General features: G+C 30.5%; 56 protein-coding genes and 2 pseudogenes (2 of these 58 only partly in view). 30 read left to right on the forward strand and 28 right to left on the reverse strand.

What is annotated here, in order from left to right; all coding sequences use genetic code 11:
* A protein-coding gene (gene flhB, locus AJ885_RS05575; protein ID WP_070210130.1) for a flagellar biosynthesis protein FlhB crosses the window boundary here: on the forward strand, nucleotides 1–975 show its 3' portion. 114 nt of this gene lie to the left of the window's left edge; the window shows 975 of its 1089 coding nt (coding positions 115–1089); its start codon lies beyond the left edge, outside the window; it ends in the stop codon at nucleotides 973–975.
* Between the two features lie 5 nt (nucleotides 976–980).
* Here flhB and motB read toward each other — a convergent pair whose 3' ends face one another.
* Genes motB through polA form a run of 3 tightly spaced genes read right to left on the reverse strand, consistent with a single transcriptional unit; the run spans nucleotide 981 to nucleotide 5159 of the window.
* Nucleotides 981–1724, reverse strand: a complete 744-nt coding sequence (gene motB / locus AJ885_RS05580; protein ID WP_070280870.1) for a flagellar motor protein MotB — start codon at nucleotides 1722–1724, stop codon at nucleotides 981–983.
* Nucleotides 1725–1726: 2 nt separating this feature from the next.
* Nucleotides 1727–2503, reverse strand: coding sequence for a flagellar motor stator protein MotA (motA, locus tag AJ885_RS05585; RefSeq protein ID WP_002880492.1), 777 nt, complete (start codon nucleotides 2501–2503; stop codon nucleotides 1727–1729).
* Between the two features lie 16 nt (nucleotides 2504–2519).
* Complete coding sequence (polA, locus tag AJ885_RS05590; RefSeq protein WP_070210131.1) at nucleotides 2520–5159, reverse strand: DNA polymerase I; 2640 nt, start codon at nucleotides 5157–5159, stop codon at nucleotides 2520–2522.
* A gap of 161 nt (nucleotides 5160–5320) precedes the next feature.
* Here polA and AJ885_RS05595 point away from each other — a divergent pair, with 161 nt between their 5' ends.
* Both AJ885_RS05595 and AJ885_RS05600 read left to right on the forward strand, forming a co-directional pair.
* Nucleotides 5321–6682, forward strand: coding sequence for an MFS transporter (locus AJ885_RS05595; protein WP_070210132.1), 1362 nt, complete (start codon nucleotides 5321–5323; stop codon nucleotides 6680–6682).
* Nucleotides 6679–7686 (forward strand): nucleoside hydrolase, encoded by a 1008-nt coding sequence (locus AJ885_RS05600; RefSeq protein ID WP_070280872.1) that lies wholly within the window; start codon nucleotides 6679–6681, stop codon nucleotides 7684–7686. Before AJ885_RS05595 ends, AJ885_RS05600 begins: the two co-directional genes overlap by 4 nt.
* On the opposite strand, the gene AJ885_RS05605 is transcribed toward AJ885_RS05600, so the two are convergent.
* From AJ885_RS05605 to AJ885_RS05615, 3 genes are all read right to left on the reverse strand, one after another.
* Nucleotides 7642–8085 (reverse strand): YqaA family protein, encoded by a 444-nt coding sequence (locus AJ885_RS05605; protein WP_002866650.1) that lies wholly within the window; start codon nucleotides 8083–8085, stop codon nucleotides 7642–7644. The two genes, AJ885_RS05600 and AJ885_RS05605, sit on opposite strands and share 45 nt — an antisense overlap.
* A gap of 4 nt (nucleotides 8086–8089) precedes the next feature.
* Nucleotides 8090–10915: an excinuclease ABC subunit UvrA gene (gene uvrA, locus AJ885_RS05610; RefSeq protein WP_070210134.1), complete on the reverse strand. Its 2826-nt coding sequence runs from the start codon at nucleotides 10913–10915 to the stop codon at nucleotides 8090–8092.
* A 73-nt stretch (nucleotides 10916–10988) separates the two neighbouring features.
* The gene (locus AJ885_RS05615; RefSeq protein WP_070210135.1) at nucleotides 10989–11774 is read right to left on the reverse strand and encodes a sulfite exporter TauE/SafE family protein; all 786 of its coding nucleotides are present in this window, start codon (nucleotides 11772–11774) and stop codon (nucleotides 10989–10991) included.
* A gap of 122 nt (nucleotides 11775–11896) precedes the next feature.
* Here AJ885_RS05615 and AJ885_RS05620 point away from each other — a divergent pair, with 122 nt between their 5' ends.
* The 9 genes from AJ885_RS05620 to AJ885_RS05660 all read left to right on the forward strand — a co-directional run bounded on the left by AJ885_RS05620 (nucleotide 11897) and on the right by AJ885_RS05660 (nucleotide 19148).
* On the forward strand, nucleotides 11897–12022 hold the full coding sequence (locus AJ885_RS05620) for a hypothetical protein (RefSeq protein ID WP_002854718.1): 126 nt from the start codon (nucleotides 11897–11899) through the stop codon (nucleotides 12020–12022).
* Nucleotides 12023–12191: 169 nt separating this feature from the next.
* Nucleotides 12192–13442, forward strand: a complete 1251-nt coding sequence (locus tag AJ885_RS05625) for an anthranilate synthase component I family protein (protein WP_002861115.1) — start codon at nucleotides 12192–12194, stop codon at nucleotides 13440–13442.
* A complete protein-coding gene (trpD, locus tag AJ885_RS05630; protein WP_070210136.1) occupies nucleotides 13439–15040 on the forward strand; it encodes an anthranilate phosphoribosyltransferase in 1602 nt (533 codons plus the stop codon). Before AJ885_RS05625 ends, trpD begins: the two co-directional genes overlap by 4 nt.
* Nucleotides 15027–15626, forward strand: coding sequence for a phosphoribosylanthranilate isomerase (locus AJ885_RS05635; protein ID WP_002854429.1), 600 nt, complete (start codon nucleotides 15027–15029; stop codon nucleotides 15624–15626). Before trpD ends, AJ885_RS05635 begins: the two co-directional genes overlap by 14 nt.
* Nucleotides 15623–16801: a tryptophan synthase subunit beta gene (gene trpB / locus AJ885_RS05640; protein WP_002857405.1), complete on the forward strand. Its 1179-nt coding sequence runs from the start codon at nucleotides 15623–15625 to the stop codon at nucleotides 16799–16801. Before AJ885_RS05635 ends, trpB begins: the two co-directional genes overlap by 4 nt.
* Nucleotides 16794–17543, forward strand: a complete 750-nt coding sequence (trpA, locus tag AJ885_RS05645) for a tryptophan synthase subunit alpha (RefSeq protein WP_044778489.1) — start codon at nucleotides 16794–16796, stop codon at nucleotides 17541–17543. Before trpB ends, trpA begins: the two co-directional genes overlap by 8 nt.
* A 70-nt stretch (nucleotides 17544–17613) precedes the next feature.
* Complete coding sequence (locus AJ885_RS05650) at nucleotides 17614–18036, forward strand: chemotaxis protein CheX (protein ID WP_044780438.1); 423 nt, start codon at nucleotides 17614–17616, stop codon at nucleotides 18034–18036.
* Complete coding sequence (fliN, locus tag AJ885_RS05655; RefSeq protein WP_002824739.1) at nucleotides 18036–18344, forward strand: flagellar motor switch protein FliN; 309 nt, start codon at nucleotides 18036–18038, stop codon at nucleotides 18342–18344. The genes AJ885_RS05650 and fliN overlap by 1 nt, the downstream gene beginning before the upstream one ends.
* Nucleotides 18345–19148, forward strand: coding sequence for a hypothetical protein (locus AJ885_RS05660; protein WP_053872663.1), 804 nt, complete (start codon nucleotides 18345–18347; stop codon nucleotides 19146–19148).
* Here the strand turns inward: AJ885_RS05660 and AJ885_RS05665 are convergent.
* The 5 genes from AJ885_RS05665 to plsY all read right to left on the reverse strand — a co-directional run bounded on the left by AJ885_RS05665 (nucleotide 19145) and on the right by plsY (nucleotide 22623).
* On the reverse strand, nucleotides 19145–20605 hold the full coding sequence (locus tag AJ885_RS05665; RefSeq protein ID WP_070210137.1) for a Ppx/GppA phosphatase family protein: 1461 nt from the start codon (nucleotides 20603–20605) through the stop codon (nucleotides 19145–19147). The genes AJ885_RS05660 and AJ885_RS05665 overlap by 4 nt on opposite strands.
* Nucleotides 20605–20850 carry a YfhL family 4Fe-4S dicluster ferredoxin gene (locus AJ885_RS05670; RefSeq protein ID WP_002854647.1) on the reverse strand — a complete coding sequence of 82 codons (246 nt, stop codon included), beginning with the start codon at nucleotides 20848–20850 and terminating at the stop codon, nucleotides 20605–20607. Before AJ885_RS05670 ends, AJ885_RS05665 begins: the two co-directional genes overlap by 1 nt.
* A gap of 112 nt (nucleotides 20851–20962) precedes the next feature.
* A complete protein-coding gene (gene hsrA, locus AJ885_RS05675; RefSeq protein ID WP_053872665.1) occupies nucleotides 20963–21634 on the reverse strand; it encodes a homeostatic response regulator transcription factor HsrA in 672 nt (223 codons plus the stop codon).
* Between the two features lie 78 nt (nucleotides 21635–21712).
* The gene (locus tag AJ885_RS05680; protein ID WP_002857609.1) at nucleotides 21713–22030 is read right to left on the reverse strand and encodes a dihydroneopterin aldolase; all 318 of its coding nucleotides are present in this window, start codon (nucleotides 22028–22030) and stop codon (nucleotides 21713–21715) included.
* Nucleotides 22015–22623 carry a glycerol-3-phosphate 1-O-acyltransferase PlsY gene (gene plsY, locus AJ885_RS05685; protein WP_002861122.1) on the reverse strand — a complete coding sequence of 203 codons (609 nt, stop codon included), beginning with the start codon at nucleotides 22621–22623 and terminating at the stop codon, nucleotides 22015–22017. The genes AJ885_RS05680 and plsY overlap by 16 nt, the downstream gene beginning before the upstream one ends.
* Before the next feature lie 199 nt (nucleotides 22624–22822).
* Here plsY and AJ885_RS05690 point away from each other — a divergent pair, with 199 nt between their 5' ends.
* The 4 genes from AJ885_RS05690 (at nucleotide 22823) to hemJ (ending at nucleotide 26178) form a co-directional block, all read left to right on the forward strand.
* Nucleotides 22823–23848, forward strand: a complete 1026-nt coding sequence (locus tag AJ885_RS05690) for a cytochrome-c peroxidase (RefSeq protein ID WP_053872645.1) — start codon at nucleotides 22823–22825, stop codon at nucleotides 23846–23848.
* Between the two features lie 93 nt (nucleotides 23849–23941).
* The gene (gene glmM / locus AJ885_RS05695; RefSeq protein WP_070210138.1) at nucleotides 23942–25279 is read left to right on the forward strand and encodes a phosphoglucosamine mutase; all 1338 of its coding nucleotides are present in this window, start codon (nucleotides 23942–23944) and stop codon (nucleotides 25277–25279) included.
* Nucleotides 25272–25742, forward strand: coding sequence for a signal peptidase II (gene lspA / locus AJ885_RS05700; protein ID WP_044793899.1), 471 nt, complete (start codon nucleotides 25272–25274; stop codon nucleotides 25740–25742). The genes glmM and lspA overlap by 8 nt, the downstream gene beginning before the upstream one ends.
* Nucleotides 25726–26178, forward strand: a complete 453-nt coding sequence (gene hemJ, locus AJ885_RS05705; RefSeq protein WP_002861126.1) for a protoporphyrinogen oxidase HemJ — start codon at nucleotides 25726–25728, stop codon at nucleotides 26176–26178. Before lspA ends, hemJ begins: the two co-directional genes overlap by 17 nt.
* Here the strand turns inward: hemJ and AJ885_RS05710 are convergent.
* Nucleotides 26175–27521: a coproporphyrinogen III oxidase family protein gene (locus AJ885_RS05710; protein ID WP_053872675.1), complete on the reverse strand. Its 1347-nt coding sequence runs from the start codon at nucleotides 27519–27521 to the stop codon at nucleotides 26175–26177. The genes hemJ and AJ885_RS05710 overlap by 4 nt on opposite strands.
* A 127-nt stretch (nucleotides 27522–27648) precedes the next feature.
* Between AJ885_RS05710 and cmeU the strand changes: the two genes are divergently transcribed.
* Complete coding sequence (gene cmeU, locus AJ885_RS05715) at nucleotides 27649–27900, forward strand: CmeU family protein (protein WP_002870770.1); 252 nt, start codon at nucleotides 27649–27651, stop codon at nucleotides 27898–27900.
* Nucleotides 27901–27922: 22 nt separating this feature from the next.
* Here the strand turns inward: cmeU and cmeC are convergent, their stop codons facing one another.
* The 5 genes and pseudogenes from cmeC to ccoG form a co-directional block, all read right to left on the reverse strand.
* Nucleotides 27923–29401 (reverse strand): multidrug efflux transporter outer membrane subunit CmeC, encoded by a 1479-nt coding sequence (cmeC, locus tag AJ885_RS05720; RefSeq protein ID WP_053872676.1) that lies wholly within the window; start codon nucleotides 29399–29401, stop codon nucleotides 27923–27925.
* The gene (cmeB, locus tag AJ885_RS05725) at nucleotides 29394–32516 is read right to left on the reverse strand and encodes a multidrug efflux RND transporter permease subunit CmeB (RefSeq protein WP_079860253.1); all 3123 of its coding nucleotides are present in this window, start codon (nucleotides 32514–32516) and stop codon (nucleotides 29394–29396) included. Before cmeB ends, cmeC begins: the two co-directional genes overlap by 8 nt.
* Nucleotides 32516–33619 carry a multidrug efflux RND transporter periplasmic adaptor subunit CmeA gene (cmeA, locus tag AJ885_RS05730; protein WP_070210140.1) on the reverse strand — a complete coding sequence of 368 codons (1104 nt, stop codon included), beginning with the start codon at nucleotides 33617–33619 and terminating at the stop codon, nucleotides 32516–32518. The genes cmeB and cmeA overlap by 1 nt, the downstream gene beginning before the upstream one ends.
* A gap of 94 nt (nucleotides 33620–33713) precedes the next feature.
* The gene (gene cmeR, locus AJ885_RS05735; RefSeq protein WP_002861132.1) at nucleotides 33714–34346 is read right to left on the reverse strand and encodes a multidrug efflux system transcriptional regulator CmeR; all 633 of its coding nucleotides are present in this window, start codon (nucleotides 34344–34346) and stop codon (nucleotides 33714–33716) included.
* Nucleotides 34333–35710 (reverse strand): annotated as a pseudogene (gene ccoG, locus AJ885_RS05740) (cytochrome c oxidase accessory protein CcoG). Before ccoG ends, cmeR begins: the two are co-directional and overlap by 14 nt.
* A gap of 158 nt (nucleotides 35711–35868) precedes the next feature.
* On the opposite strand from ccoG, the gene rpsU reads away from it, so the two are divergent.
* The 8 genes from rpsU (at nucleotide 35869) to AJ885_RS05780 (ending at nucleotide 42433) form a co-directional block, all read left to right on the forward strand.
* Nucleotides 35869–36081, forward strand: coding sequence for a 30S ribosomal protein S21 (gene rpsU, locus AJ885_RS05745; protein ID WP_002780697.1), 213 nt, complete (start codon nucleotides 35869–35871; stop codon nucleotides 36079–36081).
* Between the two features lie 115 nt (nucleotides 36082–36196).
* Entirely contained in the window at nucleotides 36197–36802 is a 606-nt protein-coding gene (locus tag AJ885_RS05750; RefSeq protein WP_004305428.1) for a UPF0323 family lipoprotein, read from the forward strand.
* Between the two features lie 9 nt (nucleotides 36803–36811).
* Nucleotides 36812–37981: a glutathionylspermidine synthase family protein gene (locus AJ885_RS05755; RefSeq protein ID WP_004305426.1), complete on the forward strand. Its 1170-nt coding sequence runs from the start codon at nucleotides 36812–36814 to the stop codon at nucleotides 37979–37981.
* A gap of 3 nt (nucleotides 37982–37984) precedes the next feature.
* Nucleotides 37985–38920, forward strand: coding sequence for a D-2-hydroxyacid dehydrogenase (locus AJ885_RS05760; protein ID WP_070210141.1), 936 nt, complete (start codon nucleotides 37985–37987; stop codon nucleotides 38918–38920).
* A complete protein-coding gene (locus AJ885_RS05765; RefSeq protein WP_002933971.1) occupies nucleotides 38910–39401 on the forward strand; it encodes a YajQ family cyclic di-GMP-binding protein in 492 nt (163 codons plus the stop codon). The genes AJ885_RS05760 and AJ885_RS05765 overlap by 11 nt, the downstream gene beginning before the upstream one ends.
* Nucleotides 39402–39409: 8 nt before the next feature.
* On the forward strand, nucleotides 39410–39886 hold the full coding sequence (locus AJ885_RS05770) for a hypothetical protein (protein ID WP_002933969.1): 477 nt from the start codon (nucleotides 39410–39412) through the stop codon (nucleotides 39884–39886).
* A 10-nt stretch (nucleotides 39887–39896) separates the two neighbouring features.
* Entirely contained in the window at nucleotides 39897–40721 is an 825-nt protein-coding gene (locus AJ885_RS05775) for a hypothetical protein (RefSeq protein WP_070210142.1), read from the forward strand.
* Entirely contained in the window at nucleotides 40721–42433 is a 1713-nt protein-coding gene (locus AJ885_RS05780; RefSeq protein ID WP_002861139.1) for an AAA family ATPase, read from the forward strand. Before AJ885_RS05775 ends, AJ885_RS05780 begins: the two co-directional genes overlap by 1 nt.
* Here AJ885_RS05780 and AJ885_RS05785 read toward each other — a convergent pair.
* The 7 genes and pseudogenes from AJ885_RS05785 to AJ885_RS05815 form a co-directional block, all read right to left on the reverse strand.
* Complete coding sequence (locus tag AJ885_RS05785) at nucleotides 42398–42970, reverse strand: sulfite oxidase heme-binding subunit YedZ (protein WP_053872455.1); 573 nt, start codon at nucleotides 42968–42970, stop codon at nucleotides 42398–42400. The two genes, AJ885_RS05780 and AJ885_RS05785, sit on opposite strands and share 36 nt — an antisense overlap.
* Nucleotides 42970–43863, reverse strand: coding sequence for a protein-methionine-sulfoxide reductase catalytic subunit MsrP (msrP, locus tag AJ885_RS05790; RefSeq protein WP_070210143.1), 894 nt, complete (start codon nucleotides 43861–43863; stop codon nucleotides 42970–42972). Before msrP ends, AJ885_RS05785 begins: the two co-directional genes overlap by 1 nt.
* A gap of 57 nt (nucleotides 43864–43920) precedes the next feature.
* A pseudogene (gene pyrF / locus AJ885_RS05795) lies at nucleotides 43921–44598 on the reverse strand (orotidine-5'-phosphate decarboxylase); the annotation flags it as partial.
* Complete coding sequence (gene nusB, locus AJ885_RS05800; protein ID WP_002854405.1) at nucleotides 44595–44993, reverse strand: transcription antitermination factor NusB; 399 nt, start codon at nucleotides 44991–44993, stop codon at nucleotides 44595–44597. The pseudogene pyrF and the gene nusB, both read right to left, overlap by 4 nt.
* A complete protein-coding gene (ribE, locus tag AJ885_RS05805; RefSeq protein ID WP_002854278.1) occupies nucleotides 44993–45457 on the reverse strand; it encodes a 6,7-dimethyl-8-ribityllumazine synthase in 465 nt (154 codons plus the stop codon). Before ribE ends, nusB begins: the two co-directional genes overlap by 1 nt.
* Complete coding sequence (gene kdsA, locus AJ885_RS05810; protein ID WP_002854449.1) at nucleotides 45454–46269, reverse strand: 3-deoxy-8-phosphooctulonate synthase; 816 nt, start codon at nucleotides 46267–46269, stop codon at nucleotides 45454–45456. The genes ribE and kdsA overlap by 4 nt, the downstream gene beginning before the upstream one ends.
* Nucleotides 46266–47198: a DMT family transporter gene (locus AJ885_RS05815; protein ID WP_002877515.1), complete on the reverse strand. Its 933-nt coding sequence runs from the start codon at nucleotides 47196–47198 to the stop codon at nucleotides 46266–46268. The genes kdsA and AJ885_RS05815 overlap by 4 nt, the downstream gene beginning before the upstream one ends.
* 101 nt (nucleotides 47199–47299) lie before the next feature.
* Between AJ885_RS05815 and der the strand changes: the two genes are divergently transcribed.
* From der to pflB, 5 genes are read left to right on the forward strand one after another with little or no spacing between them, the layout of a single operon-like run.
* The gene (der, locus tag AJ885_RS05820) at nucleotides 47300–48682 is read left to right on the forward strand and encodes a ribosome biogenesis GTPase Der (RefSeq protein ID WP_002922512.1); all 1383 of its coding nucleotides are present in this window, start codon (nucleotides 47300–47302) and stop codon (nucleotides 48680–48682) included.
* Nucleotides 48669–49166: a shikimate kinase gene (locus AJ885_RS05825; RefSeq protein ID WP_079264319.1), complete on the forward strand. Its 498-nt coding sequence runs from the start codon at nucleotides 48669–48671 to the stop codon at nucleotides 49164–49166. The genes der and AJ885_RS05825 overlap by 14 nt, the downstream gene beginning before the upstream one ends.
* Nucleotides 49163–50122, forward strand: a complete 960-nt coding sequence (gene trpS, locus AJ885_RS05830) for a tryptophan--tRNA ligase (protein WP_044778519.1) — start codon at nucleotides 49163–49165, stop codon at nucleotides 50120–50122. The genes AJ885_RS05825 and trpS overlap by 4 nt, the downstream gene beginning before the upstream one ends.
* Before the next feature lie 10 nt (nucleotides 50123–50132).
* Nucleotides 50133–51368: a serine--tRNA ligase gene (gene serS / locus AJ885_RS05835; protein WP_002882722.1), complete on the forward strand. Its 1236-nt coding sequence runs from the start codon at nucleotides 50133–50135 to the stop codon at nucleotides 51366–51368.
* A gap of 9 nt (nucleotides 51369–51377) precedes the next feature.
* Nucleotides 51378–53840: a motility protein PflB gene (gene pflB, locus AJ885_RS05840; RefSeq protein WP_044778521.1), complete on the forward strand. Its 2463-nt coding sequence runs from the start codon at nucleotides 51378–51380 to the stop codon at nucleotides 53838–53840.
* 30 nt (nucleotides 53841–53870) lie between these two features.
* Here pflB and AJ885_RS05845 read toward each other — a convergent pair whose 3' ends face one another.
* The 4 genes from AJ885_RS05845 to AJ885_RS05860 all read right to left on the reverse strand — a co-directional run.
* A complete protein-coding gene (locus AJ885_RS05845) occupies nucleotides 53871–54506 on the reverse strand; it encodes a hypothetical protein (RefSeq protein WP_002860276.1) in 636 nt (211 codons plus the stop codon).
* 97 nt (nucleotides 54507–54603) lie between these two features.
* A complete protein-coding gene (gene pyk / locus AJ885_RS05850) occupies nucleotides 54604–56046 on the reverse strand; it encodes a pyruvate kinase (protein ID WP_002865887.1) in 1443 nt (480 codons plus the stop codon).
* Nucleotides 56047–56094: 48 nt separating this feature from the next.
* A complete protein-coding gene (locus tag AJ885_RS05855; RefSeq protein ID WP_070210144.1) occupies nucleotides 56095–57441 on the reverse strand; it encodes an FAD-dependent oxidoreductase in 1347 nt (448 codons plus the stop codon).
* 118 nt (nucleotides 57442–57559) lie between these two features.
* Nucleotides 57560–57671, reverse strand: partial view of a type III pantothenate kinase gene (locus AJ885_RS05860; RefSeq protein WP_002854234.1) — the 3' portion only. The gene runs 518 nt beyond the window's last position; only the last 112 of its 630 coding nucleotides appear in the window; its start codon lies off the right edge, out of view — the gene reads right to left on this strand; the stop codon is at nucleotides 57560–57562.

Consider the following 57671-nt stretch of genomic DNA (forward strand, 5'->3'; position numbering starts at 1 on the left):
ATAATTGGAGTAACTATAACTTTATTTATGATGAGTTTTATGGGCGAGAGAATTGTAAATTTATATAGATACTATCAAAGTTTTATTGGTGTTGAATTCGATTTGCGTATTATTCAAGCCATTATGATTAAAAGCATTTTTGAGGTTTTAATTATTCTTGCACCTATTGTTTTAAGTATTATGATTGCTGGAGTTTTGGGAAATATTATGCAATTTGGTTTTATTTTTACAACTAAACCTATTATGCCAAATTTAGGAAAAATCAATCCTCTAAAAGGTTTAAAAAACCTTTTTTCATTGAAAAAAATTGTTGAAAGTATAAAAATTATTTTAAAAGTGGGTATTGTTTTTACTATAGCTTTTATAGTTTTGCTTAAATTTATGCAAGAGCTTCCAAGAGTTGAGCTTTATACTATGGTTGCACAGCTTACTTGGCTAAGAGATAGGGCTATTGTTTTGGCGGCTATTGTTATAGTTGCTTTTTTAATTATTGCTGTTTTAGATGTTTTTTTGGTGCGTTTTCAGTATTTTAAAGGTTTGCGTATGAGCAAACAAGAAATAAAAGATGAGTATAAACAAATGGAAGGAGATCCTCAAGTTAAAGGTAGAATTCGTAGACTTCAAATGGAAGCTGCGCGTCGTCGTATGGTTCAAGATGTTGCAGGTGCGGATGTGGTGATCACAAACCCAACGCATTATGCCGTAGCTATTCGTTATGATACAAGTAAAGAACAAGCCCCTAGGGTTGTTGCCAAAGGAGTGGATTTTCTCGCGCTTCGCATAAAACAAGTTGCCTATGAAAATAATGTTGTAGTTTATGAAAATCCTCCTTTAGCAAGGGAGCTTTATAAAGCTTGCGATGTTAATGATCTTATTCCTAGGGAAATGTTTAAAGCTGTAGCTGAGGTGCTAGGATTTGTTTATAATACAAATAATAAGAGTCGTTTAGCTGATCAAGTAAAAAAAGGAAGCTAAAACTTTTAAGGTATTTTAGTTCCTATTTTGTTAATAAGCTCAAGAACCGATTTTTGAGTACTTGTATCTGCTGTATCGACTTTAAAATATATTTCTACTCTATTATTTTCTAAGGCTTGCGGATTTCCATTGATGGGATTATTAAGCCCATAGCTTTTAATGCTAATATTTTTTAAATTTGCTCCACCTTCTATAAAATATTTTAATACATTTTCTGCTCTTTGGTAGGCGAGCTCATAACTTCTTATAATAGAGTCGCTATTGTCTGTATAGCCTCTAATTTCTATTTTTGCTTGAGGTGGTAAATATGTTGTTAGTTCAGCCATACGTTTTAAATAATCTTGTATATCAGCTGAAACAATTTGAGCGCTATCTCTTTCAAATTCAACTTTAGATGGAAGGTTAAGAGCAATCTGATTGTCGCTTTGATCTAGAGCTGCTTGAAGACGTTTGATAGTTTCTTGCTGTGTCATAGTCATTTGTTTTAACGATTTGAGTTCATCACTTTCTTCTTTTGCTGCACCTTTATATTTTTCTTGGGTTTTACTCTCTTCTTTGACTGTTTGAGTAGAGGTATAATCAAAGATTTTAACAAATTCGGTTTTTAAAGCCTCTACTTTAGCAGGATTTGTTTTGGAAATTGCCCAAAGAGCAATAAAAAGTGCCAAAAGCAAACTTAGAAAGTCTGCATAAGGCACGGCCCATTTTTCACCTGCAGGACATTCTGGACATTTATGTTTTTTAGCCATTTTTAACCTTTGTCAAATTGTGAAATTTTTGGATCATCGTGACTTAAGAAATTAAAAAGCTTAGCTTCCAAATCTCTAGGGTTTGCACCTTCTGCAATTCCTTTTATGGCTTCAGTGATGACAATTTGCTCTTTTACAAGATCCATTCCATTAGCTTTCATTTTTCTTCCCCAAGGTGCAAAAAGCGCATAAGCACCAAAAATCCCAGTAACCGTAGCTGTAAAAGCACCTGAAATACCCGCTGCCATTGCTTGGGGATTGTCTAGCAATTTAAGAGCTAGAATAAGACCAAAAACCGCTCCAACAAGTCCCATGGTAGGGCAAGTTTCTCCAAATACTATCCAATATTCTGCGCATTCTTTATAATGCTCTTCAAGTTGTTCGGTTTGTATTTCCATGCTTTCGTGAATTTCTTCAAAGCTTTTACCGTCTACAAGCATCATCATAGCATTTTTTAAAAATTCATTTTCAATCTCATTGGTTCTTGATTCTAATGCTAAAAGTCCATCTCTTCTTGCAATAATAGCAAATTCTATTAACTGGGCTATCCTTTCAGGTAGATTTACGCCAGAGCCTTTAAAGACAACTTTGAGTTCTTTATAAGCTGCTTTTACAATTTTTTTATGTGTAGAAGTCATTGCACAAAATGCAGCTGTTGGCATAACTATAAGAAAGGAAGAAAGATGTATAACATGTAAAGGATTACCACCTTCTAGTATATCTCCTACTGAAATACTAGTAACTGCAAGCACCATTCCCAGTATGGTTGAAAGATCCATATAAATATCTCCTTGATTATTTTAAATCGCCCCAATTTTTGGCAATACTTGAGCTTGTTTTTAATTTTACTTTTAATTTTACTATATTTTCCATAATATCTCTAGTTTTTTTTGCAAAATTTTCACATAAATCATCTTTTACTTCAAAAATTAATTCATCATGAATTTGTAAAATAAGCTTTTTGTCTTCATTTAATTCTTTATTGATTTCTAGCATTGCAAGTTTGATTACATCTGCTGCTGAACCTTGCAAGATTGAATTAATGCTTTCTCTTTCATACATGGCAATTTGCATAGGTTTTGCATTTTCAAAATCAAAATAACGCTTGCGACCGCTTAAAGTAGTGATAAAACCATTTTGTTTAGCTTCGTTTTTAACTGTTTCAAAATATTTTTTAATGCTAGTAAAATTTTCAAAATATTTTTCTATGTAAGATTTGGCTAAATGAGCTTCTATTTTTAAATTTTGACTTAAAGTTTTATAGCCCATGCCATAAATAAGTCCAAAATTTATACTTTTTGCAACACTTCTGGTTTCATAATTGCTTTCTCCAAAAATCATTATAGCTGTTCTTGCATGTATATCTTCATCATTGGCAAAAGCATTTAAAAGTTTTTCATCTTCGCTAAAATGCGCAAGCATTCTCAGTTCGATTTGAGAATAATCAAGAGAGATAAAACTAAATCCATCTTTAGCTACAAAACAAGATTTATAATCTTTTGCGTATTGTCCGTGTGCAGGAATATTTTGCAAATTTGGATCTTTAGATGAAAGGCGACCCGTTGCAGTGCCAGTTTGTAAAAAACTTGAATAAATGCGTGAATTTTTATCTTTTAACGCTAGTTTTAACAAAGGTTCGCAATAAGTGGAATAAAGTTTGGCAAGTTCTCTATAATCTAAAATTTTAGCAATTACAGGATGTTTATCTAAAAGTGCATTTAAAACTTTTTCATCGGTAGAATATCCTGTTTTTCCTTTTTTTCCACTTGGAAGTTTAAGTTTTTCAAAAAGTATATCACCTACTTGTTTAGGTGAGTTTAAGTTAAATCTATCCTCACAAAGAGTATAAATTTCTTCACTTAAATTTTTGATTTCATTTTCAAATTTTTTCATAAGGACTTCAAGTGCATTTGTATCAAGCTTTATGCCATTTTCTTCCATCATCATAATGATTTTAATGAAATCAAATTCACAGTTTTTAGCAAGTTCTAATAAAGGAGTTTCAAGATTTTTTAAAAAATAAAGATAAAATCTTAACGTGATATAAGCATCTTCTGCGGCGTATTTGCAAGCTTTTTCAAGTTCTACACTTGCAAAATTTTCTCCTTTTTTAACAAGGCTTTCAAAATGTAAGGTTTCATAATTAAAAAGTCTTAAGGCTAAATCATCCATATTTACTCTTAAAGAAGGATTTTTAAGCCATGCTAAAATCATTGTATCTGCGTATTTTTGAGGTAAATTTAATCCAAAATTGTTTTGAATGATTTTAAAATCATATTTGAGATTGTGTCCTATAACAAAATGATTAAAGATTAGCTCTATAGCTTTTTTGGCACTTTGCAATGAAATTTGCTCACCTACTCCAAGATAGTTATGAGTTAAAGGCACGTAAAAGGCTTCATTTTCACTCATGCAAAAACTAAAACCAACAATTTTTGCTTCTTTTGTATCAAGTCCTGTGGTTTCGGTATCAAAAGCAATAATACTTTCTTTATCAAGGGTATTTAAAATTTCAAAAAGTTTGTTTTCATCTTGTATTAAAGTGGCTTTAAAACCTAAATTTTTATCTTTATTATCAGGATTTTGACGCAGTTTTTTAAGTAAAGTATTAAGTTCGTAATGTTCTAAAATTTCAAGTATTTTTAAAAGAGGTTCTTCATTAGGATAAGTTGCTTTTTCTATAAGATCTTGCACTTCTAAATTTTCATACAAAGAGGCTAATTTTTTGCTTAAAAATGCATTTTCCTTACCCTCTAAAAGCAAGTTACGACTTCTTTCATTGCGTATTAGAGTTAAATTTCCATAAATTCCTTCTATGCTACCAAATTCATCAAGTAAGGTTTTAGCCCCTTTTGCACCTATACCTTTAACGCCTGGAATATTATCAGAACTATCTCCGCAAAGAGCTAAAAAATCTCTGATTTGATTAGGTTTTACTCCGTATTTTTCTAAACACGCTACTTCATCATAGTCGTTTTTAGAAATGGGACTGTAAATGCTTGTTTTACCATCTTTTATGAGTTGATAAAGATCTTTATCTTGAGTGATAATGCGTACAAAAATGTCCCTATCTTCACAAGTTTTTACAAAAGAAGCGATGATATCATCGGCTTCATAACCTTCCCTAGAAACGCTTATAAAACCCATTTTTTCTATCATCTCTATGCAAATTGGAATTTGTTCTAGAAGTTCAGGTGGTGGTGGAGTGCGATTTTGTTTGTAGTTTGGATCAATTTCGCTACGAAAAGTTTTTCCTTTGGAGTCTAATGCAAAAACAATATAATCACTTTTATGTTCATTTTTTAAGCTATAAATAAAATTTGCAAAACCGCTAATCATTCCACTAGCTTGTCCTTGTGAATTTTTAAAACCTTTTAATGCGTAGTAAAGTCTGAAAAAAAATCCAAAAGTATCGATAATAGTTAAAGTTTTCATAATAATTTCTTCTTTTGATAAAATATATTTTTAAGTTGTATTATTTCAAAATTTTGCTTAAAATGTCTACAATTTAAGATCTTTAAGCAAAAACACTGCAATTTTTAGCCATAATTACAAATTATTTATAAAAAAATATATTAAAATATAAGGATAATGTAATGACAAATCAGCAAATTGATGGAATTGCGGATAAGAATTTTAACACGCCTGAAGGTAGGAAAGTTTTTAAAAAGGCAGTTTTTTCTTGCTGGTTGGGAACTGCTATGGAATATGCAGATTTTGCACTTTATGGTTTAGCAGCTGCAACAATTTTTTCAGAAGTGTTTTTTCCTGAGCAAACTCCAGTAATTGCACTTTTACTTAGTTTTGTAACTTATGGCATAGGTTTTATTGCAAGACCTATTGGGGCTTTGTTTTTTGGTTATTTAGGTGATAAACACGGAAGAAAAAATGTTATGATGGCTACAATAGCTTTAATGGGAATTTCAACTACTCTTATAGGTTTTATTCCAAGTTATGCAGTGATTGGTGTTTGGGCGCCTATTTGTTTGGTTATATTACGTTTTATACAGGGTTTTGGTGCAGGAGCTGAACTTTCAGGTGGAACAGTTATGCTTGGAGAATATGCTCCTAGCAAGAGAAGAGGGCTTGTTTCTTCTGTGATTGCTTTAGGATCAAATAGCGGAACTTTGCTTGCGTCTTTTGTGTGGCTTTTGATGGTACAAATGGATGAAGCAAGTTTTAAAGAATGGGGCTGGAGATTTCCTTTTATGGGAAGTATTTTAATCGCTCTTTTTGCTGTATATATTCGTTTTCATGTCAAAGAAACCCCTGTTTTTGAAAAGCAAAAAAATGAAATGATGAAATTGCGTCTTAATAACGAAAAGCATATGAAAAAAGATGAAAGAAGTTTTTGGCAAAGAAGTCGTGCTTTTTGGACTATGGTGGGTTTAAGAATAGGTGAAAATGGACCTTCTTATCTTGCACAAGGTTTTATTGTAGGCTATGTGACTAAAATTTTACTTTTAGACAAATCAGTTGCCACTACAGCGGTGATGATAGCTTCATTGGTGGGTTTTTTGATTATTCCTTTGGCAGGTTATTTAAGTGATAGATTTGGAAGACGTATTACTTATAGAATGTTTTGTTTGCTTTTGATGATTTATGCTTTTCCTGCTTTTATGCTTTTAGATAGTAAAAATGAAATTATTGTGATTTTAACTATTATTGTAGGTATGTCTTTAGCATCTTTAGGGATTTTTGGTGTACAAGCGGCTTGGGGTGTAGAACTTTTTGGGGTAAAAAACCGTTATACAAAAATGGCTTTTGCTAAGGAGCTAGGTTCTATTCTTTCAGGAGGAACAGCGCCTATGGTGGCTTCTGCTTTGCTTGCGTATTATGGCACTTGGTGGCCTATTGCGACATATTTTGTATTAACTGCAGGTATAGGTTTTGTGACTACATTTTTTGCGCCAGAAACTAGAGGCAGGGATTTAAATAAAATAGAAGATGCGATATGAGACTTATCTTAGACACGGATATAGGCAATGCTATTGCAGGAGCAAATACTGATGATGGTTTAGCGCTTGCTTTGATTTTGGCATCTAAAGAAATCAAACTTGAAATGCTAAGCACAATTTGCGGTAATGTTCCAAGTCTTGTTGCCTATAGCGTGGCTAAGGATTTATTTAAACGTTTAAATTTAAATATCCCCGTTTATTTGGGAGCAAATGAAGCCCTAAAAGAACCAAGTAAAGCTTGGCGTCAAAGACTTGATGAAAGTGTAAAAAATTTTAAACTTGAATATCTTTGGGAAAATATAAAAAGTCCCGAAATTTTAGAAAATATAAATCCTGATGCGATTTTTAAAATGGGTGAGTTGGTGAGTAAAAATCCTAAAGAAATTTCTATTTGCGCGATAGGACCTTTGACAAATATCGCTATGGCTATGAAAATTTTTAAAGATTTTGATATAAATCTTAAAGAGCTTTTTATTATGGGCGGTAGTTTTGATATGCCTTATTATACTAAAGATACAAATTTTGGTTTCGATCCTGAGGCGGCTAGTATAGTGTTAAATTCAAGAGCTAAAATTACACTCGTGCCTTATAATGCAACCATGCAGACTTTATTAACATACGAGGATTTAAAAGAGTTGCAAGGTAAGAATATTTTATGTGATTTTATCGTTGAAACTTTAGGTGTTTGGATTGATTATGCCTCTAAAACACGTGGTACAAAGGGAACTTGGATACATGACGCTTTAACGATAGCTTACGCATTAGATTCTAGTATTGCAGATTTTGATGAGTGTTATGCTGATGTTATTTGCGATAGTTCTTTGGCAAGAGGTATGAGTTGGCGTTGTTTTAAAGAGCCAAAAATGAGTATGGGGGTGGATTTAAGCACTAAAAATTGTGTTAAAATTTTAAAAAATGTAGATAATACAAAGCTTTTAAAACTTATAAAAGAGAGTCTTTTAAAAGGAGTTTGCTATGAAAATTATGAAAGCATAACGACTTAATTTTCCAAGTAAGATAAAAAATATAGTTTTTAAAAAAGAATATTTCGCAAAACCAAGTCCTAAGGCAAAAAGATCTCCCACTAAAGGTAAAAAAGTAAAAAAAGCAAATATACTTCCAAATTTAGCAAAATTAGCATTGAAATTTTCTAATTTTTTTAAGGATTTGCTAAAGTATTTTTCTAAAATTTTTTGCTTACCAAGATAAGCCAAGCCATAAGTACTTAAACTTCCTAAGGTATTACCCAAAGTGGCTACGATAAGCACTAAATTTGGATTAAAATCAAGTTTTATAAAGCCTAAAACAAAGGCTTCACTTGCTAAGGGTAATAGTGTGCTTGAAAGAAAACACACTATAAAAAGTCCTAAATAACTTATATCATTATATAAAAAATCAAACATAAAATTATGATTTTTGTGTATTTTTAAGCTCTAAGTCTAGATAATATCCTGTGTAAGAACGGGTTTTTTTGTGTTCTTTAGCGACTTTTTCCACGCTTCCTGTGCTTATAACTTTTCCACCTTTAACTCCGCCTTCAGGCCCCATATCGATGATATAATCAGCATTTTTAATCACATCTAAATTATGTTCTATTACAAAAACCGAATTTTTAAGATCAACTAAATGTTGTAAAACTAAGATGAGTTTATTAACATCTTCAAAATGTAGTCCTGTTGTAGGTTCATCAAGTATATAAAGAGTTTTTCCTGTATCACTACGGCTTAGTTCTTTAGCAAGTTTGATTCTTTGCGCTTCACCTCCACTTAAGGTGGTGGCATTTTGTCCTAGAGTTAGATAATCTAAACCCACTTTTACTAGAGTGTCTAATTTTTGTTTGATTTTAGGAACGGCTGTAAAAAATTCACTCGCTTCTAAAACACTCATATTTAAAATTTCACTGATATTTTTGCCTTTATATTTGATTTCTAGCGTGGCATCATTGTAGCGTTTGCCCCCGCAAGTATCACAAACTACCATAACATCAGGTAAAAAATGCATTTCTATTTTGATTTCTCCATCTCCGCTACATTTCTCACATCTTCCACCCTTGACATTAAAAGAAAAGCGTCCTGCTTTATAACCACGCATTTTAGCTTCTTTAGTGGCGGCAAAAAGATTTCTGATTTCATCCATAGCGCCTGTATAGGTGGCAGGATTTGATCGTGGTGTGCGCCCAATTGGGCTTTGATCAAGATAAATGACTTTATCAAGTTTTTCAAGTCCTTCTATTTGCACTCCACCAAGTTTTTTAACTTTTTTCGCACGGTTTAATTCCTCTTGTGCAAAAGGAAGTAGGGTTTGAAGTATCAAAGAGCTTTTTCCAGAACCTGAAACTCCTGTTATAGCGACTAAATTTTGCAAAGGAAATTTTACGCTTAAATCTTGGATATTGTTAATATTTACATTTTTAAGCTCTAGCCATTCTTTTTGCTCTCTATTTTTAAGCTGTGAAATTTGTTTTTTACCATTCATATAAAGTGCAGTTTCGCTTTTGCTTTTTAAAAGTTCTTTATAAGTTCCACTAAATACAACCTCACCTCCAAATTTTCCTGCTTTTGGACCAATATCTACAATAAAATCTGCTTCTTCTATGGTCATTTTATCATGCTCTACGACAATTAGGGTATTGCCCTTTTGTTGTAAATTTCTTAAAGTTTTAATCAGTTTTGCAGTATCTCTTTCATGAAGTCCTATGCTAGGCTCATCTAAGACATACATCACTCCACTTAAACCACTGCCAATTTGTGAAGCTATACGGATTCTTTGTGCTTCACCCCCACTAATCGTTCTTGCATCACGCCCTAAAGAAAGATAACCTAGCCCCACATCATACAAGAAAAACAATCTTTCGTTGATTTCTTTTAGGATAGGTTTAGAAATAAGTTTTTGCTGCTCGCTTAAATAGGAAAAATTTTTCTCATCTGCAAAAAAGGCCGTACTATCTTCTATGCTCATATCTAAAATTTCACCCAAGCCTTTTTTGGCTACTTTCACGGCTAAACTTTCTGGTTTTAAACGATGCCCACCACAGTCTTTGCAAATTTTTTCACTCATATATTCGGCTAAATCTTTTTCATCTTTTAGCATTTCATAAGCCATTTTAACCACGCCTTCAAAAGTGCGTTTTAGACGATTTCTTTTCCAAAGAAATTCTATAGTTTTGACATTACCATATAATACAAGGCGTTTTTGCTCTTCGCTTAATTGCATAAAAGGTATTTTGATAGGAATTTCATTTTGTTCGCAAAAGGCGATTAGGAATTTATAATAATAACTTTTGTTAAAACCATACATGATTTTAACAGCACCATTTTCGAGGCTTAAATTTTCATCGATGATTTTTTTCATATCTAAAGTATAACGAATTCCAAGTCCATCACAAGCTTCACATGCTCCTTTTGGAGAATTAAAAGAAAAGCTTAAAGGTTCAAGTGGAACAAAGGAAATTTTACAATCAAAACAAGCTGAATGCTCGCTAAAATGATAGTGTTTATTAAGATTTATTTCTTCATGATTTAAAACTTCTATTTCTATTTCTCCAAAGCTTTCTTGTAAGCCTTTTTCTATATCGCTTGCAAGGCGAGAAAGTAAATCTTCTTGAATTTCAAGTCTATCTATGACAAGTTTAATGGTGTGTTTTTTGGTTTTAGCCAGTTCAATTTCTTCATCAAGTCTTACTAAAACTCCATCAATTTGAGCTCTTACATAGCCTTTGTTGCGCAAATTTTCAAGTAAATCTGCATAAGTTCCTTTTTTTTCTCGTATGAGTGGGGCGTAGATGATGATTTTTGCACCTTTTGGAAATTTTAAAATTTCACTGACTATATCACTTGCACTCATAGATGAGATTTTTTGTCCACATTGATGACAATGTTGAATGCCAACTCTTGCATATAAAAGTCTTAGATAATCATAAATTTCAGTGATGGTTCCCACGGTCGAGCGTGGATTTTTAGAAGTAGTTTTTTGATCTATGGCAATGGCTGGAGTTAAACCTTCGATTTTATCGACATCAGGTTTGCCTACCTTATCTAAAAATTGTCTGGCATAAGCACTTAAACTTTCTATATAACGGCGTTGTCCTTCAGCATAAAGAGTGCCAAAAGCAAGGGTTGATTTTCCACTTCCACTGAGTCCTGTAAAAACAATGAGTTTGTTTTTGGGAATTTCAAGGTGGATATTTTTTAGGTTATTTTCTCTTGCACCAATGATTTTGATGGTATCGTTCATAGTCTTTCCTAAACATTAAAATAAATTTAAGATTTTAGCATAATAATATTAAAAGAACTTGGATAAATCCAAGTTAAAAATTTATAAGATTTAGCTTATTAAGCAAAGAGTGGGTGGTTCCAAGTATTGATAAGGCATATACGCAAAGTAAAATTTTTCTATGAGCTGAAATATGCATTTTTTCTATGATTTTAATTCCTATAAAAACTCCAACCATAGAAGCTATACCTACTAGTATTCCTTTATGAATAACTTCAGAGTCTATAACTCCAGAATTTGAAAAAGATATAACACCAGAGACTGAAGCAAAAATAACAAAAAACAAGGATAAGGAAACAACTTTTTTACTATCATAGCCTAAAAAATAAGCTAAAATTGGAGCAATTAAAAGTCCACCACCAATTCCCAAAGAAATAGCAAAAATACCAGTAAAAGCTCCAGCAATAAATAAAATGACATTCTTTACCCAAACGCTTCTTTGAATTTGCACAATGTTTTCTTTAATTCCAAAAGCATATTTGATAAAAAATATACAACTTACCGTCAAAAATACGCTAGTAAGAGCTACATCGCTTAAAGCTTTTAAAAGTATTCCGCTAAAGCTTGCCCCTATGAGCCCTCCAAAACCTATCATAACACCATCTTTAAGATTTAGATTTTTTTTCTTATAATTAATATAAGAGCCAAAAACTGCTGCAAAAATCATTTGCAATACTGAAATTCCGATAGCATGGTGAGCGCTTGCTCCAAGTGCGAACATAGAAGGAACGATAATCATACCTCCACCAATGCCAAAAAGTCCAGAAGCAATACCTGAAATGATTCCTATGATTAGATAAGGTAAATCTGTGATTTCCATAGCTTTTCCTAAAAAATATTAAATATTTCAAATACGGAATAATTTTATCTTATTAAGCTAAGTATTATCTTAGTTTTTTAAAACAATAGAATATTTTTTTGGTAACTTTAAGCATCGTAAAAATGTTTCAAAATATTATAAAATATAAAGATTTTATAATATTTATTTTAAATTTAAAGCAAAATTTATATTTATTGATTAAAATTAACTTAGACTTTAAAAATTTTCATAAAAGTCTTAATTTTTGAAATATTTTATAAGAAAGGTAAAAGATGAGTGAAAATGATTTTTTTGGTAATTCTTTGATTTTAAAACTTACACACACTCTTCGCTCTTGGCGTTTCTAAACTTCTTTTTATCTAAATTTTTTCTTTAGTATTATTTTTATTTATTTTATTTTTTTAAAAAAGGCCTATTATGTTTGTTAAAAATGTAAATTTTTATTACAGACAAATCCTTGAAAAATTTGAAAATTCTTATTTTGCAGAGGATTTGACTAAGGTAATTATAGGGATTGATTGTGATTATTTAGATGCTAATGAATTATCATTTAGCGAGTTTAAGGCAAAATATTATGAAGCTTTAAGTAAGAATAAAATTTGCGACTTTGCTGGATTTTTTGGAGTTTTTAGTGCGAATTTTGTATCTTTGTTTGAGAAAATTCCACTTTCTTCTAAGAAAAATTATGATTTTCCTTTATTTTTATTTGCCAATGCTAAAGCTTATTTGATTTATGAGAAAAATAGTAAGATGTTTTTTAAATTTGGCGCTTCAAAATATTTTGAATATTTAAAAGATGATATTGAACCAATTAAAAAGAAACAAAAAAATGCTTTTGAAATTTTAAATTCTTTAGAAGATGAAAAAAATGATTTTTTAAAAATGTGTGAAAAAGCTAAAGAATATCTTTTAAGTGGAGATATTTTTCAAGTGGTCTTAAGTAAGCAACTTTGTATCAAGCATCAAGTAAATGCTTTTGATTATTATGAGAGTTTAAGTGCTTTAAATCCAAGCGCTTATATGTATTATTTTCCAAGTAAATATGGTGTTGTTTTGGGTTCTTCTCCAGAGTTTTTATTGAAAATTAAAAAAAGAGAGATTTATTTAGCCCCTATTGCTGGAACTAGAAATTTGGAAAATAACTGTGATCTTTTAGCTTTAGAAAAAGATCTTTTAAGTGATGAAAAAGAACTTAGTGAACATAAGATGCTTGTAGATTTAGCAAGAAATGATGCTTCTAAATTTGGCGCTCAAACAAGAGTGGAAAATCTTTTTTCTATTATTAAAAATAAATTTGTAATGCACATAGTGAGTGAAGTGTATGCCAATATGAAAGAAGATGCGAGTATTTTCGATGTGATTGAAGCAGTTTTTCCAGCGGGAACTTTAAGCGGAGCTCCTAAAATAAGAGCTTTAGAGATCATTAGTGAGCTTGAAGATTGCGATCGTGGAATTTATGGTGGTGCGGTAGGATTTTTAAATTTTAACGAAGACATAACTTTAGCGATTTTAATTCGTTGCGCTTTTTTTACTCAAGATAAGGCTTATTTGGCAAGTGGGGCGGGTATTGTTTTGCAAAGTGAGAGTCAAAAAGAATATGCAGAAATTTGTGCTAAACGCAAGGCGCTTTTGGTAGCTTTTGAAAATTTAAAAAAGGAAAATCAATGATACTTTTAATTGATAATTATGATTCTTTTGTTTTTAATGTCAAAAGCATGTTAGAGCAACTCAGCAATGATGAAATTTTAGTAAGAAGAAATGATGAAATTTCTCTGAGTGAAATTAAAAATTTAAATCCTACTCATATTATTTTAAGTCCTGGTCCAAAGCATCCAAGTCAAAGTGGGATTTGTCTTGAAATTTTTAAAGCAAGGCTTAATATCCCTGTTTTGGGCATTTGTTTAGGACATCAAGCTTTAGCTTTAGCTTTTGATTCTTTAGTGGTTAAGATGCAAGAGCCTATGCATGCAAAAAATTCTTTGATAAAACAATGCAAGGAAAATGAATTATTTTCTAATTTGCCTCCAAATTTTAGCGTGATGCGTTATCATTCTTTAGAGGTTAAACAGCTTAGTGATGAGCTTGAAATTTTAGCCCTTGATGAGAAGGGTGTGATTATGGCTTTGGGACATAAAAATTTACCTTATTATGGTGTGCAATTTCATCCTGAAAGCTATTTTAGTGAATATGGCTTACAGCTTTTTTCTAATTTTTTAAAACAAGATATAAAAAAATCACAAAAACAAGAAAATCCTTTAAGTTTTTATTTGCAAAAAATGAGTGAAAATCATTTTTTACAAAGCGATGATTTTGAGCAAATTTGTAAGATTATTATGTCTAAAGATTATGAAATTTTACAAGTGGCGGCTTTGTTGATTTTAATCACAGAAAAGTCTTTAAACGAAAAATCTTTAAGTGCTTTTGTAAGACAAATTTTAAGATATTCTCAAACTTTTAGTGATGAGAGTGAGATGATTGATATTTGCGGAACAGGTGGAGATGGTTTTAAAAGTATCAATGTTTCTACGACTAGCGCTTTTATTTTAGCAGCTTTAGGGGTAAAAGTAGCCAAACACGGAAATCGTGCCATTTCAAGTTCTAGCGGAAGTACAGATGTGTTAGAAGCTTTAAATATAACTACTCTAAACACTTTAGAATCAGTTTTAAAACAACTAAATAATCAAGGGCTTAGTTTTTTACATGCTCCATTTTTTCATCCTTTAGTAGGAGAACTTAAAGAGATCAGATCAAGACTTGGAGTAAGAACGGTTTTTAATGTTTTAGGTCCTTTATTGCACCCTAATTTAAAGTTAAAATATCAACTTATGGGAAATTATCACGCACCTGTGCATAGGCTTTTGATAGAGGTTTTAAAAAATTTAGGACGCAAAAAAGCTTTAGTGGTAAGAGGAAATGATGGTATGGATGAGCTTAGTATTTGTGATGAAAGTAAAATTTATGAGCTTTGTGAGGGAGAAATTTTAGAGTATTCTATCTGTCCTGAACAATTTGGTTTTAAAAGAGCTTTTCATAGTGAAATCATAGGATCTAGTGCATATGAAAACGCTAAGGATTTAAAAGATATTTTAAGTGGTAAAATGCAAGGGGCAAAATTTGATTTAGTAGTTTTAAATGCTATGTTTGCACTTTATACAGCCAATAAAGCAAGTTCGCCTTTAGTGGCTAAAGATATGATTTTAGAAGCCATTTATTCAGGTAAGGTTATAGAGTATTTTAAGGAGTATCAAGCTTATGCTAAAGCTTAAAATTTGTGGCATTAAAGATGAAAAAAATGCTAAAGATTTAGCTTTTTTAAATATTGATTTTTTTGGACTTATTTTTGCTAAAAGTCCAAGAAGAGTGAGTTTAGAACAAGCAAGAAATTTAAGTGCAATTTTTCATGAAAAAGATAAAAAAGTTGTCGGTGTTTTTGTAGATGAAAATTTGGAACAAATTTTAAGATGTATTCAAGAAGTTAAGCTTGATGGAGTACAAATTTATCGCACTATTACCAAAGAAGAATTTGAAATTTTAAAGGTACAAAATGTTTTTGTATGGCAGGTGATAAGTGTGGAAGATAGTTTAGATTTAAAAAGTGAAATTTTTGCTGATTTAGTGCTTTTTGATGCTAAGGGAATTTTAAAGGGCGGTAATGGAATAAGTTTTAATTGGACTTTATTAAGTTCTTATACTAAAGATTTTGTATTAGCTGGAGGCATAGGTTTGGATAATATTCATAAGGCCGTAAAAACAGGAGCTAAAATTTTAGATCTTAATTCGAAGCTTGAAGATGAAAAAGGCTTAAAAGATATCAACAAAATAAAACAAATTTTAAAGGAGCTGAAAAAATGAAAAAAGCATATTATGGGGATTTTGGTGGGCAGTTTTTGCCTGAAAGTGCAATGTTTGCTTTAAATGAGCTAGAAAGTGCTTTTTTGAAATTTTCTAAAGATAAACTCTTTAAAAAAGAATTAAACGAGCTTTTAAAAACTTATGTGGGGCGTCCTACTCCGCTTTATTTTGCTAGAAATTTAAGCAAAAAATATCAGCATGAAATTTATTTAAAACGCGAGGATTTAAATCATACTGGAGCACATAAAATCAATAATGCCATCGCTCAAGCCCTTTTAGCAAAAAAAATGGGAAAGAAAAAAATCATAGCAGAAACAGGAGCAGGTCAACACGGACTTGCAACAGCCACTGCAGCAGCACTTTTAGGACTTGAATGTGAAATTTATATGGGGGCAACTGATGTACAAAGACAGGCTTTAAATGTTTATAAAATGGAGCTTTTGGGTGCTAAAATTCATGCAGTACAAAGTGGGCTTAAAACTCTAAAAGAAGCTACTACTGCAGCTATTCAAGCTTGGGTTGGAGATATTAAAAATATTTTTTATGTGGTTGGAAGTGCGGTAGGTCCTTATCCTTATCCTAAAATGGTAACGCATTTTCAAAGCATTATAGGAAAAGAATGCAAAATGCAACTTCAAAAACTCAATAAAAAAGTAGATTATATTATTGCAGCTGTTGGGGGTGGAAGCAATGCAGCTGGGATTTTTTATGATTTTATCAAAGATGAAAATGTTAAACTTATAGGTATTGAAGCAGGGGGGCTTGGCATCGATACACCTTATCATGCAGCGACTTTAAATAAGGGAAAAACAGGCATTATTCACGGTATGAAAACCAAGGTTTTACAAGATGATTTAGGCAATATCTTGCCTGTGCATAGTGTTTCTGCAGGGCTTGATTATCCAGGAATTGGCCCTTTGCATGCTTTTTTATTTGAAAGTAAAAGAGCGCAATATCATGCTATAAGTGATGAAGAATGTATGCAAGCTTTAAAATTACTTTGCAAAGAGGAAGGTATTATTGCAGCGATTGAAAGTTCGCATGCTTTAGCGTTTTTAGAAAAACTTTGTCCAACTTTAAAAAAGAAAAGCGTGATAGTAGTAAATCTTTCAGGCAGAGGAGATAAAGATATGCAAATGATTAGAGATTATAAAAAAGGGGTGATTTATGGTTGATTTTAGAAAATTTTATAAAGAAAATGCAAATGTGGCTTATACGGTTTTAGGTTATCCAAATCTTCAAACAAGTGAAGCTTTTTTGCAAAGATTAGATCAAAGCCCTATTGATATTTTAGAACTTGGTGTTGCTTATAGTGATCCTATTGCCGATGGTGAGATTATTGCAGATGCGGCAAAAATAGCTCTTAATCAAGGCGTGGATATTCATAGTGTTTTTGAGCTTTTAGCTAGGATAAAAACTAAAAAAGCTTTGGTTTTTATGGTTTATTATAATTTAATTTTTTCTTATGGCTTGGAAAAATTTGTGAAAAAAGCAAAATCTTTAGGGATTTGTGCTTTGATTGTGCCTGAATTGAGTTTTGAAGAAAGTGATGATTTAATTAAAGAGTGTGAAAGATATAATATAGCTTTAATCACACTTGTAAGCGTTACAACCCCTAAAGAAAGGGTTAAAAAATTAGTAAAACATGCTAAAGGTTTTATTTATTTATTAGCAAGCATAGGTATTACAGGTACGAAAAGTGTCGAAGAAGCAATCTTGCAAGATAAAGTAAAAGAAATCAGATTTTTTACAAATTTGCCTATTTTTGTAGGTTTTGGCATTCAAAATAATCAAGATGTAAAAAGAATGAGAAGAGTTGCTGATGGAGTGATTGTGGGAACTAGCATAGTAAAGTGTTTTAAACAAGGAAATTTGGATATAATAATGAAAGATATTGAAGAAATTTTCAAAAAATAAAATTTTAAAACATATTTTTATTTTATATTTACTATAATTTTAAATTAAGTTTTTTATAAAGGTGGTAGCTATGTTAAAGATTCTTGAGTATTCCATCACTCATTTTTGCGAGCATATCTTAAGACTTCGCATTGAAGCAGCTCAAGATATAAGCGGTGAACTTTATGGAGCGAGTATTTCTATCATGGGCAAAAGCGAAGGAGAAAGTAATTTTTATTTATTTTTTCCAAAAGAATTTTTAAAAAAAATTGCAGAAATTTTAATTAATGATGAAAAATTTAAAGAAGATGACTGGTGCGATTTAACTAAAGAATGTGCCAATCAGATTATAGGTTATGCTAAAAATTTGTTAAATGATGCCAAGGGTGATGACGAGTATAAACTCGGAATTCCGGAATATTTAGGAAAAGTTGATTTTTCTGAAATAGTTCTAGATGAAGCTTTAACTTATAAATTTGAAAATTGTTATTTTAGAATAGGATATTGCAAATAATGAGCGATGATATAGAGTTTAACATTCATCATGGGCTTTTACAATCTTATGAAGATATCTTAGATATTACAGTAGATTTTGTAAGCGAGCTTGGAACTACAAATATGAGTGTAGCGGAGCTTTTAAAACTTGAAGTAGGTTCGGTTATTGATCTTGAAAAGCCTGCTGGAGAAAGCGTTGAGCTTTATATCAATAAAAGAATTTTTGGCAAAGGCGAGGTTATGGTTTATGAAAAAAATCTCGCTATAAGAATTAATGAAATTTTGGATTCTAAGACTGTGCTTCAATACTTTAAAAAAGAAATTTAAATGAGATTGCTAGTATTATTTTTTTTAATTTTACCTTTATATAGTGTTGAGTTGATTAGTTATAATATCTACGATAGAAATGACCGAGTAGATTTAATGCTTTCTTTTGATAATGCTTATAATGGCAAGATTTCTCAAAAAAAAGAAAAAAATTTAACTCTTTTAACTTTTAGTGATTTAACGTATTCTAAAGATGAATTAAAAGAACTTAACTCTCAACTTGTAGATAAAATTAGTATTAGTTCTAAAAATAATAATACCTATATTATGCTACAAAATAAACAAAATATTAATTTAGAACTTAGCTCTATCAATGATAAATTTGGAGTAAGAATACGAGCTATAGAGCAAGGGAAAGCAAATATCGAATCTATAGTATCACCTACAACTACTGCGAATAATTCTCAAGAATTAATGCCTAAACCAAAAAGTACAAGTTTAGAAGGGTATGATTATACAAATTATATCTTGGTAATGCTGAGTTTAGTTATTTTGTTAATAGTGCTTTGGTGGTTTAAAAAGACTATGGTTTATAAAAATAACAATGTTTCTAGAGATTTTACTATGATTTTCCAAAGATTTTTAGATAAAAATAATCAACTTGTTGTTTTTGATCATGCTAATAAACGTTATACAATGATAATAGGTAATTCCAATGTGCTTTTAGAAAGTGTTGAAATTCCAGAGGAACAAACAATAAAACATACAGAAAAAACAGAGAAAAATTTTGATTCTTTTTTTGAAGAGAATAAAAAAAGAATTCAAAATCTTATAGAGCAGCGTCAAAAAGGTAAAAAATCTTAAATTTTTTGATTGATTGCCAATGCTATGGTAACTGGTTTTGCAATTTTTTTGAGCTCATCTTTGGGTAAATTAAGAATTTTGTTTTCTTGATATATATAAAGAGTATTGTTTGCAAAAGCAAAATCAATCTTATCTTCATTTGTGCTTAAAGTTTTAGCTAAGCACAAAATAAAATTAAGCCATGAAATGGTATGAATATTGGGTAAAAGTTGTTTATAGGGTTCAAGATTATAAGGATTAACTTTTTTTCCATTAAGCTTAATAATGCTAGCAATTAAAGCTTTTTCTTTATGCGAAAATCCATAATTTAATCCACCTAGTACAAAATGAGCAGAGTGTTCATTAGCAAAATAGAAATTTAAATATTCTCCAATATGGCATAATTTAGCAGCATTTAGTAAAGTATGTTTGTAGTTATCGTTAAGTCTATGAAGATTTTTAAGGGCTGTAAAAATTTGCAGAGCAAAATGTGGAGTTTTATTTTTTTGTTTTGATTGTAAAAATTTATCTTGTAAACATTTTAAACTAGGATTGAAATTTGATGGAAATGTGATTTTAGGACGAAGCAAATCTTGTAAATAAACTCCTTCTCTGATTCCAACTCCACTCGTGATAACTTGTTTGGCTTTTATTTTTTCCGCAATCTTTAAAAAAATAAATATACCTTCTTTAATGGTATCAAAACGATCCTTTTTTATGCCAAAATTGATTAAAGAGTCTAAGTTTGAATTAAAAATTTTTAAAATATGTCCTTTTTCTTCATCTAGCATATAGCGAAAATCATGTAAATTTTTCAGTGGATAGGAATTTTTTTGCATGATGGAATTAGATATTGCTCTTAAGCTTCCACCTATTGCAATAAGGTTTTGATTGCAAAATTCTTTAGGAATTTGTTCTAAAATTGGTTTTATAAATTCTTCTAAAGAATCCATTTTTCCAGTATCATAGAATAATTCTTTTAGCCTAACAGTGCCAATATCAAGAGATATGCAAGAAATAATTCTATTATTTTTTATTAAACACAATTCACTAGAACCACCACCTATGTCTAAAGTGGTTCCATCCTTAAAAGGACTTAATAAATTTAAAGCCGCAAGACCACCTAAGTAGCTTTCGCTTTTTCCATCTATACAGCGTATATTTAAAGACAGATTATCTTTGATTCTCTTAATGAAATTTTTTGAATTTGGGGCATCTCTTAAGGCTGATGTGCCTACTATAAATATTTTTTTGCATTTATGCTTTAAAGCGCATTGTTTGAAAAAAGCTAAAGCATCTTCAGCTCTTTGCATGGCTTCTTCTTGGAGAATTTTGCCATTATTATAAGCATTTTCTCCAAGTCTTACTTTGCGTTTGTATTCGCAAGTTGTATAAAAACCATATCTAGAAGTTTTTTCAAAAATCACCATTCTAATGGAGTTTGAGCCAAGATCAACAACGGCTGTTTTTTTTGCCATTAAAATTCTCTATCTCTATGTTTGAGTTTTAATTCTTCTATAGTTTCTACATTATCAGGATCAGGAATGATACATTCATATGGGCAAGCAACAATACAGGCAGGCTCTGAAAAATCATTAACGCACTCTGAACAAAGATCAGGGTCTATTACATAAATTGGACTATTTTCATAAATAGCTTCATCAGGACATTCTTCTCTGCAAGCATCACAACATACGCAGTCTTTTGTAATTAAAAGAGACATCATAACCTTTCAAAAATTTAAAAAATAATTTTAGTTTATACAATAACCAAACTTAAATAAAATATAAAAATAGAAATAAAGATAAATTTTTTGCACCGAAGGTGCAAAATTGTTAAGATTTTTTAGGGAAGCAGAAACGGTATCCTCTACGACGAACTGTTTCTATGGTAGATATATTTAATGGTTTATCCATTTTTTGACGAATTTGATTGATAGCTACTTCGATAACATTTGGAGTTACTAGCTCAGGTTCTTCCCAGATGGCATCTAAAAGTTGTTCTTTGGATACAATTTGATCCGAATGTCTTGCTAAGTGCGTTAAAACTTCAAAAGGTTTTCCTTTAAGTTCTATATCTTGACCTTTATAAGTAATTTTTTCCTCATCTGGATCAATAACTAAGTCTTCAATTTTAATAACATTGGTTCCGCCAAGTCTTAGTCTTGCTTCAATTCTTGCGAGTAGAATATCAAAATCTAAAGGTTTTCTAACAAAATCATCAGCTCCAGCTTTCAAAGCTTTGATTTCTGTTTCTTTGTCTGTTTTTGAAGACATAATCATAACTGAAGTTCTTGGAGATTTATGTTTGATGGTATTAACAAGTTCTGCTCCATCTCCATCAGGTAAAGTCCAGTTTGCTAAAACTAAATCATAATGTCTAATGCCGATAAAGTATTCTCCATCTTTAAAATTTTCAGAAGAATCGGTTTGATAACCAAATTCATTAAGATTGTCTATAATTGTTTTATTTAGGCTAATCTCATCTTCTATAACTAAAATTCTCATTTGTTCTATCCTTATTAAGAAAAATTTAAAGAATTATATCATAGCTTAAGTAAATGTTTAGATATCTTTAAAAAAAAATTAATATTTTTTTTTCAATTTAACCCCAACTGTAGCATTTTTTATTATATGGGGTTTGAAAATTTTTATGTTAAGATTGGTTAAATTAGGAAAATCTTTTTTTAAATTTAAGCTTACAAAGTCTAAAGACTCTTCAAGGGTGTAAAATTCTTCTTTTTTATACCATTTTTTAATTTTGGTAATTACCTCTGCATAATTTAAAAATTCATTTGCTTTAGCTTTAAGCTTGATAATAATTTTTTGTTTTTTCCTTCTTTCGAAATCTAATATACCAATGATACACTTAAAGTGAAATTTTATTTTTATATGACTTTGCATTCTTCTTTAAAAATCAATCTTTTAATATTAGGTAGATGTTTATATACTATAATAAAAGCGATAATGAAAACGGGTGCATGTGTATGAATTTCTAAGTCATAATTAAATATAAAAGAACTTGCAACAAAAGCAAGTAACGCTGCTAAAGAAGCTAGCGAAGATATTTTGAAAATTTTTCCAATAACTACCCACACAATAAATGCTGTAAGCACTTCCAATGGAAGCAAAACTATCATAGCACCTGCTCCTGTTGCTATGCCTTTCCCTCCTTCAAATAACAAGTAAATTGAAAAACAGTGTCCAAAAATAGCCAAAACTGCCACGCTCCAAAGCAAAGCTTGATCATAATGAAGAAATTTCAAGATTAGTAAAGGAATAGCTGCTTTTGCAAAATCTAAAATTATTGTAGCAATGGCAAGTTTTTTTGCTAGTTTGGGATTTTTTTCTTTTACTACTCTTAAAACATTGGTTGCCCCTATACTTTTTGAACCTTCTTTTTTGATATCAGTTTTAGCAAAAAATTTAGCTAGGATTAGCCCAAAAGGGATTGAACCTAAAAGATATATAAAAGCGTAAATTATTAAATTTTCCATAATATCCTTTTCAAATCATCTTAAAATTTTAAGATTTATAACTAAAAATTATATCTTATGAAAATAAATAAACAAAAAATAATTTTTAAGATAAAAATAGTATTAATTAATTATAAATATTTTTCAATAATATTTATTTTTATTTAAGCTCTAAATGATTATTATTTTATTTTAATTTATCTTTAATAGGAGTTTGTAAATGAAAGTAAAATCATTGCTAATCGCATCCTTAGTTGCTTTTTCAAGCTTAAATGCTGCAAGTCTTATAGATGAAGCTAAAAATTCAGGTCTTGTTGCCTTACCAAAAGATCAAAAAGGCGTTGATGAAATTTTAAAACAAAATGGAGTAAAGGCTAGTGAATTTACTCTTGAAAAAGCAGAGCTTGGTAAAAAGCTTTATTTTGAACCACGCCTTTCAAAAAGTGGTATCATTTCTTGTAATACCTGTCATAATGTAGGACTTGGTGGAATAGATGGAATCAGTACTGCAATAGGTCATAAATGGACAGCAAATCCTCATCATTTAAATTCACCAACAGTTTATAATGCAGTTTTAAATAGTACTCAATTTTGGGATGGTCGTGCAGGAACATTAGCCGATCAAGCTAAAGGTCCAATCCAAGCTGATCCTGAAATGGCAACTCCTGCTAAACTTGCAGTAGAAAAAATTTCATCTTTGCCTGAATATGTGAGTGAGTTTAAAAAAATCTATGGTAAAAGCGGTGTAAATTTTGACAATATTGCTGATGCAATTGCAAATTTTGAAAGAACTTTGATCACTCCATCTCGTTTTGATAAATTTTTAGAAGGCGATGAAAAAGCTTTAACAAAAGAAGAACAAAAAGGCTTAAAGCTTTTTATAGACAAGGGTTGTGTAGCTTGTCATAATGGTGTGAATTTAGGTGGCAATATGCAAGCGTTTGAAGTTGCTGGTAAATATAAATTTGCAAATTTAGGTGATTTTAAAGGTGATGCAAATGGCATGGTAAAAACTCCAACTTTAAGAAATGTTGCTGAAACTGCTCCATATTTTCATAATGGTGCGATTTGGAATTTAAAAGATGCTATTAAGGAAATGGGTAGTGTGCAACTTGGCATTAAAATTTCTGATAAAGAAGCAAAAAGTATTGAAACTTTCTTAAAATCTTTAACAGGAACAAAACCAGCAATTGTTTATCCACAACTTCCTATTTCTACCGAAAGAACTCCTAAACCTGAACTATAAGGTTCCAAGCAAGCTCTATTTTTAGAGCTTGTTTAAATTTCTTTATCTTAGCTTTGTTATAATTGTCTTTAAATTTTGCTAGAAAGGTTTGCAATGAAACTTTTTGGAACTGATGGAGTTCGTGGAAAAGCGGGTGAATTTTTAGATAGTTTTTTGGCTATGCGTTTGGCAATGGCTGCGGGTATTTATTTTAAAGATAAAAGTATTACTAATAATATCTTAGTAGGAAAAGATACAAGAAGAAGCGGCTATATGATAGAAAATGCTATTGTTTCAGGGCTTACTTCTATAGGATATAATGTTATACAAATTGGTCCTATGCCAACTCCTGCGATTGCATTCTTAACTGAAGATATGCGTTGTGATGCAGGGATTATGATTTCAGCTTCTCACAATCCTTATTATGATAATGGTATTAAATTTTTTGATGCTCATGGAAATAAACTCAGTGAAGATATAGAGAAAAGAATAGAAGAAATTTATTTTGATGATAAGCTTATACAAGCCTCTAAGGTGGATATGGAAAAAATTGGTCAAGCAAAAAGAATTGATGATGTTATAGGAAGGTATATTGTTTCTATTAAAAATTCTTTTCCAAAAGATCTTACTTTAAAGTCTTTGCGTGTGGTTTTAGATGTGGCTCATGGGGCAGCTTATAAGGTAGCACCTACTGTTTTTAAGGAATTAGGTGCTGAAGTTATAGTAATGAGCGATAAACCTAATGGACTTAATATCAATGAAAATTGTGGAGCTTTACATCCTGCAAATTTAGCTGCTGAGGTAAAGCGTTTGCGTGCAGATGTGGGCTTTGCTTTTGATGGTGATGCAGATCGTTTGGTGGTTGTAGATGAAAAAGGAGAAGTGGCTAATGGAGATAGTTTATTAGGGGTTTTAGCGCTTTATCTTAAAGAACAAGGTAAATTACAATCAAGTATTGTGGCTACTATAATGAGTAATGGTGCTTTAAAAGAGTTTTTAAATAAACATGGCATAGAACTTGATACTTGTAATGTGGGCGATAAATATGTGCTTGAAAAATTAAAAGCTAATGGTGGAAATTTTGGCGGAGAGCAAAGCGGACATATTATTTTTAGCGATTATGCAAAAACTGGAGATGGTTTGATAGCTGCTTTGCAATTTAGCGCTTTAATGCTTTCTAAGAAAAAATCTGCAAGCTCTATTTTGGGTCAAGTCAAACCTTATCCTCAGCTTTTAATCAATCTTAAAATTGCAGAAAAAAAAGATTTAGATAAAATTAAAGGTTTAAAAGAATTAAAAAAAGATTTAGAAAATAAAAATATTAATACCTTATTTCGCTATTCTGGAACAGAAAATTTGATAAGACTTTTGCTAGAAGCTAAAGATATTAAGCTCTTAGAAAAAGAAATGAAAAATGTTGTGGAGTTTTTTAAGAAAGCTTTAAATGGCTAAAACTTTTAAATTTATTTTTTATTTTTGGGGTGCCTTTGTTTTGGTTTTTACTCTTGATCAATGGGTAAAATCCTTAACTTTAGCAGGACTTAGATGGCAGAGTGAATACTTAGATTTAACTTATGCTCTAAATACAGGCGTAGCTTTTTCAATGTTGAGTTTTTTAGAGCATAATTTAAAATATTTACATCTTGCTTTAATTGGCGTGCTTTTTATTTATCTTTTTTGGCAAAAAACACTTTTAAAAACTCATAATATAGCTTTTGGAATGATGCTTGGTGCTGGTGTTTCAAATTTATTGGATCGTTTTATACATGGAGGTGTAGTGGATATGTTTTTTTGGCATAAATGGTTTAATTTTGCTATTTTTAATGTTGCAGATGTCATGATAAATATAAGTGTAGCTTTGATTTTAGTACAAGAAATATTTAAAAAAAGGAAAAAAGATGACAGAATGGATTAATGATTATTATTTTTGGATTAAATGGGTGCATTATTTGGCATTTGTTTCTTGGATGGCGGGTCTTTTTTATTTACCTCGTCTTTTTGTGTATCATGCTGAACATAAAGACAATAAAGGTTTTGTCGAGATTGTAAAAATTCAAGAAAGAAAACTTTATTTTTATATACAAACTCCTGCAATGATTGTGACTTTAATCACAGGAAGTTTAATGTTGCATGCTCATAAGGAAGTTTTAATGGTAGGTTCGGGTTTTATGCATGTTAAACTTACCTGTGTTACACTTTTGATTATTTTCCATATACATAATTATTATTGTTTAAAAGCTTTAGCAAATGATACTTCTGCTAAAAGTGGGAAATATTTTAGAATTTATAATGAATTCCCAACTATAATGTTTATTATTATCGCTTTAATGATGGTTGTTCGCCCCTTTTAGTTTGTCTCCGCTTTAAATTCCATACTAGCGGAGTTAAGCGGATCAATATTTTCTTTCATGATATCGATATAATCTTTATTTTTAAGACGCTTATCATCTCTAAATACTGCACGCACAAGATCCATTCCTGTGTAAAAATCTTTCATTAAAACCACAAAAAGATATTGACCAAATTCAGTTGCGATTAAAGCATTTTGATCTTTTATGATGGCACCACTTGTTTTAAGCCCTAAAAGTTCTATGAAAAGTTCTTTTTCGAGGTTGCAATTTAGGGTTTTATTAAATTGATCAATTTCTATTTTTCCTGAAAAAATTTCAGTTAAAAAGACATATTTGATAATTTCTTTTTTATCAAAACAAGCTTTGGCTATATTAGCATTTTGTTTTTCTTGTATAAATTTAGCATAATCATTTAGATTAAATGCATTGATTAAAAGCTCCCCATCTAAAAAGCTAAAAGCCCCGCTGCCCACTCCTAGATATTCATGATGAGAACTAACATATTCGTCATTAAGCTTGTTTTTTTCTAAAGAAAAACTCCAACCATTGTTTTGGGTATAGTCTTTAAAAAATTCACATATGATTTGATAATAAGTAAATTCATTATCTTTAATGCTTACTCCTAAACTTTTAGCGATATTATCTTTGGTAAGATTTGATTTCATTAAAGGATAGGTTGTGATTTGTTGCGGGGCTAAATTTTTAGCAATTTCTAAGTCATTTAAAAGTTGTTTTTCGCTTTGTCCTGGAAGATTGAAAATAAGATCTATACTAAAAATAGGTAAAATTCCTAAAGCTTTTGAAATTTTTTCTTGAAGTTCTTTAGATGAACCAAATTTATTATATCTTGCCACTTTTTTTAAAGTTTCATCATCAAAACTTTGAATCCCACAACTTAAACGATCAATTATACCTTTAAACATAGAAAGCTTATTTGGATCAATATGATTTGGATCGCTTTCGCATGAAATTTCTTTTATATTAAATAACTTTTTACAAAGTTCTAAGGTTTTTAATAATTCCTCTTCGTTAATCAGTGTTGTACCACCACCCACATACATGGAGCTAAAATCAAAACCTTTATCTTTCATGATTTTAATTTCTTCTCTAAGATTTTGAAAATACACTTTGGCTAAATTTTCATCATAATAATATTTATGAAAGCTACAATAAGGACAAAAAGTATGGCAAAAAGGTACATGGGCATAAAGCATATAGCTTTTGTCTTGTTTTGGAATTTTTTCTTTGGGTTGTTTTAAAAGTTCGACATTGAAACCTTTTTGGAGGGATTTTTCCATCATAGTATGAGAGTATTTTAAAGCTAAATTTTGAAATAAATTCATAAGTGGCCTATATATTAAAATATTTAAGGTATAACTTTATCAATTTTTAGCTAAAATAGGAGTAAATTTTTTATTTCTTAAATAAAAAATGGGATTAAGTTTTTAAATTATTTAAAAAGGATATAAAATGGATAAAGCCAAAATTGTTCAAAATTTAAATGTTTTGTTTAAACAAAGAGCAAAGTTTTACTCTTATTTTGATGAAAATATTGCTAAAATCAATAATACTGAAGTATTTGATTTTAAGAATGCTAAAAATTTAAATCCAGAAGAGGTATATAGGCAATTTTATCATTTTGATTATGCTATAAGAAAATTATTGCCTGCTATTTACAAGGCTTATGAAATTACAGATGCAGATTTAGACAAAGATTTTTAATTTATTTAGAGAATAGAACAAACTATTCTCTAAAAGACATATCTAAATTTTTTGATTCTTCTTTTATATTTTTGCCTGTATCTTCGCTTTGCTCAAATCCTCCACCAAATGCTTTGATTACATCTACTATGGAATTAGCATAAGAATATTTAGTATTATTAAAAGCAACCGCAGCATTAAGCCAATTTTGACGTGACTCTAAATAATCTTGCAAAGACATTTCTCCTATATCATAGCGTTCTTTAGCAATTTCATAGATTCTTTTGTAAGATTGTTCGCTTGCTTGTGCATTATCGTATTGTAAGCGTATAGTTTTTCTAGCTACTAAAGCATAGCGAATTTCTCCAAAAGCAGTAATCAAGGTATTTTGATAATTTACAAAAGCTTCATCTTTACTAAGCTTGGCTAAATTTATATTTTGGTAAATTTCACCCCAATGAAAAATAGGCAGAGTAAAGTTTCCACCTATATTCCAAGTTTTAGAACCTCCTTTAACCAAGGTATCTAAATCCCCGCTTTCAAATCCCAATAATCCTGTTAAAGAAAGGCTAGGCAAGAAAGCCGTGCGAGATACTCCAATAAGATAATTTTGCTGAGTTAATTTTTCTAAAGAAGAGGCAATATCTGGACGTTGAAGCAAGATGGTACTCGAAATTCCAGTTGGAATGTCAAATTCTTTAAGATTAAAAACTTGATAGCTTTGATTTTTGTAAAGTATGTCATTTAAATCATTTGAAGTTAAAATTTTTAAAGCTTTAAGGTAATTTTCTTTATTTAATTTTGCTTCATTGCATTGCAAAGCCATACTTTCTAAGTTGGCTCTTGCTTGAGCAAGTTCATATTCACCTACAGCACCAACTTGAAATTTTTCATCATTAATCCTATAAATTTCTTTTGCAGATTCATAAGCTTCTTTAAGAGCATTTTCATTTTCATACGCATTTACAAGATTGAAATAAGTTTGAACCGTATTTGAAATGACAGAAAGTCTTGCAGCTTCATAATCATACTCACTTGCTTTAAAGCCTGATTTTGAGGCACGATATGTATCACGATATTTTCCCCAAAGATCGATTTCATAGCTTAAATTAAGCCCCATTTTAAAATCATTACCGTAACTTACTTCCCCAGTTCGATTGCTTGGAGCATTTATAGCTGTTTTTGCACGACTTCCGCTTGCGCTACCATCAAATTTTGGCAACAAACTGCTAAAATCTATGCCTAATTGAGCGGCAGCTTGTTCCATGTGTATGAAGGAAAGTTTTAAATCATTATTATTTTTAAGTGCTAAATCAACCACTTTATTTAAATTTTCATCATCAAAATCTTTCCACCAATTTTTTGTGATAGAGCTATTGTTTTCTTTTTCCCAGGATAAGGCCCCAAGCTTATTATCAATGCTATAGTTTGCTTCGGGAATATTTAAATTTGGACTTAAAGAGCAAGCTGAAATCAAAAGAGTAAAACTTGCTATAGCACTAATTGAAATTATTTTATTCATGAACCTTACCTCTTTTTTTATCTAGCCATTCATTAAAATTTTCTAAAAGATAGAAAAATAAAGGCACAAAGAATATCGCTAAAGTTGATGCTGCGATCATTCCACCAATAAGCCCTGTTCCTAAAGAGTGTCTTGAAGCACTTCCTGCTCCTGTTGCGAAAATCATTGGCAAGACCCCAAAAGTAAATGCCAAAGAAGTCATTATGATAGGACGAAAACGAAGTTTTGCTGCTGCAACAGCTGCTTCAAAAACTCCTTTGCCTTTTTTAAAGCGCTCTTCCATTGCAAATTCTACGATCAAGATAGCATTTTTAGCTGAAAGTCCAATCAAGAGCAAAAGTCCTGTTTGAAAATATATATCATTGCTAAATCCTCTTAAATATACCAATAAAAATGATCCAAATACCGCAAAAGGCACAGCTGTTACAACTGCTAAAGGTATAAGCCATCTTTCATATTGGGCAGCTAGAATTAAGAAGACAAATATCATCCCTAAAGCAAAAGCATAGCTTGCTGTTCCTTTGCTAGAAACTTCTTGATAGGCTGATCCACTCCAAGCTATGGAATAATCATCTCCTAAAGTTTCTTTTGCTACTTGAGCAATCGCTTCTATAGCTTGACCTGAAGTATAACCTGGTGCGGGTTGACCTTGAACTTGTGCCGCTGGGAAAAGGTTGAATCGTTTTACATCATCAGGCCCTGAACTTCTTTGTAAAGTTAAGAAAGAATCAAGTGGTATCATTTTTCCATCGTTTGATCTTACAAAAATATTTTTTAATGCATCTTGTGTATTTCTAAAATCACCTTTTGCACGGATATTTACTTGGAAGTTTTTGCCTAACATAGAAAAATCATTAACATAATAAGTGCCTATAGTTGCATTCATTGTGTTAAAAACATCTTGCATGTTAAGATTGTAGTGTTTTAATTTATCTCTATCAATTATAAGCTTGTATTGAGGGAAAGTTGTATCAAGGGTTGTTCTTACTCTTGATAGTTCTTTTCTTTGGTTGGCTACAGCAACAAGTTTATTTACATCTTTTTGTATTTCATCATAACTTTTTCCACTTTTGTTTTGAACATACATTTCAAAACCACCTGTGATGCTTAATCCAGGTATAGGAGGTAGGCCTATAAATATACTTGAAGCGTTGCGATCAAAAGCAAATTTTTTATTAAGTTCCATGGCGATTTCATCAGCACTCACATTTCTATCTTTCCAATCTTGCAAGCCTATAAACATTGCAGCAGCGTTTTCTTTTAATGAGCTTGTAAAAAGATCAAATCCTATCATAGCCATTGCATCTTTAATTCCATTGGTTTTTAAAACTTCTTGACTTATATGATCAACTTCTGAGATTGTTCTATGAAGTGCTGAAGCCGAAGGAAGATTAATAATGCCAATCATCAAACCTTGATCTTCTTCAGGAACTAAAGAGCTTGGTACAGCTTTATAAAGATAAAAAATTGCCCCAAGCATAATACAAAAAATTAAAACAAAGCGAATGGTTCTTTTTAAAATATATGCTACTCCTGTGCTAAATACAGAAGTACTCCAATCAAAAAAATCATTAAATTTCTTTACAAATTTAAATGGCTCTCCTTCATTACGTCGTAAAAAGAGTGCACATAAAGAAGGTGTTAAAGTAAGAGCAACAAAACCTGATATGGCTACAGATATTGCTAAGGTAAGGGCAAATTGTCTTTGAATTTCTCCAACAAAACCTGATATAAAAGAAACGGGTATAAAAACAGCACAAAGTACAAGAACAATTGAAATAACCGGAGAGCTAACTTCTTGCATTGCTTGGATAGCAGCATCTTTTACGCTTATTTGTTCATTTTCGTGTAAAATCCTATCGATATTTTCCACAACTATAATCGCATCATCTACAACAATCCCTATAGCTAAAATCAAGGCAAAAAGCGTAAGCAAGTTAATACTAAAGCCTAAAACATAAAGTCCAGCAAAAGTTCCTAATAATGAAACAGGTACTGCTATCATAGGAATAAGCGTTGCACGGAAATTCTTTAAGAACATATACATAACAATGATAACTAAAATTAGAGCTTCAACAAAAGTTTTAATTACTTCTTTGATTGATTCTATCACAAATTTTGTTGTGTCGTAAGGAATTTTATATGTTAAACCTTTTGGGAAATTTTTTGAAAGTTCTTGCATTTTAGCCTGGACAAGTTCTGCTGTATGCAATGCGTTTGCCCCTGATTGAAGATTGATTATAATCGGAACTGCATCATTGCCATTTAATCGTCCTTGTGAGCTGTATTGCTGTGATCCTATTTCTACATCAGCTATATCTTTAAGTCTTAAAAATGATCCATCATCATTTGTTCTTAAAATAATATTTTCAAATTCGCTAGGATTTTGTAGTCTTCCTTGCATAGTGATTGAATAAACATAAGGGGATTTTTGAGTTACGGGCTCTTCGCCAATTTTACCAGTTGCGTATTGAGCATTTTGGTCATTAACCGCAGAAATTACATCAGTAGCTGTGATTCCAAATTTATTTAATAAATCAGGTTTTAGCCAAATTCTTAAAGAATAATTACGATTTCCTATAGCGTTTGCATCCCCAACTCCCGGAACCCTTTTTAACTCATCTAAAACATTTAAAGCGATGTAGTTGTATACATCCACTGCACTCATTGAACCATCATTTGAATACATAGAAATTGCAGCAAGTGTTGCTGAAGAAGTTTTTCTAACAGTTACTCCAAGTTTTTTAACTGCATCTGGCATTTTTGCAGTTGCAGCTGAAATTCTATTATTAACATCTATAGTGGCTTGATCGGGATCTGTGCCGATATCAAAATAAACAGTCAAATTCATAGTTCCTGAAGAACTTGAAGTTGAATCCATATAAATCATATTATCTGCACCATTGATTGCATCTTCGATAGGACTTGCAACTGTTGAAGCAATGGTTTGTGCATCAGCTCCTGTGTAAGTTGCGCTTACCTTAACTGTAGGAGGAGTTAAAGAAGGATATTGTTCTATAGGTAAATTTGTAAGACCGATGACTCCAGCTAAAGAAATGATAATTGCAACAACTGAAGCAAAAACAGGTCTTTCGATAAAAAATTTAGAAAACATTATTGTGCTCCAATTTCTTTAACTTCGCTACCAACTTGAATTTTTTTAAAGTTATCTAAAATGATTTTGTCGCCATTTTGTAATCCTTTGTCAATGATAGCGTATTCATTGTTTTGGTAGCTTATATGTACAGAAGATTTTTCTACTTTTCCATTTTTAACAAGAAGAACATAAACATCATTTTGATCTTGTTTAATAGCTATTTGAGGCACTTTAAAGCCATTTTTTTGTATAAAACCTTCTGAAGTAATTGTTGCAAAAGCACCCGGTAAAAGTGTTGAGTTGTTGTTATCAAATACAGCTTTTGCTTTTACTGTTCCACTATTAGCATCTATAACGGAATCAATAAAATAAAGTTTGCCTTGAACGGTTTCTCCATTAAGATTTAAATTTGCATGAATGCTGTCTAAATCCCATTTTACGCTTTGAGTATTGCGGACTAAATTTAGTTTATCTGTATCTGAAATAAAGAAATCTGCGTAAATAGGATTTAAATTTGTAACTCTAACTAGTTCAGTTGTTGAAGCACTTACATAATCCCCTATATTAACTAAAGCATCTCCTATAGTACCATCAAAAGGAGCTTTTATTTCGGTATGATCTAGATCAATTCTTGCATTTGCAAGTTGTGCTCTAGCAGTTGTTAGACTAGCTTTTGCATTATTAAATGTAGCAAGAGAAGAGTCGTATTCTTTTTGAGAGATTGCATTTTTGCTAAAAAGAGCCTTGGAACGATTAAAATCCTTGCTCGCGTTTTCAAAAGTTGCCTTAGCCATTAAAGCTTGTCCGTAAGCTGAATCAACGCTAGCTTTAAATTTATCTTGCTCTACAATAAATAATGTCTGTCCTTTTTTTACCTTATCTCCAGCCTTAAAAAGTTTATTTACTATTACGCCACTAACTTGAGGTTTTATAATAACATCATAATCACTGACAAGTTTAGCAGGATAAGTAAAACTAAGTGACAAATCTTCAGATTTAGCACTCATTGTCGTTACAGGTTGAGGCGGCATTTGTATTTTTGGTGCTTCTTCTTTGCTACAAGCAGTGAGTAAAAGCACAACACTTAAAGCTAAAATAGTATTGTTTTGAAATAATTTCATGGTTTTACCTTGAAAAATTAAATTAAAAATTGTAATATTTATTACAAAAATTTTTGACTAATTATATCTTAATTTTGGTTAATAAAATTATTTTTTAAGCTTTGGAGCCATTGATCCCATTTAGAAAAACGTTTACAACAAATTCAACATGTTCTTTTTGTTCTTTTTTATTTTTCAAAGGAGCATTAATTAAAACATTAAGATGATGATAAGGTTCTTTTAACATAGTGCAAAAAAGAACAGCAAGTTTTTCTGCATTTTTTTTCATATAAGAATTATTTTGTTGTTTAAAAAAATCCATAAGTATGTTATAGGAAAAATTTTGTTGATTGTTTTCTATCCAATTAGCAAGGTGTCTATCTTTATCATAAACTTGAGAATAAACAATTTTACCAAAAGCTACAGCTTCTGGTTGATTAAAAATTTCTATAAAAGTTAAACCAAAAGAAGTTAAAATTTCTTTTAAAGTACCATTTTCAATTTCTTGTGTTTTGGAATAAATAAGATGAAAATGTTTTTTACATATGTCATCTAAAATTTCAAAGAATAATCCTTCTTTGCTTTTAAAACTATTATAAATATTAGAATAAGATCCTCCGGATAATTTAATAATATCACTCAAACTTGTTTCTTGGTAACCTTTTGTTAAAAAAAGCTCTAAGGCCACTGCTTTGATTTTCTCTTGTCTAGCTAAAACTTTTTGTGATGGTGTTCTATTTGAGTTCATTTTTTATCCTTTGTAAGAGTGTTTTTGGGGTATACAAATATACTTTTTCTAAAAACCGAAATTTTTTCATTATCTTTTGCATAAGCTTTTATATGTAAAGGAAAGATTACATCTTTTTTATCGTTGTTTGCTAAATTTTTTGTAGCTTTGATAACAACTATTTTTTTAACTTGTTCTCCTGCTTTTAATTTAAAAGGTTTGTTTGGTCTTATGATTTCAATTCCATCATTTATTCCTTCTAAATTTGCTGTAAAATAATATTCATGAGGTTTAGAATCTGTATTTTGAAACAAAAAGGTATAAGCATTTGAAATGACTAATTTACCTTTAACATTTGAAATATTATATAATTCACTACTACGATTGATATTTAAAAGCATGCTTTCTTTTTTGCTTCCCATGATAATTAAAGCCAATAAAGCAATTAAAAGAACTATAAAATATGCTATCGTTCTAAATCTTAAATAATGAACCTTAGAACGCGTTTCAATAGCTTTTGCACTTGTCCAATTGATCAAACTTGGACGATTAAATTTGCTTTGTACCTTAGAACAAGCATCGGCACATTCAAGACAATTAATACATTCAAGTTGCATTCCTTTGCGTATGTCAATATGAGTTGGACAGATGCTAACACAGGCTTCACAACCTATGCATTCTCCTTCAGGCGGTTTTTTATGAAGTTTGATGCGTCCATCATAAATCAAACCCCCGCGTTTTTCATCGTAGATCACTTGCATTGTATCATGATCAAACATTACAGATTGTATTCTTGCATAAGGACAGACATAAATACAAAATTTTTCTTGTAAATAGGTAATATCCAAAGTAAAAAGTAAGCTAGCACAAAATAAAACTCCAAGTAAAAGTAGATGCTCACCAGGATTTTGAATATAATTGAAAAAATCTTCAGGAGGAATAAAGTACCAAAGTAAATTACTAACAGCAACTAAAGATATAAAATAAAAAATTATTACTCCAAGAAATTTTTTAAAATATTGTCCCTCATATTCTTTTTGTTTGTTATTGATATTTTTGCGAATTTTAAGAATTTTAGTTTGTATGATATCTCTATATATAACTCTAAAAATTGTTTGTGGACAACTCCAAGCACACCAAATTCTTCCACCTAAAGTTGTAATAAAAAAAATAAATAAAAAAAGAAATATAAGAACAAAAGGCATGAGATAAAATTCTTGTGTTGAAAAAGAAATAAAAAATAGGTTTAATTTAGAGTGATCAAAACTTAAAAGAAAAAAATGATTTTCATTAATTCTTATGAAAGGTAGAGCAAATATGACAATACTTGCAATTAAATATATAAAATATCGTTTTTTTGTATAGTTTGTAATGTGTCCTTGCATTTTTAGACCTTAATTATAATTTTTAGCACTTTGTAACTAAGGATTATAACCGATAAAAACTAAAACAATTTTTAAATGCTTTCTAAGTTAGAATTAATAAGAAGTGTTTTATAATTATATTTCACAACAAAAATTTACACAGAAAGGTGGTGAGGACTGTGCCAGGAATCAAGGTGCATCCTAACGAGTCTTTTGATGAAGCGTATCGTAAATTCAAAAAGCAAGTAGATAGAAATCTAGTTGTAACTGAAGTAAGAGCAAGAAGATTTTTCGAGCCTATGACTGAAATTCGCAAAAAACAAAAAATTTCAGCACGCAAAAAAATGCTTAAAAGACTTTATATGCTTAGACGCTACGAGTCAAGACTCTAACCCAAAAGCCCGAAAGGGCTTTTTTTATATCTGCAAACTTCATTTGGTATTAAAAAGTATTTATTATTTTTTGTTAAAATTTCTAATCTAGATTTTCTGTTTTTAGGATAAACTTATGAAAAAAATCAAAAAAATCATTCAAATTGGTATGATAGGTGGTTTAGCAGCTGTTGCTGGAGGTGCTTTAGCAGGTTGTGGAAGTAATAATGACAATGCAGATACTTTAAATCAAGCAGCTAATGCTCAAGGAGCTTTTGTAATTATCGAAGAAACAGCTCCAGGGCAGTATAAAATCAAAGATCAATATCCAAGTGATGAAACAAGGGTAGTTTTAAAAGATCTTAATGGTACAGAAAGAATTTTATCTAAAGAAGAAATGGATGCTTTGATTAAAGAAGAAGCAGCTAAAATTGATAATGGAACTTCAAATTTAACTAAAGACAATGGACAAATCAGCAGTGGAGGATTGAGTTTAGGAGAAACTTTACTCGCAAGTGCTGCAGGTGCTATTTTGGGAAGTTGGATAGGTTCAAAACTTTTCAATAATCAAAATTTTGCCAACCAACAACGCGGTGCTTTTTCAAATCAAAGTGCTTATCAAAGGAGTGTTAATAGTTTTAATAAAGCAGGTACAACAAGCTCTGCTTCAAGTGCTAAAAAATCAGGTTTTTTTAGTGGAGGCTCTAAAGCCACAAGTTCTAGTTCTTCTTTTGGCTCTTAAGGATAAATAATGCAATTATTACAAGTAGACAAACTTCAAAAAGATTATTTAGAAAATATAGGTTTTTTTTGGCATACAGATGAAGATGGAAGTGATTATATTAGCAATAAGTTAGTTTGTGTTAAGGAAAGTGAAGCTAATGCTTATTATGAAGCGGTAAATGAGCTTTATGATATGTTTATTGCTGCAGCGCAAGAAGTGATTGATAATGATCGTTTTGATGAGCTTGGAATTCCTTTTAATCTTATTGATGTGATTAAGATGAGTTGGGAAAATGAGGTTCATTGGCATTTATATGGGCGTTTTGATTTAGCGGGTGGACTTGATGGTAAGCCTATAAAACTTATAGAATTTAATGCTGATACCCCTACTGCTCTTTTTGAAAGTGCGATTTTACAATGGGCACTTTTAAAACAAAATGGAATGGATGAAAGCGCACAATTTAACAGCATTTATGAAAGTTTGATGGATAATTTTAAAAGACTTATTACCCTTGATGAAAGTGTTGAAGGGTTTGAAGAGCATTATCAAGGATGGAAAATTCTTTTTTCAAGTGTTGCAGGAAGCAAAGAAGAAGAAATCACTACAAAATTACTTTCTCATATAGCCAATGAAGCAGGTTTTCAAACTAATTTTTCCTTTGTAGATGAGGTAGAATTTAGTGAAGAAGGAATTTTTAAAGAGGGTGAAAATTATGAGTATTGGTTTAAGCTTATTCCTTGGGAAGATATAGCTATAGAAGAGGGTGAACTTGCCATGCTTTTAACTCAAATCATGCGTAATCAAAGAGCGATTATTTTAAATCCTGCTTATACGCTTTTATTTCAATCTAAGGGAATTTTAAAAATTTTATGGGAACTTTATCCAAATCATCCATTACTTTTAGAAACAAAAGATACTCCTTTAGAGGGTAAAAGCTATGTTAAAAAACCTGTTTTTGGTAGAGAAGGCGCAAATATCAGTATAATTAAAGATGGAAAAACTTTGCATGAAAATGTAGGTCCTTATGGGAATAATAAGGCTATTTATCAAGAATATGTAGAATTTAATTCATGTGAAAACGAATACTATCAAGCAGGTGTTTTCTTTGCCTATGAAGGGTGTGGTTTAGGATTTAGAAAAGGCGGTCTTGTGCTTGATAATTATTCTAAATTTGTAGGACATATTATAAAGGATTGAAAAATGAAAATTGTTTGTTTAGATGCGGCAACTTTAGGGGATTATGATTTAAGTGTTTTTGAAAAATTTGGTTCTTTACAAATTTATACTACAACAAATAAAGAGCAAACCATAGAGCGTTTAAAAGATGCTAATGTCGCCATGACAAACAAGGTTGTAATTGATAAAGATGTGATTGATGCTTGTAAAAATTTAAAACTCATTTTAGAAACTGCTACAGGGGTTAATAATATCGATATTGAGTATGCTAAAGAAAAAGGTATTATTGTAAAAAATGCTGCTGGGTATTCTACTATGAGCGTTGTGCAACATACTTTTGCGTTTATGTTTGCTTTTTTAAATCAAGTGCTTTATTATGACAAATGGAGTAAAGAGGGTAAATGGTGTGAAAGTCCTATTTTTACAGATTATAGCAGAATTTTAAATACCTTAAGCGGTAAAAAACATGGTATTATAGGCTTAGGAACTATAGGTAAAGAAGTGGCAAAAATTTCAAAGGCTTTTGGAGCTGAAATTTATTATTGTTCTACGAGTGGAGCTAATAAAAACGCAGATTTTATACATTTAGAATTAAAAGATTTATTAAAAACTTGTGATATTATAAGTATCCATGCACCTTTAAATGAAAAAACTAAAAATTTACTCACCTTTGAAGAATTAAAGATTTTAAAAGATAATGCGATTTTGATTAATATAGGAAGAGGTGGGATTGTCAATGAAAATGATTTAGCTAAAATCATAGATGAAAAAAATATTCGTGTAGGGCTCGATGTTTTAGAAATTGAACCTATGATGAAAAATCATCCGCTTTTAAGCATTAAAAATAAAGAAAATCTTATTATCACCCCTCATGTTGCATGGGCGAGTAAGGAAGCTTTAAATGCTTTAATGGATATAGTTTATAATAATTTAAAAGAATGGATAGAAAATGGCAAGTGAACATAGTTTTGATATTTCAGCAGCTTTAGATAAGCAAGAGTTAAAAAATGCTTTTGAACAAGCTAAAAAAGAACTTGATAGTCGTTATGACTTAAAAGGAATTAAGTGTGAGATTGATTTAAGCGAAAAAGAGAGTATTTTTAAACTCAGTTCTTCTAGTGAAGGAAAACTTGATGTTCTAAAAGATATAGTGATTTCTAAACTTATCAAAAGAGGAATTAATCCTAATGCTATTAAAGAGCTTTCTCGTGAAAGTGGAGCAATGTTTCGTTTAAATTTGAAAGCAAACGATGCTATTGATAGTGAAAATGCTAAAAAAATCAATAAAGCTATTAAAGATAGCAAGCTTAAAGTTAACTCTTCGATTCGTGGTGAAGAAATTCGTGTTGTAGCAAAACAAATCGATGATTTACAAGCTGTGATGAAGCTTGTAAAAGAGCTTGATTTAGAGTTAAATGTCAGTTTTAAAAATCTCAAATAAGGTTAAATTTGAAACATTGTTTAGCTCTATGTTTTGTTTTTTTTCTTTGTGCTTGTAGTGTGAAAAATCAAAATTTTTCAAGTCAAAGCTTGATGGTTTTGATTGCTTCTCCTATGATAAAAATCAATGATGCAGCTTTTTTAAAAAAAGAAAATAATGCTTTAAATTTAGAAGTTTATAAACTAGGGCAAGCTTTTTTTGAACTCAAAATCAAGGATAAAATTTGCATCAATGCAGTGTGTTATGATAAAAAAGTGTTTAATCAAAAATTTTTTAAAAATGTATATTATGATGATATTTTAAGTGATGTTTTAAAGGCAAATGCTTTATGGCAGGGTAGAAATTTAGAAAAAACTGATTGTGGTTTTGAACAAAATTTAAAAGCAAAAAATTATGAAATTTTTTATCAAGTTTGTGATAATAAAGTAAGTTTTTTTGATAAAATTTCACATACTAAAATTATCTTAACGCATATTCAAAATTGAAGGATAGAGTTTGAAATTTTTTTTACTGGTATTTTGCTTTGTCAATCTAGCTTTAGCACAAGTTTATAAAGGTGAATTGTATTTTTATCATTTGCAAGATAAAGAAATTTTTGCCATAGTTTATGATAATGCACCTATGACTCCACTTTTTGACAGGGATAAAAATCAAACAAGTTCTAGTTTTTTAATTATTGATGATATAAATGGAAATTTAGAGATTCCGCTCGTTAAGACAAATGATTTTTGGCAGGATGAGCGTAAAAAATATAAAATCAATTCTTCTAAAATGCTTACATATGATAATAAAAATTTTCAAGGAGAAAATTTAGGAACAACTACTTTAGAACTTGTTGAAACGCAAGATGGCATTCGTATAAAGCGTAGTCTTGATTTTATAGGTTTTAATGATGATTTTAAAGAATTTCATCCTGTTCATAAGGGTGTATTTAGTTTTGAACAAATTCGCCAAAAACCTATTTTTTTACAAGATGGAAAAATTAGTTTTGAAGAATGGTATTATTTTTATGAAGATGGTATGAGTCGTGCTATTTTAGAGTTAAATAATTTTGTTTATGATATTAATGCTCACGCATTTGTAAAACTAAATGATTTGTATAATACTGAAAATCAAAAATTTCAAAATCTTTTACATGAGAAGCTTAAAAATACATGTGATGAGTGTTTTGAAGATCTGCAAAATCTACAATTTAATAATAATTTTTTGTTTAATAATGGAAAACTAAAAATTTGTTATCTACCTTTTGAAGGTCATTTTTTAGATGAAAATATTTGCGTAGAATTTAACGAAGATGAGCTTAAGGAATTTAAAAAATAATGGAAAAATTAAAAAATTTTTTAAGTTTAAAAAATATAGAAGATACTCAAATTTATAAAGAGCTTAAGTGTGCTAAAAATGAGGCTTTGATTCTTAGAGAACTTTGTAGAAATTATGTCGTTTCTATTTCTTCTATCAATGCCTTTACTTTATTATCGACAATTTTTGGAAATGATAAGTATCTTTATCTTGATGCTTTGGAGGATTTAAAAAAACTTATCGAAAGAGGTTTTGTAAATCAAAATTCGAGTTTTTTTAAAAGTTTAGAAAATAATAAAACTCAAACATTAACTCTTGCCTTATTGCAAAGTGAGCTTAGTCTAAGTGAATATTTTTTAGAATTTTTAGAAGCAAAACCTCGTTTAAACTTTGAGAAACAAGAGGCTTATGCAGATTATTTAGAATATTTAAAAGATGAATTTGTGCGTATTCAATTATACGAAAGATTAAGTTTTATACAAAAAAGTGCTTATAATAGTGAAATAAAAAATCAAATTAAACTTTATGAAAAACATATCAAAGAAAGATTAAAAAAAAGTAAATTTTATAATGTATTGGCTGATATTTTTAAAGAATACAATCTTGAACATAAAGAACAAATTATTTTTCTAGCACTTTTAAAAGAAGAATACGCCTTAAGTAATGAAAGTTCGATTTCTAGAGAAATGAATTCTTTACTTTCTTTAATCAGTGAAAATGATTTAGAAAGGCATAAAAATAAAAAACTATTACAAGAAAATGCTCCTCTTTTAAACTTAATCGAGTATGATGAATATTTAAATGCTTTTGGAGATATTTCTAAAAGTTTTTTTATTATTGATGAAATTTTACAAAGAATTATAAATTTTGAACCAAAACAAAGTAAAAAAATCAAAATTGAAAGTGTTTTAAAAGATCAAGATATTTTCGAGCTTATAGAACCAAGCACTGACATCAATGATATTATTATGCCTGAAAATACAAAAGAGCTTTTAGAAAATATTTTAAAACAACAAGATAAAAAAGTCCTAGAAAGACTTCATTCTTGGGGTATAAAGAGTAATAAAAATATAGAAGCTAAAATTATTTTTTATGGTCCTGCTGGTACTGGAAAAACTATGTCAGCTTTAGCTATGGCTAAATCAATGAAAAAATCTGTTCTTAGTTTTGACTGTTCTAAAATTTTGAGCAAATGGGTTGGAGAGAGTGAACAAAATGTAAGAAAAATTTTTGATACTTATAAAAATATCGTGCAAACTTGCAAACAAAGTCCTATTTTACTTCTCAATGAAGCCGATCAGTTTTTAAGTACGCGTGTAGATGGAAGTAGTGGTAGTGATAAAATGCATAATCAAATGCAAAATATATTCTTAGAGCAAATTGAGCGTTTTAGTGGTGTGATTATCGCTACGACAAATTTTTTAGAAAGCTTAGATAGTGCATTTTCAAGAAGATTTGATTATAAGATAGAATTTAAAAAACCTGATTTTAAAGATAGGCTTAAAATTTGGGAAAAATTTCTACCTAAAAAAGCATTATTTGAAAAAGATTTTGATATAAATATTTTATCAAATTATGAATTAAGTGGAGCACAAATTTTAATGGTGGTGAAGAATACAGCTTTGAAAGTAGCTGTATCACAAGATGGGGTTTTTAAAATGCAAGATTTTATAGAAAGCATACAAAAAGAATTAAATTCAAGTTTTGATAAAAGTAAGATTGTTGGATTTTAACTTTTTTAATGTTTTTGTATAGCGAACTATAAAATAAAACAAAGCTATAATTAAAGCACTCCATTCCCAAAACATAGGAATTTTTGGGGTTAAAAAATAATGATAACTTGCCAAAACTAAGCATAAATATCCTAGTTTTCTGATTTTACTAAGTTTTTTAAAGATTTTAAAAGAACTTAAAAGCATTAAAAATATGATTAAAAATGCGATAAATCCACTTGCTTCTAATAAACGATGTGAAATATCATCGAAAAGCCTTAAAATTTGAGCATTTCTATCAAAAATAAAATAATTTAAAAAGTGCAAAATCGCCCAAAAAGCTGCAAAAATACCTAAAATTTTAGGATAATTTTTTGTTTTTTTAAATTTAAGCAAAGAAAATAAAAGACTTAAATTTAAAAAGATCAAAGCAAATATTCCGGTGTAAATATAGGCTTCTTTTACAAAATCAAAGGCTTTTATGATGCGATAAAAGCCATAGATTAAACTTATGATAAAGCTAAAATAAGCAAGAAATTTAAAGTATTTTGTCTGCATTAAAAATTCACTTTCAAGTCCATGTTTTTATATAAACTTGCTACTTCTTTTTCATAGCCATTAAACATTAAAGTAGGCTTGGTAAAGAAGTCTCCTAAAGCCCTCTCGTTAGCTTGAGACCATCTAGGATGAGAGACATTAGGATTGACATTGGCATAAAAACCATATTCGTTTGGAGCGTAACTTTCCCAAGTGGATTTAGGCTGTTCTTTGGTAAATTCTATTTTAACTATGGATTTAATACTTTTAAAGCCATATTTCCAAGGGACAACAAGGCGTATTGGAGCGCCATTTTGAGGCTTTAAGGCTTTTTTATACATTCCTACTGCAAGCAAGGTAAGAGGATGCATAGCTTCATCCATGCGAAGTCCTTCTACATAAGGATAGTCTATAGTTGGAAATAAAGCGTCTTGATCGGGAAATTGGCTCTTATCTAAAAGAGTGGTGAATTTAACAAATTTTGCCTCGCTTGTAGGTTTTGCCATTTCAATCAAACGACGCAATTCAAAGCCTACCCAAGGTACCACCATAGACCAAGTTTCAACACAGCGAAAACGATAAATTCTTTCTTCTAGCGGGAATTTTAAAATATCCTCCATGCTTAAAGTTAAAGGTTTTTCTATTTCTCCACTGATATCGATTTTCCAATTTTGAGTATTGAAATTTTGTGCCAATGATACAGCCTTTTTTTTATCTGTTGAAAATTCATAAAAATTGACATAATTTGTAGCCAGTTCTTCATCGCTGATTTCAAGTTTGTTTGGATTAGTATCGCTTGTGAAATTTAAAGCAGATAATTTAGAAGCAAGCACGCTTGAACTTATTAAAGCACCTGCTCCAAGTTTTAAAAAATCTCTTCTTTTTTTATATAAATTCTCAGGGGTTATAATCATAATTTTTCCTTGTTAAAAATTTTTATTATTAAAACATAACAAGGATAATGATTATTAAATTTCTTGTAGAATTTTTTCGCAAATTTTTCTAGGGTTATTATCTTTATAAATAGGGCGTCCAACTACTATAAAATCGCTTAAATTTTCTTTAGCCATTGTTAAATTAGCGACGCGTTTTTGATCATCATTTTTCTCTCCAAATGGACGAATTCCTGGAGTGAGAGTTAGGAAATTTCTTTGAGTGTGTTCTTTGATGATTTTACTTTCAAAAACAGAGCATACCATACCATCAAGTCCATTTTCATAGGATATTTTTGAAAAATTAATTACAGCTTCTTCGATTTTTTGTCTATAAATACTAAAGAAATTTTCTTCATCAAAACTCGTAAGAGCAGAAACTGCTAAAACTAAAGGTCTTTTTGAAAATTTGCTAAGCCGTGTCATAACTTCTTGCATAGCTATTTTTCCAGCACTTGCGTGGATATTGATCATATCAACACCAAGTTTTGATATTTCTTCGCAAGCATCTGCCATAGTGTTGGGAATATCATGAATTTTAAGATCAAGAAATATTTTAAAATCATCAACTTTTTTAAGTTCTTCTATGAATTTAAAACCATCTCTTAAATATGCTCTTAAACCTACTTTTAACCATATGTCTAAATTTTTTAATTCTTTAGCAAGTTGCAAGCATTCTTCTTTTGTAGAAAGATCAAGTGCGACACAAAGCTTCATTTTTTAGCCTTTATCAAGGCATCTAAAACTCCATTTATAAATTTTGGAGAATTATCATTAGCAAGTTCTTTAGCAAGTTCTATAGCCTCATTGATAACAATGGCGCTAGGAGTATCGGTAAAAAGTAACTCATAAGCTCCAAGTCTTAGTATAGCTCTTTCTACATGTCCTAAAGCTGTAATTTGATTATCATTTAGAAATGAATTTAAGGTTTCATCAATATTGTTTAAATTGTCTAAAATTCCATGATATAAATTTAAAGTAAAATTTTTTTGTTCATTGCGTATTTTTTTTTCATCTAAAATTTCATCTACAAAAACGTTGTTTTGAGAATTTAATTCAAAAGCATAAAGTAAGGAGATGACGCTTTGGCGAACTTGATGACGCGTTGCCATTAAAGCTCCTTGCTTAAATTTAACATCTCGATTACAGTTGTCATAGCTTCAAAGCCTTTATTGCCTGCTTTGCTTCCAGCTCTTTCTATGGCTTGTTCTATTGTATCTGTAGTTAAAACACCAAAGCTTACAGGGATATTATGATTTAAACTCACATTGGCTATGCCTTTGGTGGTTTCTGCTGAAACATAGTCAAAATGCGGAGTTGAGCCACGAATTACTGCGCCTACGCAACAAATTGCATCAAATTTTTTGCTTTCTATAGCTTTTTTTAACGCATACGGAAGTTCAAAAGCACCAGGAACAAGTATAAGGCTTAGATTTTCCTCTTTGCCTCCGTGTCTTAAAAAAGCATCTTTTGCTCCTTCTACAAGGCGATCTGTGATGATATGATTAAATCTTGCATTAATGATAGCAATTTTTGTATTTGAGTCTAAATTTAATTTTCCTTCAATAATGTTCATTTGTTTTCCTTTATGATATTTTGTATTTCTAGTAATGTATTAACGCAATTTTTAAGGCGTGTAAGATTAAGCATATTAGGTCCATCGCATAAAGCCTCGCAAGGATTAATATGTGTTTCAAAGAAAAAGCCATCTATGCCTACGGCTGCTGCCGCTCTTGCTAAAGGTTCTACAAATTCGCTTTTCCCTCCGCTACTTCCACCTGCAGCCCCTGGCATTTGTACACTATGGGTAGCATCAAAAATAACTGGAGCAAATTCACGCATGATAACTAAAGAACGCATATCTACTACTAGATTTCCATAGCCAAAGCTAGCTCCTCTTTCAGCTACAAAAACACCATTTTTTTGAGCAGCTTCATAGCCTTCATCTTCTATACCACGGGTTTGTAGAACTTTTTTAACGCTGTATTTGATATCGCTTGGGTTTAAAAATTGTCCTTTTTTGATATTAACTTTTGCCTTAGTTTTTGCTGCGGCTACAAGTAAATCGGTTTGACGACATAAAAAAGCAGGAATTTGCAAGACATCAGCTACTTCACTTACAGGGTTTGCTTGATTGCTTTCGTGTATATCGGTTAAGATTTTCATGCCAAATTCATCTTTTACGCTTTGTAAAATTTTTAATCCTTCTTCAAGACCAGGACCTCTAAAAGAATTAATACTTGTGCGATTGGCCTTATCAAAACTTGATTTGAAATAAAATTCTATATTTGGGTTTTCATTAAAATTTTTTAATTGTTCGGCAACTTTAAAAATCAAATCTTTGCTTTCTATCACACAAGGACCAGCAATGAGTATCATTTTTTTCATTTTTTTCCTTTGTTCTTAACTAAAATTAATCCACCAAAAATAATGCCTATTATACCTAAAAAAACCATAGTACTTGGTAAATTATCTCCTAAAATTATCCCAACTATCATACTAAATACCACATCAAGATAACTAACTCCAGCAACTACTCCTGCTTGTTTAGCGATACCATAAGCTTTAGTGACATGAATTTGATAAATGGTGCCTAAAGTTCCCATAATGGCAATGATAAGCCAAGCTGTAAGACTTGGCATCACAAAAGGTGCTAGAATGAAATCTAAATGTAAAGAATCAAGATGCTGTGGTTCAAAAAATTCAGCACTGATCATAGAAATTAAAGGCATTAAGGTTCCTAAAAGGATAAAAGAAAAGGCAATTTGTTCTGTAGTGTAAGATTTTCTAAGTTCTCTTACACTTGTAAGAGCTAAAGCAGCTAAAAATCCACTCGTGATACCTATAACTGAATTTTTTAAATCAAAGCCTGAATGATTTAAATTATGAGCCCAAGGCTGAGCGATTAAAAGTACTCCACCAAATGCTATTAAAATTCCTATCCAGCCTTTGATGCCAATATTTTCTTTAAAAACAACAAAAGCTATTAAAGTAATAAAAATAGGAGCAGTTTTTTGAAAAGCAAAAGCTCCACCTAGTGTAATATTTGAAACATTATAGAAAAACATATATAGTGAAAGCGTGCCTACTACTCCACGAAATACCAAGAGCCAAAAATGTCCCCCTTCTTTATGTGCCTTAGATCGTTTTAAAAGATAGACTATGAAAAAAATTCCTATAATATTTCTAAAAAACATAATTTCTATAGAACTCATTTCCTTGCTAAGAATTTTTGCACAAGCTCCCATAAGTGCAAAGTCCAAACATGCTAAAATCATGAAATAAATTCCTAAATTATGCTTGATTACTTTTAGCATTTTTTTTCCTTGACTAAAATCTGGGTTAATTCTAGTCTTTTTTTGCTTAATATTAAGCCAAATTTTATATAATTTTAAAAATATAATTTTCTAGGAAAAAAATGCAAAGCATCATACTTATAGGTAAGCCAAATGTTGGTAAATCAAGTCTTTTTAATAGAATGGCAAGACAAAGAATAGCTATTACAAGTGATATTTCAGGTACAACTAGAGATACAAATAAAACAGAAATTCATATTCATTCAAAAAAAGCCATGCTTATTGATAGTGGAGGGCTTGATGAAAGTGATGAACTTTTTAAAAATGTGAAAAAAAACACTTTAAAAGTAGCCAAAGAAAGCGATATCATACTTTATCTAGTTGATGGAAAATTAGCGCCTGATGATGAGGATAGACAGTTTTTTTATTCTTTAAAAAAACTTGGAAAACCTATAGCCTTAGTGATTAATAAAGTAGATAATAAAAAAGATGAAGAAAGGGCTTGGGAGTTTGCAAATTTTGGCGTAAAGGAAATCTTTAATCTTTCAGTAACCCATAATGTAGGCTTAGATGAACTTTATGAATGGCTTGAAAAATTTTTACATGAAGAGTTTTTAATCCCCGATGAAGAAGAAAATTTAGAAGATTTTTTAGAGCATTATGAAGAAGGAAAAGAATTTCAATTTAAAGAAGTCGATCAAAATCATATCAGAGTGGGTATTGTAGGGCGTGTAAATGTTGGAAAATCAAGTCTTTTAAATGCTTTGGTTAAACAAGAACGCAGTGTTGTAAGTTCTATCGCAGGAACTACTATAGATCCTGTTAATGAAAGTGTAGTTCATAAAGATAAAGTGATAGAATTTGTTGATACTGCAGGTATTAGAAAAAGGGGTAAAATTCAAGGACTCGAACGCTTTGCCCTAAATCGCACGGAAAAAATTTTATCTCATTCTCAAATAGCACTTTTGGTTTTAGATGCGCATGAGGGCTTTAACGAGCTTGATGAACGCATTGCTGGGCTTGTGGCTAAGCATTATTTGGGTGTGATTATTGTTTTAAATAAATGGGATAAAAGTGAGATGGATTTTGATAAGACTGTAAAAGAATTGCGTCTTGATCGTTTTAAATTTCTAGCTTACGCACCTGTGATTAGTGTATCAGCTTTAAGTGGAAAAAGGGTGCATGTTTTACTCGATAAAATTTTGCAAATTTTTGAAAATTTCACTCAAAAAATCCAAACTTCTAAGCTTAATACTTTGATAGAAAATGCCACAAGAGCACATCCTTTGCCGCATGATTATGGGAAATTGGTTAAAATTTATTATGCAGTACAATATGACTTAGCACCGCCAAAAATTGCACTTATTATGAATCGTCCTAAGGCCTTGCATTTTAGCTATAAGCGTTATTTACAAAATCAAATCAGAAAAGAATTTAATTTCGAAGGTGTGCCTTTAGTGATTGCTTCGCGTAAAAAGGGCAGTAAAGAAAATGATGAAAGCTAAAAATATCGTTTTTATAGGATTTATGGGTTCTGGAAAAAGCACTTTAGCAAGAGCTTTGGCTAAGGATTTAGATCTTGTTTTTTTAGATAGTGATTTTTTAATAGAACAAAAATTTAATCAAAAAATCAGTGAAATTTTCGCACAAAAAGGCGAGATTTTTTTTAGAGAACAAGAGCAAAAAATGGCTGATTTTTTTAGTTCTTGTGAGAAAACTTGTATTGCTACAGGCGGGGGTTTTGTTAATGTTTCAAATTTAGAAAAAGTAGGTTTTTGTATTTATTTAAAAGCAAGTTTTGAATATTTAAAAAAGCGTTTAGACAAAGATGAAATTTCTAAAAGACCTTTATTTTATGATGAAATTAAAGCAAAAAAATTATATAATGAGCGTTTAAGCAAGTATGAACTAAAGGCAAATTTTATTTTAAATATAGAAAATAAAAATATAGATGAGCTTTTAAGCGAGATTAAAAAGGTGGTAAAATGAGAGTATTAACAGGCCTTCAGCCAAGTGGCGATTTGCATATAGGTAATTATTTTGGTGCGATTAAGCAAATGGTAGATGCACAAGAAAAAAGCCAAATGTTTATGTTTATTGCTAATTATCATGCCATGACTTCTTCTCAAGATGGAGAAAAACTTAAACAAAATTCCTTAAAAGCTGCTGCGGCTTTTTTAAGCCTTGGTATAGATCCGCAAAAGAGCGTTTTTTGGTTGCAAAGTGATGTTAAGGAAGTTATGGAGCTTTATTGGATTTTATCGCAATTTACTCCTATGGGTTTATTAGAGCGTGCGCATAGTTATAAGGATAAAGTTGCTAAGGGGCTTAGTGCTTCACACGGACTTTTTTCTTATCCTGTTTTAATGGCAGCAGATATTTTGCTTTTTGATACGCAAATTGTCCCTGTGGGAAAAGATCAAATCCAACATGTTGAAATCGCACGTGATATTGCTTTAAAAGTTAATAATGAATGGGGAGAAATTTTTACCCTTCCAGAAGCAAGAGTGAATGAAGAAGTAGCTGTAGTTGTGGGTACTGATGGAGCAAAAATGAGTAAATCTTATCAAAATACTATAGATATTTTTAGCAGTGAAAAAACCTTAAAAAAACAAATTTCTTCCATAGTAACCGATAGTACCGCTTTAGAAGATCCAAAAGATTTTAAAATCTGCAATGTTTTTAAAATCGCAAAGCTTTTTTTAGATGAATTAGGGCAAAAAGAATTACAAATACGCTATGAAAAAGGTGGTGAGGGTTATGGACATTTTAAAATGTATTTAAACGAGCTTGTAAATGCTTATTTTAAAGAAGCAAGAGAAAAATACAATGAGCTTTTAGAAAAGCCTTCGCATTTGAAAGAAATTTTGGATTTTGGTGCGACTAAAGCAAGAAAAATCGCCCAAGAAAAAATGCAAAAAATTTATGAAAAAATCGGACTTTAAGGAGTAGAAAATGCTAGATTTAAAAAATTTGCAAAATAATTTTGATGAAGTGGCTAAAAAGTTGAAAAATAAAAAAGTTGATGAAAATATCTTAAAAAAACTTGCTGAACTTTTTGCAAGTTTAAAAAAAGAAAAAACAGCTTTAGAAGAATTTCAAGCTTTTCAAAATAAATTCAGTAAAGAGCTTGCTACAGCCGAAGATAAAGAAAGTTTAAAAGCAAAATTAAGCGAAAATAAAAGCAAAATTAATGAGCAAAGCACTAAAGTAAATGCTTTAGAAAATGAGCTTGAAGAAATTGCTCATGCCATCCCAAATATCCCTGATGAGTGTGTGCCTGTGGGTGAAGACGAAGATGAAAATGTGGAGCTTAAAAAAGTTTTAAATCCACCTAGCTTTGATTTTACTCCAAAAGAACATTTTGAATTAGGTGAGAGTTTAAATTGGCTTGATTTTGTGCGTGGGGTAAAAATTTCACAAAGTCGTTTTTGTGTGCTTAAAAACGAAGGAGCTTTATTAAGCCGCGCTTTGGTAAATTATATGATAGATTTTAATAGAAGTCGTGGATTTGAATTTGTTAATGTGCCTTTTTTGGTAAATGGTGCTACTATGTTTGGGACAGGTCAGTTGCCAAAATTTAAAGAAGATATGTATAAGGTAGATGATGAGGATTTGTATTTGATCTCAACTTCTGAAATTCCAGTAACCAATCTTTATAGTGGAGAAATTTTAGCGAGTGAAACTTTACCGATAAAAATGACTTGTTATAGCGCTTGTTTTAGAAAAGAAGCAGGCAGTGCAGGGCGTGATACAAGAGGTATTATAAGACAACACCAGTTTGAAAAAGTAGAGCTTGTAAGTATTACTAAACCTGAGCAAAGTGATAGCGTGTTTAATGAAATGCTTGAGTGTGCAAGTGATTTGCTGAGTTCTTTAGGTTTAGCGCATAGACATTTGATGCTTTGCACTGGAGATTTGGGTTTTAGTGCAGCAAAAACTGTGGATCTTGAAGTGTGGCTTCCAGGACAAAATAAATATCGTGAGATCAGCTCGGTTTCAAATTGTCGTGATTTTCAAGCAAGACGTGCTAAAATTCGCTATAAAAATGAACAAGGAAAAAATGAACTCGTTCACACTCTTAATGGCTCATCTTTGGCAGTAGGAAGAACCTTGGTAGCGATTATGGAAAATTATCAAGATAAAGAAGGAAAAATTCATATTCCTGATGCTTTGAAAAAATATTTTTAAAGAGTATAGATGGCTGAACAAGAAGATATAATACTAGAAAAACCCGAAGATGGCTTAAATCAACCAAGACTTGATGAGAGTTTAGAGGGATTTAAAGGGCAAGAGGGGCAAGCTCCAGAAGATGAAGAATTTGCATCATTGCCAGAAGAATTACCTCAAGAAAATAGTGATAGTGGTTTTAAATTTACAAGAGAAAGTGCGCCTGAAGATGTATCAACTTTTGAAGAAGTTGAAAGTCAAGAGCCTACGCCTTGGTATAAAGATCGTAAGTTTATGTCTCTTGTGGGTTTATCTTTGGGGATTATTTGTATTTTAGTTTTTACACTTTTTTATTTAACTTTTAGTGAAGGAAAAATTAAACCAGATATTATAGCTTCTAAGCCTTTAGAACAACCTGTTGTTATGCCTGATGAATCATATAAATACAATGATATGCAAAGAATTGATGGTATGATCCAAAAAGCAAATGCTTTATATTTAAAGGGTGAAGTTGAACAGGCTTTAAAAGTTTATGAGCAAGTTGCCGTATATAACGAATCTTTATCTAATTATAATTTAGGCGTTTCTCAAATGAATGAGAATAAATTCCAAGAAGCTTTTGAAAGCTTCAAGAAAGCTATAGCCAATGGAGAAAATCAAAGTGTAGCTGCTATCAATGCTGCTGTTTGTGCTTTAAAGCTTAATGATAAGGAAAAATTTAGATATTATATTGATTTAGCTCAAGTGTATCTTCCAAAAGAAGGAAAATCAAAATTATATGATTATTATTTAAGCTTGATTAATTATTACAAAGGATATTACCCTGAGGCTTTACAAATGTTACAAAGAACAGATGTGGAGCCGTATTCTGATGTTGCAAAGTATTTGTCTGCTAAAATTTATGCAAAAATGGACTTTGATTCCAAGGCTATACAGCAATTAAATTCTCAAGGCAATTTTGAATCTAGTTTATCTTTAGGTCTTTTATACGCTAGAATAGGAGAATATGCTAAAGCTAAAGTCGCTTTAAGTACAGCGATGAAAATTGAAAGAGATTTTAATCAAAGTTTAGCGGCTTTAACATTGGTTGATATTAAAACAGGAAATTATCAAGATATGTTAGCGCGCTTACAAAATTCTTATGATAACGATAAAGATAGATATAAGATTTTAGATACTTATAAAATTCAAGTTCGTTTAAATAAGGATCTTTTTAATATAGCAGTTGCTCAAAATTCTTTTTCAAAAGATTTGCTAAAAAAACAAAAAGATCAATTCGATTTGCTTTTTTATTTTGCACCTTATCAGGTTTTTGATAGTAAGCAGGCTGCTTTATATATTAAAAAAGCTAATGTTACAGATTTCGTTGATGATAGTGCTGATGCGGGAGTTTATCTTAATACAAGCAAGGCTCTTTCATCTACCAATGTAAAAATTGCCAATATTATTAACTATGCATTAAATCAGAAGTTACGCCTTGCTAACCAAGAATTTCAAAAACTTATCAAGGATTATCCAGAACATAGTATTTTACATTATAATTTGGCTTTAACCTATGCCCAAATGCAAAATTATGAACTTGCTTATAAGCATTTTTCAAGTTCATATCATCTTAATCCTAAAAATTACTTAGCAGGTGCTTTTGCTATGTTTTGTGCAAAATTAATTGATATTGATACAACTAAACTTTACAATGAAATTCTTGATAATATAGCTGCTGATTCTAATTTTAAAGCTAATATGCAAAAAAGTATGTTGTTTTTAGTTAATAATGATTATATTTCTATGCTTCCTTATTTAGATGAAACAAAAAAAGACACGCCTTTGAGTTTGATTTTTGAAGCTATTGTTGCTAAAAATAATAACCTTAATAATCAAGTAGATGTGAAAATTGCTAAATTGCGTTCAGAGTTGCCTGAAGATATTTTGGCAAATATTTTGTATTTTAATTCTTTAAATTCAAATTTAAATATTAAAGAATATGCTCAAAATGCTCAAATTCATTTTAAAAATTTAAAACTTGATTATCGTAGTGTTTTTGGTGGGCCAAATATAGCTAGGGAATTTTATGTTAATTTAATGCATATTGCAGGGCTTTTAAATTTAGAAAGACAGAAATTTAAAGAGTTGATTAATGTTTCAGGAGCAAAAGATGAGGGTATTTTGCAAACTTTAGCTTATTTGGATATTTTTGCACAGCAATACGAGGAGGCTTATGCGCTTTACAATTCTTTGATTGATGATTATGGAGCTAAAGATACTAAAACTTTATTTTTAGCAGCCGTAGCAGCCGTAGGTGCAAATAATCCAAATTCAGCTATAGCGCTTTTGCAGCTTTCTAAACTTACAGATAAAAATAACAAAGAAAGTAAAGCAGCTCTTGGTATGTTGTATCAAGAAGTAAAGAACTATGAAGCTGCGATATCTCAGTATAAAACTTTACCTAATAATTTTAAGAGTGAATTTTTTACTTTTGATATTAATAACAACTAAAAATGCTTAGAAATTTCTAAGCATTTTTAGTTAAGCTTGAAGATCTAGAGTTTTTCCGCCTAGTTCATCAATGCGATCGCTAACTTTTTTAAGTGCCGCATCTATTGTATCTTGACTGATTTGAGGAAGTTCTCCACCCCACATTTTTTCTGCTTGCTCAAATCCTTTTTTCATACCTTCAAGACCTTTTTTCAATTTTTCAACATCGTCGCCACCGCCTTTAATAACAAAATCCGCGATGCGATTGGCTGTATTTTCCACTCCAAAAAAACCATCTTCACTTACAAGTTGTTGAAGTTCATCTGTATTCATATCAAGTGGATTTTTGCCACTGTAGCCTAAGGATGCAAAATCAATATTTGTAAGTATAGATTTCGCAGTATCTAAATTGGCACCATTTAAAAGACTATCTAGTCCAGTTTGGGCATTGCTCGAACCTATTACAGCATTCATTGTTTGCTGTTGAAACTGAACTAGGTAAATTTGTGTAATGCCCTTTCCACCAAGTGCATTTAATTTTTCAAGGGTATTTTTATCTACATCCTTGCTAGAATTAGCACTTTGAACATTTTTGTCTTTTGTGTTTTCCTTAGCATCATCTGCCTTCTTATTGCTAACTTGTGTTTGTGCCATGCTAGCGATATTTGAAAAAGTATTCACTTGCATATTTGCTCCTTTGTGTGAGGCTTTAATTTATATCGACTTTTGACTTAAAAAATTTATAAGGACATTAAATTCCTTATTTTCAAAGGAATTTAATGTTTTATTGTAGATAATAAGCAATTTGCTCTTTATTGAGAATGCGGATAAGATTGCTAGTACCTTCTACTCCTGTTGGAAAGCCTGCAGTTAGAAGATAGCATTTGTCTTCATCCATAAAACCTTTTTCAACACTTGATCTTACAGAGTCTTTTAATAATTCTGTAAGTTCATTACTTTTGTTAACCAAGATCGCAGGATTAACTCCCCAAACTATACTTAAAGAGTTTAAGGTTTTTTCAGAATGCCCTACTGCTATGATTTCTATATTTGGACGATATCTTGCAATCTTAATAGCAGATTTTCCGCTACTTGTTAAAGAAAAAATAGCATCAGCGTTAAGATCTGTTGCAAGATGAGCTGAAGAACGCATGATTTTATCTGTATTGTCTAAATCATTAAAATCATTAAATTTGTTATATGGATAGCGTTTTTCTGTTTCTATTATAGTTTGGCACATTATATCAACAGCGTTTGCAGGATCTATACCAACGGCGCTTTCTTCACTTAGCATTACTGCATCTGTTCCATCTAAAACAGCATTTGCAACATCTGAAATTTCAGCTCTTGTGGCGGTTTTGCTTTTGGCTAATGAAAAAAGCATCTGAGTTGCAGTAATAACAGGCTTAGAGGCATTGTTTGCTTTTTGTATAATTTCTTTTTGGATATTAGGAACTTTATAATAAGGTACCTCAATACCTAAGTCTCCTCTTGCAACCATTATACCATCGCTAGATTTAATAATCTCATCAATATTTTCTACTGCATCAAATTTTTCAATTTTTGCAAAAATAGATATTTTTGCGTTATTTTGTGCTAAAATTTCACGAACTTCATCAATATCGTGTGCATTTTGTACGAAAGATATTGCTAAAAAATCTACTTCATTTTTTATACCCCAAAGTAAATCATTTTTATCTTTTTGTGTAATAACATCAATATTGATTTTAGTATTCGGAAAATTAATACCTTTATTTGAGTTTAAAAAACCATCATTTTCTATAATGGTTTCAATTTTTTGATTATCTATGCTTACTACTTTAGCACGAATTGATCCATCATATAGATAAATATATTCATCAATTTTTAACATATCTAAAATGGATTTTTGATTGATGCTGATTTTATAATGATTTTGAGCAATCTTCTCCCCTAAAATTGTTTCACGATAAAAATCAAGTCTATCACCCTTTTTTAATTCAAATGGTTCTTTAAGTTCGCCTGTACGAATTTTAGGACCACTAATGTCTTGTAAAATTCCAATACGAGTATGCAATTCTTTAGCTACTCTTCTTATGGTATCTAAGTTTTTTTTATGATACTCATGTGTTCCATGAGAAAAGTTTAAACGGAAAACATTTACACCATTGATAATCATTTGGCGTAGAATTTCTTCCTTTTCACTTGCTGGACCTACTGTGGCTACAATTTTTGTTTTTTTAAGCATGGTAAACTCCTTTTGAAATTATTGTAGCTAAAAATAGAAACAAAATGATTACAATAATTCTGAAGAAAATTTATCTTCGTTAAATTCCATTCCTAGGTAATTACACACAAGCTTTGCATCTCTTTCAGCATTTCCTAAACAACTTGTTGCTCCAGGACTTGGAGTCATATTGAAAATAATACCAGGGGTTTCTGTGATGCTTGCTTCACCTAGCATTAATTCTCCTTTAGTTTTATCAATAACTTGCGGTCTTACGCCTCCAAAACCTTTCGCATAATAAATATCGCTTGCTTTAAGACTTGGGACTATTTTTTTGGCATCTTTAACAAATAAGCTTTTATCAACAAAAGGTAGTTCAAAAAGATAATTATAAAAGATGTAATTTCTAATTGTTGCATCTTTAAACATATTAAAAGTTACTTTTAAAACAGTTTTATCAAGTTTTAGCGCTTCAAAAAATTCTGGAACTGATTTTAGACCATGATAACGTTCTAGTTTTGGAATAACAAGTGCGGTAGGTCCAAAGCGAGTGTTCATATCAGCAAGTAAATCAGGATCTCCATGAAGAGCTGCAAATGGAAGTTTAGGATTTTGCACCATATAAACCTTACCATTTAAAAGTTTTTGTTTGGTTAAATAAAAACTTCCTGCAACAGGCCAACAAGACTTATCCATACCTAAGTTCATTTTATGTGCTAAATATAAAGAGTGCGCTCCAGCATTGACAACTACGCTTTTGGCATGGTATTCTTGATGATTTGAGGTTTTTAATATAAAAATATCTTCCTTTTTTTCTATGTGAATAATTTCTTGATTAAAGGCAACAAAAGTATTTTTATTTTGTTTTTGGGCTTGTTCTATTAGATTTATACTCATTTTCCCAAAATCTACAGTTGTAAAAACCTCGCCGCTTTCAACACCCATGGCGCAGATATTTTCAGGTCTATCTTGATTGCAATCTTCTCCTAAAACAACCTTGGGTTCAATTTGTTTGATTTTTGCTTTATCGAAAAATTTTATATAAGGATAAAGTTCTTTAAATTCTTCATAGCGTTTTTTCATATAATCACATTCTATATCTCCAACAGCTAGAGCCATTTTTTGATGAGAAAACATGAAATTATTTTGCGCATTTTGCATGAGTCCATATTTAACTATCATATCAGCTGTTCTTTTTACTTTTCGCGCTTTTTCTAAAGTATAATTGGTTTCAATATCTCCACAATGAATGGTTTGAGAATTACTCGTTCCCTTAGAATTTAATGTTGCAGCTGTATTATATTTTTCTATCAAAGCAATATTTTTAATATTTGTATATCTTGCAAGCTCGTAAAATAATGCTGCTCCTGAAATTCCAGCTCCGATGATAAGCACATCAAATTCTTGTTGGCTCATTGTTTTTCCTTTTTTTATTTTAATAAACTTTTTTCTAAATAGAAGTTTAATTGAATTTGTTTTACAAAAAGTTAAATTTCATTAAGGTTTGATATCAATGAGAATTTTTGTAACATTTTTAATAAAGTAAATTGGGATTTTCTTTTATAATCTTTTTCATTCCTCGAAAGATTAAAAGTTTATCATAAATTGCGTGATCGAAATAATTTGCTAAAAATTGCCCATCTCCA

Source organism: Campylobacter sp. BCW_6464 (assembly GCF_001762775.1).
Lineage (GTDB): Bacteria > Campylobacterota > Campylobacteria > Campylobacterales > Campylobacteraceae > Campylobacter_D > Campylobacter_D jejuni.

Excerpts from the sequence above, each read along its gene's own strand:
- AJ885_RS05615 (WP_070210135.1), bottom strand. The coding sequence starts at position 11,774 with ATGGAAATCACAGATTTACCTTATCTAATCATAGGAATCATTTCAGGT.
- AJ885_RS05765 (WP_002933971.1), top strand. The coding sequence starts at position 38,910 with ATGGCAAGTGAACATAGTTTTGATATTTCAGCAGCTTTAGATAAGCAA.
- trpA (WP_044778489.1), top strand. The coding sequence starts at position 16,794 with ATGGTTGATTTTAGAAAATTTTATAAAGAAAATGCAAATGTGGCTTAT.
- AJ885_RS05825 (WP_079264319.1), top strand. The coding sequence starts at position 48,669 with ATGATGAAAGCTAAAAATATCGTTTTTATAGGATTTATGGGTTCTGGA.
- cmeA (WP_070210140.1), bottom strand. The coding sequence starts at position 33,619 with ATGAAATTATTTCAAAACAATACTATTTTAGCTTTAAGTGTTGTGCTT.
- trpD (WP_070210136.1), top strand. The coding sequence starts at position 13,439 with ATGATACTTTTAATTGATAATTATGATTCTTTTGTTTTTAATGTCAAA.
- AJ885_RS05670 (WP_002854647.1), bottom strand. The coding sequence starts at position 20,850 with ATGTCTCTTTTAATTACAAAAGACTGCGTATGTTGTGATGCTTGCAGA.
- AJ885_RS05845 (WP_002860276.1), bottom strand. The coding sequence starts at position 54,506 with ATGCAAGTGAATACTTTTTCAAATATCGCTAGCATGGCACAAACACAA.
- AJ885_RS05785 (WP_053872455.1), bottom strand. The coding sequence starts at position 42,970 with ATGCAGACAAAATACTTTAAATTTCTTGCTTATTTTAGCTTTATCATA.
- serS (WP_002882722.1), top strand. The coding sequence starts at position 50,133 with ATGCTAGATTTAAAAAATTTGCAAAATAATTTTGATGAAGTGGCTAAA.
- kdsA (WP_002854449.1), bottom strand. The coding sequence starts at position 46,269 with ATGAAAAAAATGATACTCATTGCTGGTCCTTGTGTGATAGAAAGCAAA.
- trpB (WP_002857405.1), top strand. The coding sequence starts at position 15,623 with ATGAAAAAAGCATATTATGGGGATTTTGGTGGGCAGTTTTTGCCTGAA.
- polA (WP_070210131.1), bottom strand. The coding sequence starts at position 5,159 with ATGAAAACTTTAACTATTATCGATACTTTTGGATTTTTTTTCAGACTT.
- nusB (WP_002854405.1), bottom strand. The coding sequence starts at position 44,993 with ATGGCAACGCGTCATCAAGTTCGCCAAAGCGTCATCTCCTTACTTTAT.
- motA (WP_002880492.1), bottom strand. The coding sequence starts at position 2,503 with ATGGATCTTTCAACCATACTGGGAATGGTGCTTGCAGTTACTAGTATT.
- AJ885_RS05660 (WP_053872663.1), top strand. The coding sequence starts at position 18,345 with ATGAGATTGCTAGTATTATTTTTTTTAATTTTACCTTTATATAGTGTT.
- AJ885_RS05755 (WP_004305426.1), top strand. The coding sequence starts at position 36,812 with ATGCAATTATTACAAGTAGACAAACTTCAAAAAGATTATTTAGAAAAT.
- AJ885_RS05595 (WP_070210132.1), top strand. The coding sequence starts at position 5,321 with ATGACAAATCAGCAAATTGATGGAATTGCGGATAAGAATTTTAACACG.
- fliN (WP_002824739.1), top strand. The coding sequence starts at position 18,036 with ATGAGCGATGATATAGAGTTTAACATTCATCATGGGCTTTTACAATCT.
- pyk (WP_002865887.1), bottom strand. The coding sequence starts at position 56,046 with ATGCTTAAAAAAACAAAAATTGTAGCCACAGTAGGTCCAGCAAGTGAA.
- AJ885_RS05635 (WP_002854429.1), top strand. The coding sequence starts at position 15,027 with ATGCTAAAGCTTAAAATTTGTGGCATTAAAGATGAAAAAAATGCTAAA.
- hsrA (WP_053872665.1), bottom strand. The coding sequence starts at position 21,634 with ATGAGAATTTTAGTTATAGAAGATGAGATTAGCCTAAATAAAACAATT.
- AJ885_RS05815 (WP_002877515.1), bottom strand. The coding sequence starts at position 47,198 with ATGCTAAAAGTAATCAAGCATAATTTAGGAATTTATTTCATGATTTTA.
- cmeU (WP_002870770.1), top strand. The coding sequence starts at position 27,649 with ATGGATAAAGCCAAAATTGTTCAAAATTTAAATGTTTTGTTTAAACAA.
- AJ885_RS05650 (WP_044780438.1), top strand. The coding sequence starts at position 17,614 with ATGTTAAAGATTCTTGAGTATTCCATCACTCATTTTTGCGAGCATATC.
- cmeC (WP_053872676.1), bottom strand. The coding sequence starts at position 29,401 with ATGAATAAAATAATTTCAATTAGTGCTATAGCAAGTTTTACTCTTTTG.
- AJ885_RS05690 (WP_053872645.1), top strand. The coding sequence starts at position 22,823 with ATGAAAGTAAAATCATTGCTAATCGCATCCTTAGTTGCTTTTTCAAGC.
- AJ885_RS05710 (WP_053872675.1), bottom strand. The coding sequence starts at position 27,521 with ATGAATTTATTTCAAAATTTAGCTTTAAAATACTCTCATACTATGATG.
- AJ885_RS05750 (WP_004305428.1), top strand. The coding sequence starts at position 36,197 with ATGAAAAAAATCAAAAAAATCATTCAAATTGGTATGATAGGTGGTTTA.
- cmeB (WP_079860253.1), bottom strand. The coding sequence starts at position 32,516 with ATGTTTTCTAAATTTTTTATCGAAAGACCTGTTTTTGCTTCAGTTGTT.
- cmeR (WP_002861132.1), bottom strand. The coding sequence starts at position 34,346 with ATGAACTCAAATAGAACACCATCACAAAAAGTTTTAGCTAGACAAGAG.
- pflB (WP_044778521.1), top strand. The coding sequence starts at position 51,378 with ATGGCTGAACAAGAAGATATAATACTAGAAAAACCCGAAGATGGCTTA.
- uvrA (WP_070210134.1), bottom strand. The coding sequence starts at position 10,915 with ATGAACGATACCATCAAAATCATTGGTGCAAGAGAAAATAACCTAAAA.
- AJ885_RS05605 (WP_002866650.1), bottom strand. The coding sequence starts at position 8,085 with ATGTTTGATTTTTTATATAATGATATAAGTTATTTAGGACTTTTTATA.
- lspA (WP_044793899.1), top strand. The coding sequence starts at position 25,272 with ATGGCTAAAACTTTTAAATTTATTTTTTATTTTTGGGGTGCCTTTGTT.
- AJ885_RS05665 (WP_070210137.1), bottom strand. The coding sequence starts at position 20,605 with ATGGCAAAAAAAACAGCCGTTGTTGATCTTGGCTCAAACTCCATTAGA.
- AJ885_RS05600 (WP_070280872.1), top strand. The coding sequence starts at position 6,679 with ATGAGACTTATCTTAGACACGGATATAGGCAATGCTATTGCAGGAGCA.
- AJ885_RS05780 (WP_002861139.1), top strand. The coding sequence starts at position 40,721 with ATGGAAAAATTAAAAAATTTTTTAAGTTTAAAAAATATAGAAGATACT.
- msrP (WP_070210143.1), bottom strand. The coding sequence starts at position 43,863 with ATGATTATAACCCCTGAGAATTTATATAAAAAAAGAAGAGATTTTTTA.
- AJ885_RS05680 (WP_002857609.1), bottom strand. The coding sequence starts at position 22,030 with ATGCAAAGTCATATAAAAATAAAATTTCACTTTAAGTGTATCATTGGT.
- motB (WP_070280870.1), bottom strand. The coding sequence starts at position 1,724 with ATGGCTAAAAAACATAAATGTCCAGAATGTCCTGCAGGTGAAAAATGG.
- AJ885_RS05625 (WP_002861115.1), top strand. The coding sequence starts at position 12,192 with ATGTTTGTTAAAAATGTAAATTTTTATTACAGACAAATCCTTGAAAAA.
- AJ885_RS05620 (WP_002854718.1), top strand. The coding sequence starts at position 11,897 with ATGTTTCAAAATATTATAAAATATAAAGATTTTATAATATTTATTTTA.
- glmM (WP_070210138.1), top strand. The coding sequence starts at position 23,942 with ATGAAACTTTTTGGAACTGATGGAGTTCGTGGAAAAGCGGGTGAATTT.
- AJ885_RS05855 (WP_070210144.1), bottom strand. The coding sequence starts at position 57,441 with ATGAGCCAACAAGAATTTGATGTGCTTATCATCGGAGCTGGAATTTCA.
- AJ885_RS05760 (WP_070210141.1), top strand. The coding sequence starts at position 37,985 with ATGAAAATTGTTTGTTTAGATGCGGCAACTTTAGGGGATTATGATTTA.
- trpS (WP_044778519.1), top strand. The coding sequence starts at position 49,163 with ATGAGAGTATTAACAGGCCTTCAGCCAAGTGGCGATTTGCATATAGGT.
- plsY (WP_002861122.1), bottom strand. The coding sequence starts at position 22,623 with ATGGAAAATTTAATAATTTACGCTTTTATATATCTTTTAGGTTCAATC.
- der (WP_002922512.1), top strand. The coding sequence starts at position 47,300 with ATGCAAAGCATCATACTTATAGGTAAGCCAAATGTTGGTAAATCAAGT.
- ribE (WP_002854278.1), bottom strand. The coding sequence starts at position 45,457 with ATGAACATTATTGAAGGAAAATTAAATTTAGACTCAAATACAAAAATT.
- hemJ (WP_002861126.1), top strand. The coding sequence starts at position 25,726 with ATGACAGAATGGATTAATGATTATTATTTTTGGATTAAATGGGTGCAT.